Raw genomic sequence first — 57,671 nt, 5'->3', positions numbered from 1 at the left:
CGGATCGCGGCGTCGTTGGCGATCTCTCAGTTGACGGCCGAGTGTTTGTTGGGAGAGGCGATCGCTTTGCGGGATCGGCTGCCGCTGGTGTCGGCCTGTTTGTGCGACGGTGTGCTCACCAAGGCACAGACCGTCGCGATCATCGGCCGCACCGACCTGGTCGGCGGTGACCACATCGGCGAGGTGGATGCCGCGATCACCAAGGAACTCCGTAAACGCCGCGGCCGGTGGTCACCCCAAGCGATCCGGGATCTGGCCGACCGGATCGTGTTCCGCCACGACCCCGAAGCGGTGCGGGAACGCCGTAAGCATGCCAAAGGCCAACGTGCGGTGTGGGTCGAGGACCTCGGCGATGGGATGGCCACTCTGGCGGCGTCGATGACCGCGGAGAACGCGCGCATCGCGGTCGCCGCGGTCCAGGCGTTGGCAGGCACCGTGTGCTCCAAGGATGGTCGGGGGAAACGGGCCCGCAACTCCGATGCGGCGTTCGCCCTGTTGTCGGGCACCCGGTTTGAATGCCAGTGTGGGCGTGCCGAGTGTGATGCCGAGATTCCCGAACCCGGAACCCTGCCGCCGGCCCAGGCGCGGATCGTGTTGCATGTGGTGTGCGAGGAAACCACCCTCACCGACGAGTCGAACACCACTCCCGCGCATATGAATGGGTTCGGGGTGATCTCGGCCGAGCATGCCCGCGAACTCGCCCAACGCCCCGACGCGGTCATCAAACCCATCAACCCCCAACCCGCACCAGCCCAGCCGACTCCGACCCCGCCAGGTGACCTTTCTGACGACGCCACCACCCCGATCCCTGAGGTGCGAGGAGCGCAAGCGACGAGCCTCGAAGGGCCTGGCGAGACAGCGTCGGACACCACGCCACCGGTCTGTGACGTGCCCGAAGCAGCGTCGGTCGACGAAGGCATCCCCCCGCTCCCTGAGGTGCGAGGAGCCCTGGCCGCCGGATTGAGTAAGGACCGGGCGAGCCTGCGAGCCGGGACCGCATCGAAATCACCGAGCCTCGAAGGGCCTGGCGAGACACCGTCGGAAACCACCACCGATCGGCCGTTGAACTGTGAGAAACCCACCCGGGGTAACCCGGATTTCTGGCGCCGCATCCCCGAACCCACTCCACCACAACCACCACCACCGCCAATGCTGAGCGCGGTGCCGCCGGGTCTGGCGCCGCATCTGCGGTCGGATCCGTATCGGCCTTCGACCGCGCTGGTCACCTACATCCTGTCCCGTGAGGGCACGTGTTCGGTTCCCGGCTGCACAAAACCGGCCTGGGAATGCGAACTCGACCACGTCTGCGAGTACAACCACGACGACCCGTATGCCGGCGGGCACACCGACCCCGCCGGGATCGGCGCGAAATGCCGCTTCCACCACCTGGCGAAAACGTTGACCGACTTCGTCGACGACCAAATCCTCGACGAGAACGGCCGCCCGCACACCACCTGGATCACCCCCGAAGGACTCGTGTTGCCCGGGCGGGCCGACTCGATCATCGACATCGTGCCCGCCCTCGGCCGAATCCGGTGGCGCCCCGCCGACACCCGCACCCGACCGCGGGTCATCTTCGACGGCACCGGCGAACTCCCCAAGAAACGACGCCGACCCCGCACCGTCGACAAACACCTCCGCCGACAACGCGAACGCCTGCGCAACCGACTCCGCATCGAAGCCGAACCCCCACCACCCTTCTGATCAGGAATCAGATCCGTACCGTGGAACCATGCGATTGAGAACCTTGCTGTCCACGGGAGCCGCAACCGCGGCCGCAGCCGTCGTCGGGAGTTCCGCTTCGAGATCCGCCGTCGACACTTGGTATCCGACGCTGCGCAAACCACCTTTCACGCCTCCTCCGGTGGTGTTTCCGGTGGCATGGACGACGCTCTACGCCGACATCGCCGTCACGTCCGCCGCCGCGCTCGACCGCCTCGAAGACGAGCACCGCGACGACGAGCGCCTGCGCTACGCGGCGGCACTCGGCACCAACCTGGCGCTCAACGCCGGCTGGAGCTGGTTGTTCTTCGGAGCCCACCGACTGGGTCCGGCCGCCGTCGCCGCCGGCCTCCTGACAGCCAGCAGCGCCGACCTGACCCGACGCACCGCACAGGTCGACGCGCGCGCCGGCACTGCAGTGGCGGCATACCCGGCATGGTGTGCTTTCGCCACACTGCTGTCGACCGAGATCTGGCGCCGCAACCGCCGCTGATCACGGTCACGGCAACGCCGACAACTCACCCATTCTCAACAGACCCGGCCCCGCCCACTCGGCAAGTCGCGCGGAGGCCGACGCGACGGCTGGGTCCTCGCGTGCGTCCGGACCGATGCGCGCCGGATTCAGCGCACAACCATTGGCCCACGCGGCGATGTCGTCCTCGGCCATGAAGCTGCGCGTGGCCATCGAACCGCGCAACTGCATACGAATCCAGTCAATAGGGCTGTCGGCCAATGCGTTCGGGGGGCAAAGACGATTCCGATCACGATCGTCGTCGCGCGTCGCCTCGACGTAGCCGGCAAGCGCGGCACCGAAACACGGGAAACCCGCGCGGATCGTCTGCAACCGAATCTTCTCACCCCACAGCGGCACCAGCGGCGGGTACTTCAAACCCGCTGCAGCACAATGCACCACCACAGAGTCGGGCGGCAGCGGAACCGCGCCGCCGTCGAGCACCACCTCGCGTGCCGATATCCCCCGGACATGCCCCAGTCGAACGACATTCTCGACCGAACGCAACAAGTCGAGTTCCCACTCCCCCAGAGTCGGCGCCTTGGCCATTGTCGGTAGCAAACCGCGGTCGATGCGCATCATGACGCCGGCCGCTTCCAGACGCAGGAAAAAGTCATCGACACTATCCGCGCGGGCAGCAGCCTCCATCGTATCTGCGGACAGCTTCAGCGACACCAAGGGATCTGGCTGCACCACAGCACGATTCAGCATCCATGGCTCACGCGGGCGCACCCACGTGATCCGATTTGATGCAACGCCATGACCGAGCAGCCAGACGATCGCGTCGGTCGCGGTCTTCCCGGCACCGACGATCACGAAGTTACGAGGTGTCATCGCGCCGGGAGCGAAGCGAGCGGGCGAAATCGGCTCCGACAGGTCGGCGATTCGGTTGACCGCGACCACTGGCACATCGTCTGCGACTGCGAAGGGTGGCGGCGTCGACGCCGGAATCGACGGCGACAGATAGGTGGCGTCCACGACGCGCCGACGTACTTCGACGGACACGGTCTCCCCCGACACCCGCGACGTCACCAGATGGGCGTCACCGTCGGTGCGGTACTCACTGGCCGACAGGAAGGTCACCCGGCCCGACCCGACGAAGCGGCGACGCATGATGTCGTCGAAGTACGCTTCGATCGCGGGCTTGCGCGCCCGCTCACCGAGCCCCTTTTCGGGTCCGCTCAGCTGGACCGAACCGTCCCCGAGCAGCGTCGACGCCACCCCATAGAACGACGACGCCTGATGCAGATGCACGAACGGATACGCGTCGAGCCAATGTCCGCCGGCAGCATGTCGGCGGTCGACGATCGTGACGTGTACGTCAGCGTGGTCGATCAGCGCATCGGTGAATGCCATACCCATCGCACCGGCACCGACCACGAGGTAGTCGGTCGTCAGCGTCGTGGCCGTCATCGCTCACCTCCTCATACGCCCTGGACTGAACGTAGCCCCTCCACCATCCACATCGTCATCCGGTCGATGCACAACCACATTCCGACTGCCGCGTACAGCCAGAACTCGGGTTACGCTCACGGCTCACCTCGCAACGGGGGTTTGCGAGTGAGTTGGGGAATGAATGCAGACCATCACCTTGTCGCGCAGCGATGCCAAGAACTACGCCGACCTCGTCTTCGGCGAATGGCCTGCCCATCGCCGGTTCGGTCACCAGGCCGGGTCGATGCCCGAATGGCAACAGATGGCACTCATCAAGGAGATACGCGACGGCACCACGATCACCAACCTCCAGATCTTTCACGACGGCGCGTGGGCGCACCCTCCTCGTGACCTGCCGTTCGCCTTGGACGAGGCCATCGACGACGTCGCCCAACAAGCACGGGCGCACGCACAAGAGCTGAGCGTCATCTTCACCGTCGAACGTGCCACCCGCACAATGCAATTACGACTGGTCACCGGCAACGAGGCGCTGCCATGGTTCCTGTGGCGCCAGGTTCCCGAACGCCTCGACGCACTCTTCGGCCGCACCCGCGACCTGACGGCAGGTACACGTCCGATTTCCCTGGAGGACAACCACTTACGTGGCACAACCGTCTGCCTCGCGTCCAACACGACCACACCGTTCACCGTCATCTCGTCGGCACCGTCGGTCACACGGGAACTGACGGCCCGCGCCCTTGTCGAAGGCGTGCAAAGTCGCGTCGTAACCGTAATCGGTGATCCACACCTTGGTCTCGATGAACACCTCGGACCGGTCGATCCCGGAGCGTCGAATCGCCTTCCCGACCTCGCGCTCGTTCAGATAGGCAGCGGCGGTGTCGATATGGCGATATCCGGTCTCCAGAGCGGCGCCCACCGCATCGACGGTATCCTCCGGTGCCGACTGGTAGACGCCGAAACCGATTGCAGGAATCGATACTTGGTTGTTGAGTGCAATGTTCGGAACGGTCATGGTGCCACGCTACGCTTTTGATTTCGAATGGACAGGAACAGTGCGACGACGAGTGCCAACGCCAGCAGACAGGTACCGCCGAGCAAGGCGACCTCGGTGCGCTCGAACACCGCGTCGCCGGCACCCGCCGAGATGGTCACGAGCAACCCGAGCCCGAAGGCCATGCCGATCTGGTGAAAGGTGTTGAGCAGCCCCGACGCGGCTCCCGCATCTGCGGACGACACCCCGGCGATGCCCGCATTGGTCAGCGGCGCAAACGCCAGTCCCTGACCGATCCCGATGAGCACCATCGGCGCCGCGACCGCAGTCCAGTACCCTGCGTCGGCCCCGACCCGGCTGAGCCAGAACATGCCGCCCAGCGTCACCAGCACTCCGACAACCAGCACAGCGGCATTGTCGAAGCGGCGCAGCAGCTTCGGAACCATCAGCGCCACCGCGAAGTTGACCAGCGTCATGGGTAAGAACGCAAGGCCGGCCTGTAGTGCGGTGAATCCGAACCCGTCCTGCAGAAGTGCGGTGGTGAAGTAGAAGAACCCGATCATCGCACCGAGATACAGGACCCGAATGGCGTAGGCGCCACTGCGTTCCGCATTCGCGAACAGGCGCAGCGGCATGATCGGTTGAGGGACGCGGGATTCGTTGACGATCAACGCGATCAACAGGATCAGTCCGATCGCCAACGAGGTGACAACCGTTGGACTCGACCATCCCGACTCCGCGGACTCGATGACCGCGAACACGATCGCACCCACACCAAGGGTTGCCGCAATCGCACCGACCGCGTCGAACCGTCCGGGCCGACGCGCCGTCTCCGACAGCACCACGCGGCTACTGATCATCATCGCGACGGCGATGGGGACATTGATCAAGAAGGCAGCTCGCCACGAAACCCATTGGGTGAGAGCACCTCCGATCAGAAGTCCGAGGCTGGCCCCGATGCCTGCGGTCGCCGCGTACCACGCGACTGCCTTCTTCCGTTCCTCGCCGCCGAAGTACTCGGTGATCAGGGCCAGCGAGGTGGGCGCGACGATCGCAGCCCCCACACCCTGCACGGCCCGTGCGGCGATCATCCACCACCCGGCCGGCGATAGACCGATCATCAGCGACGCGAACCCGAACACCGCGAGCCCACCGATGAACAGCCGACGCCGACCCAGCAGGTCGCCGGCTCGTGCGCCGAGGAGCAGCAGTCCGCCGAAGACCAGCGTGTAGGCGTCCTGCACCCAGGACAGCGCCGTCGGGGACATCTCCAGGCCGTCGCGGATACTGGGCAGGCCGGTGAAGATCACCGAATTGTCCAGCAGCACCATGAAATAGCTGATCAGGATGATGGCCAGGATCGCGGTCGGCGCCTTCGTCGGTGCCGACGTGGGCGCCGCTGCTGTCGTCACCTCGGTCACGGCCGGACCATCACCTTCAGTGCCTCCCGGGCATCCATGGCCGCATACGCTGAGGGTGTCTCATCGAGTGCGACGGTCCGGTCGAACACCCTGCCGGGCACCACGGTTCCGTCGAGCACGGCCGGGAGCAGTCGGTCGATGTAGGCGCGCACCGGAGCCGGGCCGCCCGTGAGAGTGACGTTGGGGCCGAACAGGCTGCCGAACCCGACCGGCGCCTCGTCGTACTGCGGCACCCCGACCCGGCTGATGACGCCACCGGGGCGCACCACGCCGACCGCCTGGTCGTAGGCGGGGCGATGCCCCACCGCCTCGAGCACGATCTCGCTGCCCAACCCGCCGGTCAGCTCCCGTACCTTGTCGATGCCGTCCTCGCCACGCTCGGCCACCACGTCGGTGGCGCCGAACTCTCGGCCCAGATCGGTGCGCACCTCGTGCCGCCCCATCAGCACGATCTGCTCCGCACCGAGTTGGCGGGCCGACAGCACGGCCAGCAGCCCGACCGCGCCGTCGCCGATCACGGTCACCGAGCTGCCCCGGGTGACGCCGCCGCGCACGGCTGCATGCCAGCCGGTGCCGTACACGTCGGACAGCGTGAGCAGCGACGCGAGCAGGTCGTCGGGCGCATTCTCGTCCACGGGAACCTTCACGAGAGTCCCGTCGGCGAGCGGCACCCGCACTGCTTGCGCTTGACCGCCGGCCGCACCGAGTTCAGCGTCGTTCCAGAATCCGCCCCGCAGGCAGGACGTCTGCAGGCCGGCGCGGCAGAAAACACATTCGCCGCAGGAGATGGCGAAGGGTGCGATCACGAAATCACCGACGGCCACCGACGTCACGTCGGCACCGACCTCCTCGACCACACCGATGAACTCGTGACCCATGGTCGAGCCGTCCGGGTTCGACGCCATCGAATGGTAGGGATGCAGATCGCTGCCGCACACGCACGAGCGGACGACGCGCACCAGCGCATCGCCGGGGAGTTCGAGCTTCGGGTCGGGGACATCGATGACGCGGACGTCGCCCGCGCCGTACATCAGGGTTGCTTTCATGGACTCAAGTACACCGCGGACCGAACATCTGCGGGAGTGCCGGATGTTCCGGGTACCGCCAGTACCTCCCTGGACGGCGCGTCGGTGCCTACCCTGAGGTCATGGGCACCACCGACCTCCGCACCCAGATCCGCGAGTTCCTCAGCTCGCGGCGTGCTCGCATCACGCCTGATCAGGCGGGCCTTCCCGCGTACGGGGGCAATCGTCGGGTCAAGGGTCTGCGACGCGAAGAGGTCGCGATGCTCGCCGGGGTGTCGGTCGACTATTACGTCCGGATGGAACGCGGGAATCTGTCCGGTGCATCCGACAGCGTTCTCGCGTCGCTGGCCGGAGCGCTGCATCTCGACGAGGCCGAACAGGACCACCTCTTTGCGCTGGCGCGCCAATCACAGGCGTCGAGCGCGACGCGACGCCGGCGCAGCGAACCGGCCACCGTGCGGCCGGTACTCCAGCAGATACTCGACGCGATCACCGACGCCCCTGCCTGGATTCGCAACGGCCGCCACGACGTCCTGGCAATGAATCAGCTTGCCCGAGCACTGTATTCACCCGTCCTCGCCGATGCCCGACGCCCCGCCAATACCACCCGCTTCGTGTATCTCAATCCCGTTGCCGCCCAAGAGCTCTTCGTCGACTACGACCAGATCGCTCGCGACGCGGCGGCGATGCTCCGGTTGGAAGCCGGACAGAATCCGCACGACAAGGCGCTCATCGAACTCGTCGGCGAACTGTGCACCCAGAGCGAATTGTTCCGGCAGCGGTGGGCATCACAAGATGTCCGATTCCATCGCAGCGGCCGAAAGCGGCTGCGGCACCCGGCCGTCGGCCAGCTCGACCTGGACTACGAGAGCCTCGAGCTGCCCTCGGAGCCCGGACTTCGGCTCAACATCTACACCGCCCAACCCGGTACCCCCGCCGCAGACGGGCTCAAACTGCTCGCATCCTGGGCGGCAAGTCAAGAAGACCTCGCAACCGAACTGCGCGTGCGGTGACCGGTCGCGTCACTCGTCCCGCCGCTCATCCACGACGAACAGCACGAGCGTGACGGCCAGGAATGCCGCGGGCACCCAGGCGGCGTGACCGCCCCACGCCTCCGTGGCGAACGCGCCGATGACCGCACCGCCGGCGAAGATGCCCACCACGCCCAGGTAGACCTGAAATGCGTGACGCGACTCCGATTTTCGTTCGACCAGCGTGCCGTAACCCGCCTCCACCAGACGCATCAGGTTGCCCGTCGTCGCCACCGACACATAGTTCAGATCACCTATGCTGCGGAACAATTCGATCTGCATCGCCGCCAGGAAACTGATCGGAATGGTCGCGATCCAGTGCGGAGCAGAGGTCGGGATGAAGCCGACGACGAGCAAGATAATCGCCAGCAAACCGATCGTCATGCGGATCGGATAGGCCAGCACACCGTCGAGCCGGCCCTGCTTCACATGCACCGCGAACGCGACACCGACCACGAACGCGAGGATCGGCCACAGGTGCCCGAGCGCCTGATGCCAATGTTGCTGCGCGAGATTCAGACCGAGAAAGATCACGTTGCCGGTCTGCGCGTTGGCGAACACACCACCGCGCGCAAGAAACGTATAGCTGTCCAAGAATCCACTGGCGCACGTGAGTAGCAGCGCGAAACGCAGCGACGTGGAGGTCGTCATGTTGCACATACTGCAGCATCGACACTGCTCGCATGCGCCACTGTGCGAGAGTGAGGAACGTGGCACCTCCAGAGGACATCTACACCCATGGGCACAGCGCCGTCGTCGTGAGCAGCCACGCGGCCCGCACCGCGGCCAACTCCGCCGCATACCTCTTGCCGTTCCTGCGCCCAGGACTCGACCTGCTCGACGTCGGCTGCGGGCCCGGCAGTATCACGATCGACCTGGCTGCCCTCGTCGCGCCCGGCCGGGTACGTGGTGTCGACGTCACCGACGACCCGCTGCCACAGGCCCGTGCGGCTGCCGCCGACCGCGGACTGGACATCGACTTCGGGGTCGACGACGCCTACGCGCTGTCCGACGCCGACGACAGCTACGACGTCACGCATGCACATCAGGTGCTGCAACACTTGTCCGATCCGGTTGGCGCACTACGGGAGATGCGGCGCGTGACCCGGCCGGGCGGCGTGGTCGCCGTCCGCGACGCCGACTACGACGCGTTCACGTGGTGGCCCGGCGATGAGCGGCTCGATCGTTGGCTCGAGATCTACCGCGCGGTGGCCAAGGGCAACGACGCCGAACCGGATGCAGGGCGACGCCTGCTCGGTTGGGCGCATGAGGCCGGCTTCACCGAGGTCACACCGTCGGCCTCGGTGTGGTGCTATGCGACCCCCGACGACCGCGCGTCGTGGGGTGGCATGTGGGCCAAGCGAATTCACTCCGCGATCGGACGAATGGCGATGGAGCGGGGCCTGGCAGATCAATCCGACCTGGCCGCCATCGCCCAGGGTTGGCTGGATTGGGCCGCCCACCCCGACGGCTGGATCGTCATCCCGCACGGCGAGATCGTCGCGCACGCGTGAATCACCCGTGTAGCGTCGCGAGCGTCGAATCATGTCGGGTGAAGTGGGGGCGAGAATGGCGAAGATCGTGTTGTTCGGGGCGACCGGATACACCGGGCGGCTCACCGCCGCCGCATTGAAGGCACGCGGTGCGCAAACCGTGCTCGCGGCGCGCAACAAGGCCACGCTCGCTGCGCTGGCCGATGAACTCGGGGGCGCCGAGACCGCCGTCGCAGATGTCTCCGACCCGGCATCGGTGCGTGCACTGCTGAGTCGCGGCGATGTCCTCATCAGCACCGTCGGACCGTTCCTGCGGTACGGACAACCGGCGCTCGACGCAGCACTCGACGCGGGCGCGCACTACCTCGACTCGACCGGTGAGGGGCCGTTCATCCGCGGGGTCTTCGATCGTGACGAGCAGGCCCGTGACGCCGGCGTCGGGCTGCTCAGCGCCTTCGGCTTCGACTTCGTGCCCGGCAACCTGGCGGCGGGCCTCGCGCTCGACAACGCACCCGACGCGGTCCGCGCGGAAGTCTGCTACGGCGTCGTCAACCCCGGGACCAGCGGCGGAACCCAGGCGTCGATTGCGGGCATGCTGTTCGAAGAAGGCTTCGCCCTGCGCGACGGGCACCTGCGCCCGGCCAACCTCGGGGCTCGTGTCCGCAACTTCGAGATCGACGGCAAGTCGCGCACCGCGGCATCGCTGCCGGGGTCGGAGCATCTGACGCTGGTGCGGTCGTACCCGCAGCTCCGTGACGTCGACGTCTACATGAGCGCCGCACCCAACGCCGCCCGAGGACTCCAGTTCGGCGCACGACTCACGGGGCTCGCCGGGAAGGTCGGCGTGCTGAAGAAGGCCGGCAACGCAGTGGTGTCGCGGGCGGTCCGCGGATCGACCGGCGGACCCAGCCCCGAACAACGAGCCCGGGCATCGAGCTGGGTGGTCGCCGAGGCCGTCGACGCCGGCGGGAATGTGGTCGCCACCAGCACACTCTCCGGCGTCGACCCCTACGACTTCACCGCCGCAATGCTCGCCTGGGGAGCCGACACCACACTGGCGGGCGGCCTGAGAACCACGGGTGCGCTGGGACCAGTTGAGGCGTTCGGTCTGCCGGAACTCACCGCCGGTGCGGCCGAGGCGGGTCTCAAGCAGGCCTGACCCACGTACTACCGTGTGTGGGTATCACTCGACTGGGAGGTTTCACTGTGCAGCAGATCGGCGTCGTCGGCGGAGGCACGATGGGTGCGGGCATCGCGGAGGTGTGCGCCAAAGCCGGCAGCGACGTCGTGATCCTCGAGGTCAAGCAGGAGTACGCCGACGCAGCGCGCCAGCGGGTGGAGAAGTCCCTGGCCAAGGCGGTCGCCAAGAACAAGCTCAGCCAGGACGACGCCGACGCCACGCTCGGCCGACTGCGGGTGACCACCGACTACGCCGACCTCGGCGACCGCGAACTGGTCATCGAGGCGGCGCCGGAGATCGAGTCGCTCAAGCAGGAGATCTTCACCCAGCTCGACGCCGTCGTCGGCGACGACACCATCCTGGCCACCAACACGTCGTCGATCCCGGTCATCAAGGTCGCCACCGCGACCAAGCGGCCCGAGCGCGTGGTCGGCGTCCACTTCTTCAACCCCGTCCCGGTGATGCCACTGGTCGAGATCATCTCCACGCTGGTCACCACCGACGAGACCGCCGACGCCGTCACCTCCTACGTTCGGGACACCCTCGGCAAGACCGCGGTGCGGGCGGGCGACCGGTCCGGCTTCATCGTCAACGCCCTGCTCATCCCCTACCTGTGTCAGGCCATCCGCATGCTCGATTCCGGCTACGCGTCGGCCGAGGACATCGACGCCGCGATGAAGGGCGGCTGCGGCTACCCGATGGGCCCGCTCACCCTGATCGACACGATCGGCCTCGATATCACCCTCGCCGCCGCCGAATCCCTGTACGCAGAGTTCGCCGAACCGCACCTCGCCCCGCCCGCCCTCTTGCGCCGCATGGTCGACGCCGGACAACTCGGCCGCAAGAGCGGGCGGGGTTTCTACAGCTACTGAGACCTGGCCACCTACTGGGCGGCGCGCACCGGCGCGTTCTTCAACTCACGCAACGCGGTTCGGAGCCCGCGCCGCTTGCCGGTCGCCGGGTCGACGCCGAAGTGGGTCTGCACACCCTCGCGCACCGCGAACCGCAACTCGGACGCGGTCTCGGGGGCGTCGTCGGAACTGGCCTTCAGCAATGCGTTGGGCAGAGCCAGCTTCAGGATCGTCCGGAACGACTGGAAGTACTGGTGCACAATCGAACCCGTGGTGTAGGGGAGGTCGTACTTGTCGCACAACTCGCGCACACGCACACCGATCTCCTCGTACCGGTTGCTCGGCAGGTCCGGGAACAGGTGGTGTTCGATCTGGTGACTGAGGTTGCCGCTCATGAATCGCATGAGCAGTCCGGCCCGAAAGTTGGCCGATCCCAACATCTGTCGTAGGTACCAGCGCGCCTGATCCTCGTGGTCGTACTCCTCGACGGTGAACTTCTCCGCGCCGTCGGGGAAATGCCCACAGAAGATCACCATGTACGCCCAGTAGTTACGCACGATGTTCGCGGTGAAGTTTGCCGCGATCGTGGTCTTCCAATTCGGGCCGGAGAGCGCCGGGAAGATGAGGTAGTCCTTGGCCGCCTGCTTGCCGACCTTCTGCCCGATGATCCGCAGATCCTTGGCGGCCTGCCGGTAGGTCTTCTCCTTGTTGCGCAGCTTCTCCGTCTCCAGATGGTGCAGTGCCACACCGTATTCGAAGAACGTACCCAGGGTCAGGTTGTAGATCGGATTCCCGATGTTCCACCACTCCCACGGCTGATCGCGGGTCACGCGCAGGATGCCGTAGCCCACGTCGTCGTCCATCCCCACGACATTGGTGTATTTGTGGTGCACGAAATTGTGGGAGTGCTTCCACTGCACGCTCGGGCACGTGGTGTCCCACTCCCAGGACGACGAGTGGATCTCGGGATCGTTCATCCAGTCCCACTGGCCATGCATCACATTGTGGCCAAGTTCCATGTTCTCGATGATCTTCGCGAGCGAGAGCATCGCGGTTCCCAAGAGCCATGCGGGTTTTCGGTTGCTGAACAGCAACGCCACCCGTCCGCCGGCCGCGAGGCCGCGCTGTATCGAAATGGCGCGCCGGATGTAACGCGCGTCGGCCTCGCCTCTGGATTCCTCGATGTCGCGTCGAATCGCATCGAGTTCGGCGCCCAGCGCCTCGACGTCGGCGTCGGTCAGATGGGCGTACTGGTCGATGTCGGTGATGGCCATCGAACCCCCTACAGATCGATCGTGCATTCTCCGGACACGGCGCTGATGCATGTCTGGATTCGGTCACCCTCGCGGTGCTCGTTACCGTTGCGCAGGTCGCGCACATAACCGGTGGCGAGCGGCACCACGCAGGTCTGGCATATCCCCATCCGGCATCCGAAGGGCATGGTGATGCCGAGCTCCTCGCCTGCTTCAAGGAGCGTTGTGGCGCCATCGATCTCGGCGCTCTTACCAGTCTTGGCGAACGTCACCGTCCCGCCCTCGCCACCGTGATCGGTGCGGGCGATGGCGAACCGTTCGATGTGGAGTGCCTCTCGGCGGTCGGCCTTCTCGAAATGGTCCTCGATCGCGTCGAGCATGGCAACCGGACCGCACGCCCAGCAGGCCCGCTCGCGCCAGTCCGGGACTTCCGCGTCGAGTGCGGCGACGTCGAACTTCCCTTCTTCGCGGGTCAACCGGAACTGCACACTGTACGTCGGCATCTCGTCGTGCAGCTTCTCGAGTTCGTCGCGAAAGATGACGTCGTCGCGGGTCGGTGCGGAGTGGATGTGCACGATGTCGGCGCGTTGGCCGTGCGTACGGATCGATCGAAGCATGGCCATCACCGGCGTGATACCACTGCCCGCGGTGAGGAACAGAATCGAGTCGGGCAGCGGCTCCGGCAGGTGGAAGTCACCCTTCGGCGCGGCCAGCCGGATGATCGTGCCCGGCGAGACACCCTCGACGAGGTGGCTCGACAGGAAACCGTCCGGGTTGGCCTTCACCGTGATGGTGATCATCTTGTCGACGTCGCTGCCGATCGACGTCAGCGAGTACGACCGCCAATGCCACCGACCCTCTACCTGCAGGCCGATGCCGACGTACTGCCCCGGCTTATACGAATCCGGGAATCCCCAGCCGGTGCGAATACTCACCGTCGCCGTGTCCTCGGTCTCCCGCACCACCTCGACGACCCTTCCGCGCAGCTCTCGCGCCGACCACAGTGGGTTGATCAGGTGCAGGTAGTCGTCGGGCAACAGCGGTGTTGTCGCCCGCGCGATCAACCCCCGCACAATATTCACTTCGGGGGACTTGGCCTCGACATCGGCTGCCGGGCGCTTACTCCATCTGAGTAGATCCATCAGGTCTCCTCCCGCCCTTCAGTGAACAACTGTACACACAGTATGTGGGCGCCGTCACATCGAGTCGATCTGCCTGTGTTATACCCCCGTGACCATCGGTCGCGATCCCGTTTCAACCGGATTCGCAGACTGCCGCCGTGCCCGGCCCCGCTCTTAGCGTCGAAGCATGCGAGTAATGGTCACCGGTGCCACCGGATATGTGGGCTCACGCCTGGTCTGCGAACTCATCGACGCGGGTCACGAGGTCGTCGCGGTCAGCCGCAGCCGACGATCCCTGCGTCGCTTCTGCTGGGCCGACGACGTCACTGGCGTGGAGATGGACGCCACCGATGCCGAGTCGGTACGCGATGCCTTCACCGACGCCGGATCGGTCGACGCCGTCTACTACCTCGTCCACGGTATCGGCGGACAGGGTTTCGACGACGTCGACGTACGGTCCGCCGGTCATGTCGCCGACGCCGCACGTGATCATGGGGTGCCGCGCATCGTGTATCTCGGCGGGTTCGTACCGCCGGGCGAACGGGACGCCCTGTCGTCGCACCTGCGCAGCCGAGCCGAAGTCGGTGAAACTCTAGATGTTCTGGGTGGACCGGAACTCGTCTGGCTGCGCGCGGCGGTGATCCTCGGCGCCGGTTCGACATCGTTCGAGATCATCCGGTACGTCGCCGACCGACTCGCGGTGATCCCGGAGCCGGAATGGGTCAACAACGCCATGGACCCGATCTCGGTGCGCGACGTGCTGCACTATCTCGTGGCATCGCTCGCACCCGACGTGCCACCCGGCATCTACGACATCAGCGGCCCCGACGTCGGTTTACGTTATCGTTCGGTCCTCAGCGCCTACCTCGCCGAGATCAAGCAACCACGCCTGCGAGTTCGCCTGCCACACATCAATACTCGACTCGCCGGCATGGTCACCGCGCGGATCGTGCCCGTTCCGACCGGCCTGACCGCCGACCTGGTCACCTCCCTGAGCCAACCCATGGCCGCCGGTGAACGGCACATCCGGGATCTGGTGCCCGATCCACCAAACGGCCTGACCTCCATGAAGGACGCGGTGGCCGCGTCGGTGCACACGCCCTATCCGCGGCCCATCTGCGATCTCACCGATCCGCACCACCTGGCCGACTCCGACCCCGATTGGGCCGGCGGAGATCTGATGCGAGCACGACGCCGCGTGGGCTCGATCGTCGACTCGGCGACACACCGAGTCCGAAACGTGGTATCCCTGCTGACAGGATGACTTCTTCGCGCACACTGCTCAACCGGCTCGGCTCCCCCGCACCGGGCACGGTCGTCGACGGCCCGGACGCTCTGCGGCGTCGACGACTCGTGGTCGCGGTGTTCCTGGTCGTCGGCGCCATTGTCTTGGGCTTCTCGCTGACGTCCGAGCCGGGGGATGCCTCTTTCTACCCGCTGACCGCCGTGCTCGCCGCCACCTGGATTGTCGGCGGATTCTCGTCTGGCCCGATTCGTCTGGGGCGCTTCGCTTTCAGTGACCCGCGATCCGTCGGCGCTGCCGCCGTCCTGGGCACAGCCGCCGGGTTGCTGGTGGGTTCGGCGTTTCTGGTGGGTGCCCTCATCACCCGCGAGATCCCCGCGCTGGCCGATCTGGTGTCACAGGTCCTCGCGTTGCGCGACGAGGGCAGCATCATCGTCATCACCGTCATCACACTTGGCAACGGACTGGCCGAGGAGATCTTCTTCCGTGGCGCCGTGTATTCGGCTGCAGAGCAGCATCATCCGGTGGTCGTGTCGACGGTCCTCTACGTCATCGCCACCCTTGCCAGCGGAAATCCGATGCTCGGCTTCGCCGCCATCATCCTCGGCGCCGTGTGCGCGGTCCTGCGCAGGTGCACCGACGGTGTCCTGGCGCCGATCTGCTGCCACGTGGTGTGGGGTGCGATCGTACTGTTCGGTCTCCCTCCCCTATTCTGAAAGCGCTCACGAACCGCGCAGTTCCCGCCGAAGCATCTTGCCGGTTGCCGTCTTCGGGATCTCCGCAAGCACCACCACCTCGCGTGGCGCCTTGTACGCCGCCAGCCGCTCGCGCGCGAACTCGATCAGTTCCGGTCCGGTGGCCGACGAACCCGGCCGCAACGACACGAACGCCTTCACCGTCTCGCCCCGATAGGCGTCGGGCACTCCGATGACGGCCGCCTCACGAACCGAAGGATGTTCGTAGAGCACATCTTCCACCTCGCGCGGCCACACCTTGAAGCCACTCGCGTTGATCTGGTCCTTCTTTCGGTCGACGATGTAGAACCAGCCGTCGCCATCCCGGTACCCGACGTCGCCGGTGTGCAGCGCGCCATTCGGGAGGGCCGACGCGGTGGCCTCCGGCTTGCGCCAATAGCCGGAAACCACCTGTGGTCCTTCGATCACCAGCTCGCCGACCTCACCGGTCGGCACCTCGGAACCGGCCTCGCTACATACCCGAACAACCGTGTCGTACACCGGAACACCCACCGACAGCGCCCCGGACTCGTGATCCACGGGGGCGCTCGCGCCGAACGGCACCGCAAGTGCAGGTGAGGTGGTCTCGGTCAGGCCGTAGATGTTGTGGATGACCGAGCCGAACCTGTCCAAGAACTCCTCGACGATACTCGGCGGGATCGGCGCCCCACCGGAGTAGATCTTGGTCAGCGAACCGAGAGCGTCCCTGGATGCGTTGGGTGCGTTCATGATCGCGATGAACACCGTGATCGACCCGACCGTGAACGTCGCCCGGTGACGCTCGATGGCCGCCACCGCACCCTCGGGATCGAACCGACACATCAGCACCAACGGGGCACCGGTCAGCAACGCGACACCCACGTGCCCGACGATGCCGGTGATGTGGAACAGGGGTGCGACACCCAGGATGACGTCGGCGCTGTCGAGTCCGACCCAGTCCCGGTAGGTCTGGGCGTTGAACACCAGGTTCCGGTGCGTGGTCATCGCACCCTTCGGCGGACCGGTGGTACCCGAGGTATAGGTGAGCAACGCGGCGTCCCCGGGGCGCGGACGATGGGCCGGAGGGCGTCGACCTCCGTTGTCTCGCAACAGGGCGGCCATACTCTTCGTCGGCGATTCGGCGCACACCGCTGTTGTTTCCGATGTCCGGAACTCGATGTCCGAAGTCGTGATCACCAGCATCACCGGCACGTTCTCGAGTACCCGCGCAGCAACGTCGTCATAGAGCGAGTCGAGCGCGATCAATACGCGCGCACCGGAATCGAGCAGGATCTCCTCGAGTTCGCGCGCCTTGTACATGGGATTGGCCGAGACCGCTATGCCGCCGGCCTTCCAGATGCCGAGTTGAGCGATGACGAACTGCGGAACGTTCTGCATGTACACGACGACCCGATCCCCGTGCTCGAAACCGGCGTCGAGCAGACCCACCGCGAACGCGTCGCTGAGTTCGTCGACCTCCCGGACGCTCAACGAGGCATCGAAGTACCGAATGAGGTCGTCCTCCGGACTCCTCGCGACGGTGGCCTCGAACATGTCAAGGGCACTGTCGAATTCGATCCGGCGACCCGGTATTGCCTTCACATTCTCAACTGTCACTATCAGTTACCTCCGCGAGACTAGACTTCATCGGGTGTTACCCACCCGGACCGACGACAACGGCATCAGCGTGCTCGACGGGCTGCCCGAACGTCACGTCCGCGCCATCCTGCACGTTCTTGAACGCTGTGCGGGCATCACCGAATCCGCGGCCTTCCGGACGGCGGTGGTCGAGTCGATCATGTCCTCGTTCGGGATCCGCGACGTGACCTTCTTCGCCGGGACCTCGTTCGACGCGGCGTTCGCCGACCCCGATCCACTGCTCACCGGCGCCACCGCAGGCCTGCTGGACGAGTACCAGGCGCGGTGGCACGACAAGGACATCTTCGCCACGGCCGACGCGCGACGCGCGCTGACCCGCGACGGCTTCGTCCAACTCGACGACTTCGCGACACTGCCTGCGCCACAACACTCCTACGTCGTCGACTACCTTCTGCCCCACGGGATGACGGTCGCGTCGGCGATGCACCTCAAGACGCGCAGCGGCGACGCGCTGGTCGGGATGTTCGACTCCGAACGCATCCTCGACGCCGACGACGTGGTTGCCGTCCGATTCCTCGGCCGGCAATTGCAGGCGCACGCCTCCGGTATCGATTTCACTGCGACCGGCGGCACCGTCGCAGATCTGCTCTCGCCGCGCCAGTTCGAAGCCGCTCTGCTCATCGCCGAGGGCCTGAGCAACGCCGAGATCGCACAGGTCATGTCGGTGACCGAACAGTCCGTCAAGAAGTACACCAGCCGGATATTCGCCGCGACCGGCTGCACCAATCGCGCCGGCCTCACCGCACGGCTCCTGCGCGAGATGCGCGCCTGACGCCGCTATCGCCCCGATCACGACTGCAGCGAGTGAAACCCGGAGCGGTAGAACACCAGTGGTGATCGCTCGTCACCCACCGACAGCCCCACCACCTGGCCCACCACCAGGTCGTGGTCGCCGAGACGCTGCACCGAATGGATCTCGCAGTCGATGAGGGCCGCAGCGTCTTTGACCCAGGGCGTCCCGAATTCGCTGACCGTCCAGTCGATGTCGCCGAACTTGTCGCCACCCGACCGCGCGAAGGCGCGGCAGGCGTCGACCTGGTGATGGCCGAGGACGTTCGCGCAGAACCTGCCGGTGGCGGCGATCTGCGGGAAGGTCGACGAGGTGTGCGCCACGAATGCCGCCACCAGCGGCGGGTTGAGCGACACCGAGGTGAAGGATCCGACGGCGAGTCCGAGCGGTGCGTCGTCGTCGGACATCGAGGTGAGAACTGCGACGCCGGTGCAGAAGCGGCTCAACACCTCTCGGTACTGACGGCCGTCGATCATCGCGGTGTCCTCCGGTGTGGTTGTAATCATGAGGCACCCTTTCCGGCGAGTTCCGCCTGGTACTTGTTGGTCATGTGCTCGACGGCTTTGCGATGCTCGGCGGCCTGCCCTTCCCGCACCGCTTCGGCCCGCTCGGCTGCGTCGATCATCGGCTGCGCCTGGCCCTGGAAGAACGGCATCACGTCGAGGGCGAACAGCTCGTAGGACCGCAGTGTCGCAGCGGGATTCGCCCAGTCGTGTCCCTGGATCAGCAACGTGCCGAAGCCGCCGGACTGATCGACGAGTCGCTGCACCTGCTCACGCGCTTGCTCGGCCGTGCCGATGACACCGATCCCGGACGTGTTGATGAAGTCGATCATCTCGGTCTTGTCGGTGCCGCGCACATCCATCTGCGGGAAGGCTGCGACGTGCTGCAAGTAGTTGAACCAGTGCTCGATACCGTGCTCCACGTCGCGATAGGCCTGCTCCACCGTCTCGGCGATGTGGAACGGCCCCACGAGACGCCACTGCGAACGGTCGACCTCGTCGCTGCGGCCGGCCTGCGCGGCGAACTCCTCGAGCATGCCCCAATGATGTTGCAGTGCACTGAATCCGTCGGCCGTCAAGGTCGCCGCGATCGACAGTAGACCGACGCCGTTGCGGCCGGCGAGCCGGGCACCGGTCGGCGACGCGATCGCCGCGACGGCAACGTCGAACAACGGGTCCGAGTACGGCGCCATCTGGATGCGTGCGTCGTAGAGCTCGTGCGTGCGCGTCTTGGCGCTGACGGTCTCACCACGCAGCAATCTCATGATGATGTCGGTGTTCTCCGCCAGCAGTTCACGCGTGTCGATCTGCGAGAGCCCCAACATCGCTGCGTCGGTCGGCAACGATCCCGGGCCGAGCCCGAACATGACTCGGCCGCGAGTCAGGTGATCCAGCATCACCATCCGCTCCGCCGCCCACAGCGGGTTGTGGTACGACACCGAGGTCACGCCCGTCCCCAACTTGATGCGTGAGGTCCGCTCGCCGGCCGCAGCGATCATGATCTCCGGCGAGGCATAGATCTCCGAGCCCGCCGAATGGTGCTCACCGAACCACGCCTCGTCGTACCCGAGTTCCTCGAGGCGGGTCACCATCTCGAGGTCACGCTGCAGAAGCAGGGTCGGATTCTGTCCGGGCTTGTGGATCGGCGCCAGGAACGTACCGAACTTCAGCCTGCCGGTCCCCGATGCCCTTGTTGTCGATGCCACCATGTCGTTCTCCTTCTCGAGTGGCGCGAGTGGTCTCCGCGCCTGTCGAGCCCCACGCTATGGCGCAGGTCACATCGGCAATAGTCCTCGAAAGTGGTCAGTTTGTCGCCGGCCAACGGCACCCGTTCTCGCGGATCACGTAGTGGACCACGTAGCCCTCCCGCTGTGTGCGCTGCGACAACGGCGCAGTGTGACTCACGTCATATCGGATGCCGACCCCGTGGACGGGCGGCCGAGAAGAGACGAGCAGGCATGACCATCACGACCGCCGACAACCCCGTCGACACCCTCCGCGGTGTCGACTACCTCGAACGGGCACGGACCGTCGCCGCGCTCATCGAGGAGCAGGCCGACGAGATCGAGCGCACCACCACCATCACCCGACCGGTGGTGGATGCGCTCGCCGACGCCGGCCTGTTCTGGATTCTGGTACCGCAGGAGTACGGCGGTGCGGGACTCGACATCGTCAGTGCTTTCAAGGTGATTCAGGAGATCTCCCGCGCAGACGGTTCCACCGGATGGGCGTTCATGGCCAACTCGTGCAGCACCGGGGTGGCCGTCGGATTCATGAATCCCGTTGGTGCACAGCGAATCTTCGGCGGACCCGACAAGGGCATCACCGCCGGGATGATCGTGCCGGCGGCTACCGGTGTGCGGGTCGACGGCGGGTTCCGGGTGAGCGGCCGATTCCAGTTCGCCAGCGGGTCCGCCCACGCATCGTGGGTGGGTGCGGGTTTCGTCGTCCACGACGACGCGGGCAACCCGATCATCGGAGCCGACGGACAACCCGACTGCCGGATCACCTGGCTGCCTCGTGACGAGGTCGAGTTCCTCGGCAACTGGGACGTGATGGGCATGGTCGGCACCGGCTCCTACGACTACCGGGTCGACGATCGCTTTGTGCCCGACGACGTCACCTTCGAGACGTTCTCGACAACACCGGTCCGCGATGAGCCGGTGTACGAGCTGGGCCTGCTCGGCATCGGGGTCGGCGGACATGCTCCGGTCGCATTGGGTCTCGCGCAACGAGCCCTCGAGGAGATCGCCGGGATCGTAGCCACCAAGATGCGGCCGGGTTATGACGGTGCCGTTGGCGATTCGGATCTGTTCCGACACGACTTCGCCCGCCACGACGCCCTCTTCCGCGCCGCGCAGGCCTACGTCTACGAGGTGTACGGCGACGCGGAGGCCACCGCGGCCGCCGGATTGACCATCAGCGACGAGCAGCGCGCCCGCATGCGCCAAGCGGCCACCTGGGCACAGGAGGTGGCCGGCGACGTGGTGATGTTCGCGCACCGCTGGGCCGGCAGCGCCACCGTTCGCAACCCCAGCGCACTCGGCCGCTGCGTCCGCGACGCCGCCGTCGCCACCCAGCACGCACTCGTCGACCGGATGACGCTCGTCGAGGCCGCCGCCGCCATCCTGCCCGCCTACCAGCAATCCTGAACCGACAGAAGGGAACATCACCATGGGACAACTCGACGGCAAGGTGGCACTGGTCACCGGCGCAGCCCGCGGACAGGGCCGGTCGCACGCGATCCGGCTCGCCGAGGAGGGCGCCGACATCATCGCCATCGACATCTGCGACACGCTCGACACCACCGACTACCGCGGTGCCACACCACAGGACCTCGACGAGACAGCGCGCCACGTCGAGAAGTTCGACCGGCGCGTGTTCACCGCAATCGCCGACGTACGCGACCTGCCGGCGCTGCATGCAGCGGTATCCGAGGGAATCGCCACGCTGGGCCGCCTCGACACCGTCGTCGCCAATGCGGGCATCTTCTCGTCGGCGCCGCTGCACGAACTCACCGAGCAGCAGTGGGACGAGATGATCGGCGTCAACCTCAGCGGTGTGTGGAAGACGTTGCGTGCCACCGTGCCCTACCTGATCGACCAGGGTGACGGCGGTTCGATCATCCTCATCTCCTCGACGGGCGGCCTGCAGGGGTTCCCGAACTTCGCGCACTACGTCGCCGCGAAGCACGGTGTCACCGGACTGGCGCGGACCGCGTCGAATGAGTTGGGCGCACACAATATTCGCTGCAACTCGATCCACCCGACATCGGTTCTCACCGACATGATCGACCACGAGGCCATGTACAAACTGTTCCGGCCCGACCTCGAACATCCCACGCACGAGGACTTCCGGGAGGCGTGCCAGAGCGGCATGAACGTGCTGCCCACCCCGTGGCTGGAGCCGGTGGACATCTCCAACGCGGTCGTGTGGCTGGCCTCCGACGCGGCCCGATACGTGACCGGGATCGCGCTGCCGATCGACGCCGGAGCCCTGTCCAAGGTGTGAGCGGGCGTGCTGTTCACCCGGCCGCGTGGTCGACCAGGGCTTCGGCAACCTCGGCACGACGACGCAGGCACAGCTTGTGTAGGACGTGCTCGACATGCCCTTCCACGGTCCGGGTGGACAGCACCAGTTTCTCCGCGATCTCCCGATTGCTCAGCCCGGACGCGACGAGATCGGCGACCTCACGCTCGCGTGGTGACAACGACGCGCTCGGGTCGTCGGCGGCCTCGTGCGCGTCGTGGGCGGCGGGGGTGCCGAACACGTAGTCGTAGAGTTCTGCGGTCGACATCGCTGCGCCACGCGCCCAGGCGTTGTCGAACTCGGCGTCGGGAACCTGCGCGTGCAGAGTGTCGACTGCTTTACTGCGCAACGAGTTCCAGTGCTCCGAACCGTACAGTTGCTGTCCGAACGACCCCCACATCGACGACGCCGCACCCAACACCACCACGGCGCGCAGACCGCCGCGCTGTTCGGCGAGCGCCCAGCCGAGCAGGTCGCACATGAGGGTGGTGCCGACCGGATCGGCGAAGGCCCGGTGCGCACGCAGCGCGTCGTCGGCCAGATCCACCGCCCTGTCGACGTCGCCGGTCAGCAACGCGACCAGACCCAGCCCGTAGGTGGCATAGGAGTGGAACCACCATTCGTCGACCGTCTCGGTCTGGGCGAACACCGCGCCGAATACCTCGGCGGCAGCGTCGGTGTCGGGCAGCGACGACAGCAGCATCCCGCGGTGAATGGCGAGGGTGGCGAGCAGCTCGGACGGGCCCGAGTTGTCGGTGTAGCCCCGCGCGGCGGCGTCCAGATTGACTCTCGCGGAATCGAAGTCGCCGGCGAAGTAGTCACGCAGTCCGCTGGTGTGGGTGACAAAGGCCCGATTCATCACGTCGTGCTCACGCTCGGCGATGACGCCCGCCCGGTGCAGGGTGAATCCGGCGGCGTCGCGGTCGCCCTGGAGGGTCTGTACCAACCCGAGGACACCGAGGATGCGTCCCTTGATGATCGACGGTACGTCGGGCAGTTCGAGTGCTTGAGTGAGCCACAACCGGTGTTCGCGCACCGAGATTCCGCACGCCCAGAGGAAGCGCCCGGCGCCGAGCGCCTCCGCCGCTGCACGTCCCCGCCCGTCGTCGGGGTCGTCGAGCGCCGAATGCAGTGCAGCCCTGATATTCCCGCGGTTCTCCTGGACCCGGGCGGCCTTGGCGAGCTGGTCGGGCCCATACCAGTGTTCGGCGCAGTCGATGATGAGTCGCGCACACCAGTCCAGCAGACGCGTGCTCATCGCCAGGCGCTCGGCGGCAGTGAGTTTGCCCCAACCGAACTCGCGGATCGACTCCAGCATGCGAAAGCGCACGTGCCGACCGTCGCCGTCGCGCAGCAGGACGGACTTCGCCACCAGGGCAGCAAGGGAATCGAGAACGACCGACGCGGGCAGCGCGTCGTCCGAGCAGACGTCGACCACCATGTCGAGGTCGAAGCCGTCGGCAAAAGAGGCCACGCGGTTCCACAGCAGTTTCTCTGTGCTGCTACAGAGTTCGTAGCTCCACTCGATGGTGGCCTGCAGGCTCCGATGCCGGGGCGTGCGGTCTCGAGAGCCCACCGACAGCACCGACAGCCGGCGGTCGAGAAGATCACCCAGATCGTCGACGGACAGCACCGTCAGTCGTGTGCACGCCAGTTCGATCGCAAGGGGCAGACCGTCGAGCCGTTCGCAGATGCGGCGTACCGCGTCGACGTTGCCGTCATCGAGCACAAAGCCCGACAGGACGGCCTCCGCTCGCCGCGAAAACAGTTCCATCGCATCCGATCCCACGCCGTCGTCGGTCTTCAGCGGCGCGAGATGAAAGACATACTCGCCAGGTATCGCCAGATTCTCCCGCGACGTGACCAGGACCCGCACACCCGCGGCCTCCTCCATCAGTCGGGAGACGAGATCGGCCGCCCCGTCGATGACGTGTTCACAATTGTCGAAGACCAGCAGCATGCGGCGGTTCCGGAGATGCGCGAGGGCGGCATCTTCGGCGGACCTGTCGTGCGTGTCTCGATTCTCGAGTGCCAGACAGTCACACAGTGCCTGTGCGAGCAGCCCTTCATTGCGGACCGCGGCGAACTCGACGAACCGCACACCGTCCGGAAATGCACGTCGAAACTCCGTGGCGGCCTGCACCGACAACCGCGTCTTGCCGATCCCGCCAGGCCCCACCACCGAGACCAGCCGGTGGTCACCGAACAGTCGTCGGAGCTCCCGCAGTTCGTTACGGCGTCCGACAAAGCTTGTCGTCGGTTGGGGCAGGCCGGTGGGTACCGTGTCGCTGCGCGCGCTGGGCGACGGGAGTTCTGCTCGGACCGCGTTCACCTTGCGGGACAGCAACGTGCGCGACCGTTCCCACTGCAGCGCCCGGGAGATCTCGGCGATGGAGATGCCCGGGTTCTCGAACAGGATCTCGCGGATACGACGATCGGCGTCGTCGGACACCGAACCCTTGCAGCGGCGGTGATCGTCGGGCGCAGCAGCCAGCGACAACGCCCTCCGGACGGTGTTGCGCGACATCCCCAGGCGCGCGGCAATGCCCTTGATCGACTCCCCGTCGTCGTGACAGCGGTGGATCTGGGCCCATTCGTCGGCGTTCATCACCCTCCTGCTCCGCGATGAGACGCAGATCACTCTGCTTGGTTGCGATCCGGACCGCAACCAGGGGGGTCAACTTGTGTCACACCGATCCGTCACCCCACGCCAGCTGCCCGCCCCTTCGCACCGAAGATCGACTCTGAACTGGGAAAATAGGAGCACAGCACGGCAAGCGGCGAGTCCGTACGGGATCACGTAATCGGACGGTTATCCTCTGCCGCCGAGCACGACAAAGTGAGGTGGACCACATCGAAAGACACCCCACCGAGAGGACCGCTCATGTCCCAGAAGAACGCCGACGCACTCAAGAATGCCTTCGCCGCCGCCGACCAGGGTGACCCGGTGCCGCTCGTCGAGCTCTACGACGACGCCATGACGTGGGCCGGATTCACCCTCGACGGCAGCCAGCGGATCTACACCAAAGCCGAGTTTCTCGAAGCCTTCGGTGTGCTCGCCAAACTCGACGAGTCCCGCAACGAGGTGATCAGCTGCGACGTCATCGGCGACGAACTCGTGACCGCGAACGTGCGCGCCTACCGCCGGCTCGGCGACCAGGAACTCGACATCACGATGGTCATGACCCACCGCTTCGTCGATGGCAAGGTGACCCGCGGAACCGACATCGTGCCGTCGTCCTTCGAGCGCTTCTGGTCCGACACCGCGATCACGGTCTGAGGCCCTCCGATGAGCACCGCCTTCGCCCCAGCCCCATCCGCGACCGAGAACGCACTCCTGGCGATGCAGGCACTCGACCGGGGCGAGCCCGTGATCACAGTCGACGACCTCGGCGGTGGCGGATGCGAGATGATCGTTCTCGCATCCGCGGCCCGAGTGGCAGTGGTGGCCGCCATGATCTCTGAGGGTTCCGGATTCGTTTGCGTCACAGTCGATCACGTCCGAGCGGTCCGCCTGGGACTACCACCGATGACGTGGGAGAGCCCGACGCCGACCTACGGCGGACGCATGTGTGTGTCCATCGACGCGGCTGCGGGCACCACCACCGGCATCTCCGCCCGCGACCGCACCACCACACTGCGGACCCTGGCCGACGCCGATTCCGGACCCGACGCATTCACTCGCCCCGGACACGTCATCCCCGTCCTCGCCGACGTGGCCGCCACCGACCGCGCTGGTCTCATCGCCCGCACCGGACACCGCGCCGGACACGACACCCCGGTGGCCTACGTGTCACTGGTGTCGCGACGCGACCCGCGTCGGATCGCCGACGCGGACGAGGCCGCTGACTGGGGACTGCCGATGCTGCGCTATTCGGAGCTGGGTTACTCGGATCTCACGCACGCGCTGTGACGTAAATGTCCGATTCATCGATGATCACGATCAATCGTGGCCCGGGACAGGACTAGGCGTTTGCCCGGTGTGATCGCACCCACATTCGCGGACTGTTGATAGGCACCCCACAGCCGTCAACAAGGAGCGCACCCCCATGAGCCCGACTTCCGTGACCTCGCCGCCCGACGCCAGATACTCCAGGACGGTGACCTGGACGATCGCCATCGCGACGCTGGCCATCCTCTTCGACGGATACGACCTGGTGGTCTACGGAACCATCCTCCCGATCCTGATGGACGACTCGTCTCAACTCGGCAGCATCTCCGCCGGTCAAGCGGGCATGCTCGGCTCCTACGCGTTGATCGGGGTCATGGTCGGCGCGCTCGTCAACGGCGCCGTCGGCGACTACCTGGGCCGACGCAGGCTGATGCTGGTCAACATCGTCTGGTTCTCCGCCGGGATGGGACTCGCCGCCATGTCGACGTCGGTCGAGATGTTCGCGGCGATGCGGTTCTTCACCGGTATCGGCATCGGCGGCCTGCTCGCCACCACCGCGGCGCTCGTCGCCGAGTGTGTCCCGGCAGCGAAAAAGAACCTGTACAACGCCATCGTCTACAGCGGCGTCCCGGCCGGCGGCATCCTGGCGTCGGTCCTCGCCATCGCGTTCCGCGACGCGATCGGTTGGCGTGGGCTGTTCTGGATCGGCGCACTGCCGGTCGTCATCCTCCTGCCGCTGGCGCTCGTCAAACTGCCGGAATCGCCACGATGGCTGGTGTCGCGCGGACGCCTCGGCGACGCCGCACGCGTCCACGCCACAACGGGTATTCCCATGCCGACCGAGGCCGACCTGGCCCACGAACGCCAGATCGAGAAGGTCGGCTTTGCGGCGCTGGCCACCCGTCGGTACGCACCGGGCACTGCCCTGCTCGGCATCATGAGCTTCGTCGGGCTGATGCTCACCTACGGACTCACCACCTGGCTGCCGAAGATCATGCAGGACGCCGGCTACAACGCGAAGGGTTCCCTGCTGTTCCTCGTCGTCCTGAACGGTGGCGCGGTGCTGGGCACACTCATCGCCTCCCGATTCGCCGATCGCCGTGGACCGCAGCGCGTCGTCGCCACCACCTTCGGCCTGGCAGCCATCGCGTTGATCCTGTTCACCATGGGATTCCCCATCGCCGTGCTGCTCGCGCTGGTCGCGGTTGCCGGAACCGGCACGATAGGAACCCAGGTGCTGATCTACGGTTTCGTCTCGAACTACTACGCGACCAGCGCGCGGGCCACCGGAGTTGCCTGGTGTGCCGGATTCGGCCGGCTCGGCGGCATCTTCGGGCCGATCATCGGCGGTGCGATCGTATCGGCTGGACTCAGCAATTCGATCACCTTCTACATCTTCGCGGGAGTCGCCGTCCTCGGGGCGGCAGTCACTCTGTTTGTGCCGCAAGCGCGTAGCCGCGATCGAGGTGCGACCACCGCTGGAGCCCCGATGATGGGAGTGCCGGCAACTGCCTGATCTCGTTGACAGTCAGCCAAGTGCGTCACGCAAAATGCGTGGCGCACTTCGCTATCGTCGGGATATGACGTCCGAAAGCGTGGCCGACGCACCGTCGTTCCCGGCACGGGAACGGGCGTCCATCGTGGTGTCGGACGTGTCGGTCATCTTCGGCGCGACCGAGGTCCTCCACGGCGTCGACATGACCGTCAGTCCTGGCTCTCGGGTCGCGATCGTCGGCGAGAACGGACGGGGCAAATCGACGCTCCTGCATGTGCTCGCGGGCACCTTGACGCCGAATTCGGGTTCGGTGACCAGAATCGGCACCATCGGTCTGGCCGAACAGGAGATGACCACCGAGTACAACCGCACCGTCGGCGACGCCGTTGCCGAGGCCATCGCTGATTCGCTCAGAACCCTGCACGACCTCGACGACGCGTCTGTCGCCCTCGCCGGTGACCTCGACGGTGCAGCGGACGACTACGCGGATGCCTTGCACCGCGCGGAGATTCTCGACGCGTGGGATGCGGAACGGCGCGTCTCGATCGCGCTGGCCGCCCTCGACGCCGAACACGACTGGGATCTTCCATTGGCCGGACTGTCGGTCGGGCAACGCTATCGCGTCCGATTGGCATGTCTGCTCGGCGGTGACGCCGACTTCCTCCTGCTCGACGAGCCGACCAATCATCTCGACCGCAGCGGTCTCGAGTTCCTCACCGAACGCATCGGCGCTTGGGCGGGCGGTGTCGTGATCGTCAGCCACGACCGCGCATTGCTGTCCGACGTGGCGGAGACGATCATCGACCTCGATCCGTCCTATGACGGGCGGCCCCGCGTCTACGGCGGCGGCTATGCGGGCTTCGTCGGCGGCCACCATGCCGAACGCGCCCGGTGGACACAACGATTCGCACACGAGGAGGCCGAGCGGGCAAGGCTCGAAGACGACCTCACCGCAGCGCAGGACCGGCTGGAAACCGGGTGGCGTCCCGACAAGGGCACGGGCAAGCACCAACGGGCCACCCGCGGACCCGCGTTGGTGCGCAACATCCACCGTCGTCAGGAAGCTCTCGACGAACACGCCGTCCTGACACCGGAACCACCACTGGCCCTGACTTTTCCGGAACTGGCAGTACCCGAGGACGAACTACTGCTCAGCGCCGACGAGATCACCGTGTACCAACGACTCACCACGCCCGTCACTGTGCGACTGTCCGGCGGAACACGACTGGTGGTCGTCGGCCCCAATGGCGTCGGCAAGTCGACACTGTTCTCCGTACTTGCCGGCGAAATACCCAACTGCACCGGCCTTCTCGATGTGAGCGACCTGGCTCGCGTCGGGTATCTACATCAAGAATCGACACTGCCGCAACATCTTCGAGCAGCAGACGCCTATCGCGAGCACGTCGACCGGTTGGGGTTGTACGGAGTGATCCGCAACGACGACGCCATCGACCTGTCCTCACTGGGACTGCTGCGCACCGACGAGGAAGAACAGTTGGTCGGAGACCTCTCGATGGGGCAGCAGCGTCGACTCGAACTCGCCATGACACTCGCCGCGCGCCCCAACATCCTGCTGCTCGACGAACCCACCAACCACCTGTCGATCCCGCTCGTCGACGAACTCACCGAGGCGTTGCAAGCGACTCCCGCGGCCGTCGTCGTGTCGACGCACGACCGCCAGTTGCTCCGGGACGTCGCCGAGTGGCCGCACCTCGCGTTGTCGTCAACTGAGGGTTGAGGTGCTCGAGCCGAACAACTCGCACCGCCTCACCTCCGATGCGGCCCGGAGCCTCCGCGCGGGCCCAACAACGCACACCGCCTCACCTCCGCTCCCTGAGGCGTCGCCCTGAGGAGCGAGCTTGCGAGCGTCTCGAAGGGTGCTCGAGGCGCTAGCCGAGAGCCTCGAAGGGCTGGTGAGACAGAGCAATTCGTCGACCAAGTAGCGACGGTCACCAGGCCTTCGAGGCTCCTCGCTAGCGCTCGTCGCACCTCAGGCAGCGGATGGGACTCTTCGAATGAGGCTGCGCTCGACAGATGTCGGCAGCGATTTCACCCGTTCGGACCAGCGCGCCCGCCCTCCTGTACCGACTCGACCCCCAAACGCTCCCCGAGCAACCGGCCGAAGGTCAGTGCAGGAGTGACGAGCATGCCGGAGCAGAAACTGTTGCCGCACGTCGCGCCGGCGCCGATCACCTCGCCGACGGCGAACAGACCGGGAATCGCCGCGCCCGCCTCGTCGCGGACGGCGACATGACCTGCGACGTCAGCGGCGGACGCAATCGGCCCGTAGATCTGGAACACCGTTCCATTCTGGTCCAGCGTCGTGTTTACCGCTCGTCGACGCCGACGATCATCGTCGACATCACAGCAGAAGCGTCAGTCGAAGTATCGATACACCGCTTCGACGACGGCCGCGGGACGCTCGTTCCCCTCCAACTCGATCACGCCATCGACCACCACTTGGACGCCACCCTTGGGTAGCTTCTCGAGCGACTTCAGGGTCGCCACCAGCCGAATCTTGCCGCCGGCCGGCACCGGGTTGGTGAAACGCACCTTGTTGAGCCCGTAGTTGACGCCCATCTTCAGGTTCTCGACGGTGAGCACCTCGCCGAACATCGGCACGATCAACGACAGCGTCAGGTACCCGTGCGCGATCGGACCGCCGAAGGGGCTTTCCTTGGCGGCGCGCTCGGGATCGATGTGAATCCACTGGTGGTCACCGGTGGCGTCGGCGAAGGTGTTGATCCGCTCCTGACTCACCGTCAGCCACGAGCTGATCCCGAGCTGGGTTCCGAGCAGCGGTTCCAGATCGGCCGTGCCCGCCACCTGAGTCGAACTCGCCTCGGTGCTCGTCATGTTTACCTCCGTCATTTCGTGATTCCCAGGACTCGCAACGCATTCTCGCGGAAGATCAGCGGCGCCACTTCCGGTTTGATGTCGAGGGCGGCGAAGTCCTTGCGCCAGCGGTCGACCTGGATGACCGGGAAGTCGGAGCCGAACAGCACTTTCTCACGCAGCATCGTGTTGGCGGCCTTGACCAGCTGGGGCGGGAAGTACTTGGGCGACCACCCGGAGAGATCGAGATAGGCGTTGGCCTTGTGGGTCGCGATCGAGATCTGCGCGTCCACCCACGGCACCGCGGGATGCGCCATCACGATCGTCAGGAACGGAAAGTCCGCGGCGACGTCGTCGAGCAGCATCGGATCGGAGTACCGCAGCTTGATGCCGTGCCCGCCCGGTAGCCCCGCGCCGATGCCGGTCTGACCGGTGTGGAACAACGCGGGCACGCCGGCCTCTTCGATCGCCGCGTAGATCGGATAGAAACGACGATCGTTCGGCTCGAAGCCCTGCATGCTGGGATGGAACTTGAAGCCCTTCACCCCGAACTCCTCGACGAGGCGATGCACTCGGCGGACCGCCGCCTTGCCCTGCCACGGCTCCACCGACCCGAACGGGATCAGCACATCGTTGAATTCGGCTGCGCGCTCGGCGATCTCCTCGACGTTGTTGGGCGTGTGCCCCGAGGCCGACGCGGCGTCGACGGTGAAAACGACTGCGGCCATGTTGCGTTCGCGGTAGTGGTCGGCGATGGACTCGATTGTCGGGGTGCGCTCCTCACCCGAGCGAAAGTACTTCTCCGACGCGGCCATCAGTTCGTCGTCCATCGACCGGTGCCCACATCCGTCGATCTCGACGTGAGTGTGGAAGTCGATCGCCTCGATCGCGTCGAAGTCGATGCCGAATTCGTATCGCGCACTCATCACTTGGCTCCCGTCAGCTGGGCTGGGAATTCCTCGCCCACGGATTCGAGCTCGCCGGCGAAGGTCAGCGGCCACTGGGCCGCCACCGCGTCGGCGTCGAACCCGCCGTCGCGGTACGCCGTGGCTGTCAGTTGCGGATGCGACCACAGCGCGAGCCGGTCACCGCCGACGGAGATGGCCTGCCCGGTCACGTCGGCGGACGCGTCGGAGGCGAGGAAGGCGATGACTCCGGCGACATCGTCGGGCGTACCCATCCCGACATCACGACGGATGATCTCGGGCAGTGGCTCGCCCTTGCGCATGCCCTCGATGTAGGGCGCGAGAAACGGGATGGTCTCGGTCATCGCGGTCGCTGCGACGGGGCAGACCGCATTGGCGGTGATCCCTGCCTTGCGCAACTCCATCGCCCAGGTCCGGACCATCCCCACGATCGCCGCCTTGGCGCCCGAGTAGTTGGTCTGGCCGAAATTGCCGCGCTGACCCGCAGGCGACCCGATACAGATGATCCGACCGCCTTCGCCCTGCTCACGGAACTGAAGAACGGCCTCGCGAACACAAGTGAAGGTGCCGCGGACGTGTACGTTGTGGACCGCGTCGAAGTCGTCGTCGGCCATCTTCCACAGCACCTTGTCGCGCAGGATGCCGGCGTTGGTGACGATGACGTCGAGGCGCCCGAATGCATCAACGGCCTTGGCCACCAGGGCCTGAGCGGTCTCGGTGCTGCCGACCGGTGCAACCACGGCCACCGCCCGGCCACCGGCCGCCTCGATCTGGGCAACCGCATTCGCCGCCGTTTCGTCGTGGACGTCGTTGACGACGACCGCGGCCCCGCGTGCGGCCAGCTCGGTGGCGTACGCGAGGCCGAGACCCTGTCCGCTTCCGGTGACGATGGCGACTTTGCCGTTGAGATCCATGGCTTCACTTCCTTTGTGATCGAACCTGGCATCAGTTGTACATCTCAATCATTGTTATTGTCAATGATTAACGATCTGCTATTCTTCGGCCGGAAGGAGGGCCGATGGCCAAGCGACGCATCCTCGAGGAGGACATCGGGTTCCTCATCTCGCGCGCGGGAGCCCAACTGGTCAAGGCAACCAATCGGGAACTCGCCCCCCTCGGGCTCAAGGTTCGCGCCTACAGTGCACTCGCCGCGGTCTGCGACGAACCGGACGGCATCACCCAGCGACGCCTCGCCTCCGACGTCGGTCTCGATCCCAGCCAGATCGTCGCGCTCGTGGACGAACTCGAGAACCGTGAACTGGTGGTTCGCAAAGCCGACCCCGACGACCGCCGCAACAGACTCATCACCGCAACCCCAGCGGGACGTGAGCTATGCACTCGCGCAAGGAAGTCCAGCGCCAAGGTGGCCGCCGACGAACTCTCACACATCGACCCCGCGGTGCGCGAGGCGTTGCGGGCGGCACTCTATCGGTTCACCTTCCCCGAACGCGCAACGCCCGACGACTAGGCGTACATGGCGCGCAGACGGTCCTTGCGGATCTTTCCCGTTGCGTTGCGGGGGATCTCGTCTACCAAGATCAGCGACTTCGGGATCTTGTAGCGCGCCAGGCGATCCGCGAGGTAGGTCTGCAACTCCTCGACGGTGAGTGCCGCTCCCTCCTCGAGAGTGACTGCAGCACAGCCGACCTCACCCCACTTGTCGTCCGGGATGCCGAAGACGCCGCAGCCCTCGACGCCGGGGTACGAGAGGATCACCGCCTCGATCTCCGCCGGATAGATGTTCTCCCCGCCGGAGATGATCATGTCCTTGAGCCGGTCGACGATCTGGACGTAGCCGTCGTCGTCGCGCACCCCGACATCCCCGGACCGGAACCAATCAACCTCGGTGAACGACGCGTCGGTGGCGTCTGGTCGATTCCAATACTCCCGCATCACATTCGGCCCCTGGATCAGGATCTCGCCGCGCTCGCCCGGCTTGGCCTCCTCACCGTAGGAGTTCACCACCCGGACATCGGTGAAGAAGTGCGGCATCCCGGCCGTCCCGAGTTTCTGCGCCACGTGCGCTGGTTTGAGCACCAGGGCGCCGGGACCGGTCTCGGTGAGACCGTAGGCCTGGCACAGCGCCACCCCACGCTCGGCGAAAGTGTGCAAGGTGCGCGGCGGCACCGGTGCGGCGGCGACGATCCAGCGTCGGATCGACGTCAGATCGGTCTGCTGCCACGACGGATGCGCACTCATCGCGTCGAGCATGGTGGGCACGCCGAACGAATAGGTCACGCGACGATCCTCGATCACGCGCAGCACTCGCGCGGCGTCGAAACCCTCTTCGATGATCACCGTTGCGCCCTTGAGGATCGTGGACAGCGAGACGTAATTGAGTGCGGCGGTGTGGAATAGCGGCGCGGCCACCAGCGACACCTCATCGCTGCACAGGTCGAGGTCGACGATCGGGTTCATCACCGCGAAGGTCACGCCACCATGCGTGAGGACCACGCCCTTGGGGCTTCCGGTGGTTCCGGAGGTGTACATGATGAAGCACGGATCGTCGTGCGTGACCGGGATGTCGATGCGTTCAGAGCTCGCCGCCGCGATGATGTCCTCGTAGGCAAGCGCATCTCCGTCGGGCCGACCGTCCACCACCACACGATGCTCGGTGCCCACTTCGCTCGCGGCCCTCGTGGCGACCTCGGCCAGGCCGGCGGAATGGATGAGGACGCGCGCACCCGAGTCACTCAGCGCATAGGCCACCTCCGCCCCCGTGAGCCGCGCATTGAGCGGCACCAGAATCGCGCCGAGCAGGCCGGCGGCGAACAGACCCTCCAGGTACGACGGATGGTTCGCACTCAGCAGCGCCACCCGATCACCGCGGCCGACGCCGATCCCGGCCAGCGCATGGGCCAACCGCGTCACCCGATCGTCGAGGTCCCGGTAGCTGGTTTCGACGTCACGAAAGACGATCGCGGTCGCCTCCGGAGCGTGCCGTGACGCGCGATGGGGCCAGGTTCCGACGCCTTGATTCTTCACGGTGACTCCTCCGCCGATGTGGGTGCAATCACTGTACTTTGCAATCATTGAGATTGTCAACGACTACCCCTCGGAACAATTCGAGGTTTCACCCGGTTGCACCTCGCATGAGCGTGACCGTCGACATCTGGACTGACATCAACTGCCCCTTCTGCTATCTCGGTAAGAAGCGTTTCCTCGACGCCCTGTCGGAGTTCCCCGGGCGCGACGACGTGGCTGTGGTGCATCGGTCCTTCGAACTCGACCCGACGCTGGATCCCGGAACCTCCGGCTCCGTCGAAGATCACCTCGCGACCAAGTACGGGATCAGCCTCGACCAGGTGCGGGCCAACGAGGCACGCGTCGGTGCACAGGCCGCCGAACTCGGCCTGCCCTATCAGACGAGCGGTCGGGATTTCGGCAGCAGCTTCGACATGCATCGGCTTCTGCATCACGCACTCGCCGTCGGCAAGCAGGAAGACCTGCTCGACGCGCTGTACGCCGCCAACTTCGTCGAGACAGAACCCCTGTTCGGTGATCGGGCGCGACTCGTCGCAGTTGCCGTCGGAGCCGGGTTGGACGAACTGCAGGTGTGCGCGGTCCTGAATGATCCCGAGGCCTACGCCGACGACGTCCGGCAGGACGAACAAGAGGCCGCGGCACTGGGCGTCACCGGAGTTCCGTTCTTCGTCATCGACGGCAAATACGCCGTCTCGGGTGCCCAGCCCACCGAGGTCTTCGAGCGTGCGCTGACCATGGCTGCCGCCGATCGTCCCGTCGTCGTCGGGGCGTCGGCCGACGCCGAATGCGGGCCCGACGGATGCGCGGTGCCGCAGAGCTGACCCACGGAGTCGGCAGCGTCAGGCACCCGTCTCGACCGGCCGGTCCGGGTCCGACGACCACTGCGAGAACGACCCCGGGAAGAGTCGCGCCGGGTAGCCGGCGATCTCCAACGCCGCGATCGCGTGTGCGGCGTTGACGCCGGAGCCGCAATACACCACGACGTCGGGGGCCGCGTCGATCCCCAACTCGGCGAACATTTTTCGGAGATCACCTGCCTCCCGGAATCGGCCGTCGAAGTCCAGGTTGGCGACGGTCGGCGCGTTGAGCGCACCGGGAATGTGGCCCGCGCGCGGATCGACCGGTTCGACCTCACCGCGGTAACGTTCGCCGGCACGGACGTCGAGCAGGATGCCTGCGGAGCTCGCCACCTCATCGATGGTGACCGTCGGCAGCGCACCTGCCTGCAGGGTCACGTTTCCGGCTCGCGGAGTCCCGCCATCACCACGCGACGTCTGCAGCCCCGCCGTTTGCCACGCACCCAGACCACCGTCGAGCATGCGCACGTCGGCGATGCCCGCCCAACGCAGCAGCCACCAGGCGCGCGCGGCGGCAAGGTTCCCGTTGTCGTCGTAGACCACCACCGGAACGCCGTCGTCGATTCCCCATCGTCGTGCCGCGGCTTGCAGGTCATCGATATTCGGCAGTGGGTGCCGACCCCCCACCGGGCCGCTCGGCGGGGCAGCGAGTTCGGTGTCGAGGTCAACATAGATCGCACCGGGAATGTGGCCGTCGAGGTAGTGGTCGTGGCCATTGCTGTCACCGAGCTGCCACCGCACGTCGAGCACCACCGGTGGGGTCGGCGACAGCATCGTCTCGGCCAGGTCGGGTGCGTTCACCAGCAGGTCTGCCATGGGTGAAGACTAGACATATATCGTCGACGGGGTGATGGCGGCATTCTCGGCAGTGGTGCTCGCGCTGATCACGTTCTGGCTGCACCGGCGCCTGGTGCGCGCAACGCGCATGCCCGCGCCGTGGTCGTCGGTCACCGACGTCGCACTCCTGCTGCTGTGGGTGCTCGCGGTGGTCGGGGCGGCCTCCGGGTCACTGCTCGATCCGCGCTGGGTCCGTGCCCCCGCATTCGTGGGGATGACGTGGCTCGCGGTGATCTTCTACCTCTTCCTCGGGTTGTCGGTCATCGGCCTCGTCTCGTTCGCGGTGCGTATTGTCCGACGGTTGGGCAGAGCCGAACCGAACGAGAGTTTCGACCGGCGCCGACTGACGGCGATGCGCATCGCGACCGCGCTTGTGGTCGTCGTGTCTCTGGGCACGGTGGCGTACGGGCTTGTCGAAGCGGCTCGCCCGCGCGTGGTCGACGTAGACATCACGCTGCCGCGGCTGCCATCACAGTTCGACGGCATGCGCATCGCCGTCATCTCCGATCTCCATGTCGGCCCGTCCCGGGGTGCAGCGTTCACGCAACGCGTCGTCGATCAGGTCAACGCCCAACGCCCCGATCTCATCGTGATCGCCGGGGACCTGCTCGACGGAACCATCCACTACGTTGCCGACGATCTCAAGCCACTCGCCGACCTGTCCGCGCCGCTCGGGGTCTTCGGCATCAGCGGCAACCACGAGTTCTACGCCGACGACGGAGGTCGGTGGCTCGACGTGTGGGACCGCCTCGGCATCCACACGCTCCGAAATCAGCGGGTGACCATCGAAAGGGGCGGGGCCGCGATCGATCTCGCCGGAATCCAGGACTACACGGCACCCGATCCGTACGAACCCGACCTGCCCGCAGCACTGGCCGGACGAGACCCGAACCGCTTTGTGCTGCTGCTCGCCCATCAACCGCGCCAGGCCATCGAGGCATCGGATCTCGGTGTGGATCTCCAGATCTCGGGTCACACCCACGGCGGACAGATGTGGCCGATCCGCTATCTCGTCACCCTCCAACAACCTTCGTTGCAGGGACTCGACCGAGTCGGAAACACCGTGCTGTACACGACGCGCGGCGCGGGGGCGTGGGGACCACCGGTTCGGGTCGCGGCCCCGCCCGAGATCACATTGATAAAGACCATGTCTGGATGAGACCGAATTCAGTCCTGGTATCCGCAAACACAGGTCGATAGCCTGGAAGAGTGCTCGTCGCTCCCACCGCACTGGTCGCCGCCACCTCGTCGGACGATCTCGCTGCGGTCCGACGGCAGGCGCAATCGTGGCGTTCACCCGAAATCGGCATCGCGGACAGCGATCTCACCGACGCGGCACTCGCCGATCTGATCGCGACGTCCGAGCCACACGACGACTCGTTCGCGCGTGCCGTGACCGCGATCGTCTCGGCACGCGCCGGGCACTTCCCGGTGGTGCCTCACATCGACGCCGCGGGCGAGATCTTCCGCAGCTTTCTGCTGCACGACCTGATCGACGGATGGCTGTACGTCCGCGAGTCCGACGGCTATCTGCACCCGTACCTCATCATGGACATCACCGCCGAACACGGCGACCGCACACACGGCCCGCGGATCAAGTTCACCATGGAGGCCGACAACGCCACCGTGAAACGCCCGTCGCGCAAACCACGGGTGCTGTACTTCGAGGAAACCGAGATCGTCGGCAAGACGCCGGGAGACATCCTGCTTGCCGCCGGCGCCTACAAGGAGACCCCAGAACTCAAGGCCGAGTATCAGTCTCGCCGCGACGTCTATCAGAAGATCATCGACGACGGCTTCGGCCAGCAATACCGATTCACCGGCTGCATCATCCGTGCCGACGACTACCGCTCGCCGAACAAGCGGGACAACCGAAAAGTCGTCCACGACGTCGCGCCCGGGGAGATCGCGGCCCTACGCATGGTCGCTCCCTCGACCCTGTTCGACGGCACCGACGGCAACGAGTACGGTCCCGTACCGGTGATCACCGCGGTGCGAGTGTTCGACCTTGGCGCACAAGACTTTCTGGACGTCAACACCGGCGACCTCACGCCGTACGACTACGATGCCCACCTCCAGGACAAACTCGTCCTGCCCGACGAGCAGCGCGAACTCCTCAACATCCTCACCACCGACATCTCGGTGTTCACCGGCGACATCATCGACGGCAAGTCCGCGGGCAACGTCATCCTCGCCAAAGGCCGCCCCGGCGTGGGCAAGACGCTCACCGCCGAGGTGTACGCGGAGGTCACCGGCCGCCCCCTGTACTCGATTCACTCCGGATCACTGGGAATCACAGCCGAATTGGTGCGCAAGAACCTCGAAGTCATCTTCGATCGCGCAAAGCGCTGGGATGCGGTTCTGCTCCTCGACGAGGCCGACGTGTTCGTGATGGAACGCGGACTCGACCTCGGCCAGAACGCCATCGTCGCCGAATTCCTGCGCACCCTCGAGTATTTCGACGGCCTGCTGTTCCTCACCACCAACCGCATCGACGGAGTGGACGAGGCCATCCTCGCGCGGTGCGCTGCGGTCATCGAGTACCAGCCGCCCGGCCCCAAGGACGCCCGACAGGTGTGGCAGATCCTTGCCGCGGGCAACGACGTGGTCCTCGACGAAGACCTCCTCGACGACCTGGTCGGCGGCTTCCCCGGCATCACCCCGCGCGACATCAAGATGCTACTGCGCTTGTCACTCCGAATGGCGCGCCACCGCGGTACCGAACTCGACGCGTCGGTGTTCGCCAGCAGTGCCGCCTTCCGTGGGCTGCACTACCTTCCGCCGTCGCAGCGCTGAACGATCTTGCTGGCCAAGTAGCGACTAACAAGCCTGCGCCCAGCCATCTGCTGGTTGAGTAGCGACGTGCGAGCTTGCGCCCTTCGATACGCTCGCAAGCTCGCTACTCAGGAACCGCCCGACGCGTATCGAAACCCGGCGAGTCAACGATGTCAGCAACCAAAGTCGTTACGGACATCGTCATCTCACCGGGTTTCGATACGCCCTACGCTAGCGCTCCGGGCTACTCAACCAGCAGAACGTGCGCTCAGGGCTACTCAACCAGCAGAACGTGCGCTCAGGGCTACTTGACCAGCAGAATCCTCAGGCCTCGGGGTCGAGGACGAAATCGTAGACGGTGACAAAGCCTTCACCGTTCGGGTTGTCTCTCACGTCCAGCATGAGTTCCGGCTTCACGGCCGACGCGATGTCGTCGTCGTTGTGCGGATCGCCCGGGAAGTAGAGCTGCGAGGTGATCAGCTGGTGGCCCGGCGCACTCACCTTGAAGTGCAGGTGGGCCGGACGCCAGGCGTGCCAGCCGGCGGCCTCGATGAGCTGGCCGCAGGCACCGTCGGTGGGGATCATGTAGGGCGCCGGACGCAGGGTGTGGATCTCGAAGTTGCCGTCCTCGTTGGCAATCCAGGTTCCGCGCAGGTTCCACTCGGGCAGGCCCGGGGCGAACTGCGAGTAGAAGCCGAGGTCGTCGGCGTGCCACAGCTCGATCTTCGCGCCGGCGAGCGGTGTGCCGTCGACAGCACGCACCTGACCGGAGAACACCAGCGGGTCACCGGGCTCGTCGTCGCGCATCGGAATGGTGCCGTTCCAGTCCAATTCGGGTGAGCCACCGATGTAGTACGGCCCCTCGATGGTGCCCTTGCTGCCCTCGCGATGCTCGTTGGCCACTTCTTCGACCGAGTGCTCGATCCACACGTCGAGGAACAGCGGCCACTCGCCGTCGGTGCCGACCTTGATCAGCCACGCCTTGAGTGCGTTGTACTCCTCGTAGCTGACCTTGTCCTCGAGGACGATGTCGTTGATGCCCTTGATCACCTTGGACGCAAGGTAGTTGACGCGCTGGGTGTCGACGACACCGGGGCGCGCGCCGGCCGCGGCCATGCGCTCGGCGAACTGGGCCGATGCATTGGCTCCCGACTCGGCGGCCTTGGCGGTCACCTCGGAATCGAAGCTGGTGCTCATGATGGGTACTCCTTTATCTTCTAGGCCAGGGGGCTGACACTGCGGGTGAGGGCCTGCTCAGCCCGCAGCGATATCCGATGGGTGGGTGGCCAGGGGGGTCACCCGGATTGTCATGTAGGCGAAAAGTGGTAATCCGGAGAGGATTTGGTGCAATTCGTTGTTGTCCTCCACATCGAAGATGGAGAAGTTCGAGTACTCGCCGACGATCCGCCAGATGTGCGGCCATTTGCCGGCCCGCTGGAGTTCCTGCGAGTACGCCTTTTCCCGTGCGACGGTGTCCGCGCGGACCTCGGCGTCGAGGTCGTGAGGAATGTTGACGTCCATCCGTACGTGAAACAGCATGTCCTCAGCTCCTGCCTTCGTCGATGCGGTAGTGGGCCAGTTTGTCCGGATCGATCGCGATACCGATTCCGTTGCCCGGCAGGCGGTGCAGATGGCCGTCGCGTATCTGCAGTGGCTCGGCCAGGAGATCGTCGCTCATATCCAGGAAGTTGGAAAGCTCTGCGGCGTAACGAGATGTCGATGCGAAAGCGGACCCGAACGCCAGGGTGCAGGCAGAGCCGATCTGACCGTCGATCTGATTGCCCATCACCACCTCGATCCCGAGTCCCTCGGCGAGATGGTGGACGCGCCGCGACGTGGTGAACCCGGTGCGAGCGGTCTTGATGTTGATCGCGGTGGCCGAACCACCCAGGATCTCGCGCGTGACATCGGCGGGGGTCGGAGCCGACTCGTCGGCGATGAACGGGACGTCGGTCTTCTCGACCAGCCAGCGACGGCCGACCACGTCGTCGGCCGGGCAGAGTTCCTCAGCGAACAGCAGGTCGAGATCGGCCATCTCGCGCATCGCACGTGCCGACTCGGCGGCGGTCCAGCCGCGATTGCCGTCGACATACAGTTCGACGGTGTTGCCGAAGTGCGCGCGCAGCGCCCGCACCACCGCGGTGTCCAGCGTCACCGGCTTGCGGCCGACCTTCACCTTGAATGTGCTGATGCCGTAGGTGTCTCGCATACGTTGCGCCTCGGCCACCATCACCGACGGCTCGTCGAAGCCGAGCATGTGGCTGACCTTCAACCGATCGGTGAACCCGCCCAGCAGGTCGGTCACCGACAGATTCAGGGTGTGCCCCAGCGCATCCCACATCGCCATGTCGATGGCCGCTTTGGCGGTCGGATTGCCGATGGTGCGCGCCAGCCGTTCATGTGCCTCCTCGCGCTCGAGGAGGGTCAGACCCACCAGCTGCGGAGCGAAAACGTCCTCGATGACCGCGATGATCCCCCGCTGCGTCTCGCCGTAGGTGAACGGGCGGGGCGGTGCCTCGGCGACTCCGACGATGCCGTCGTCGGTGTGCACACGCACCAGCACGTGACTTGCCGTGCGTACTTCGCCCGAGGCGAATTTCAACGGTTTGCGATACGGGATGGCGAACGGTATCGCCTCGATTCTCGTGATCTTCACAGCAGATCTCCTGATACTGAGACGAATTCGGCCTCGATGATCTCGATGACCGCGTCAACGACGGGATTGTCTTCGGAGGCGCGGCGGGCAAGGGCGAGCTCGATGGTCCCGGCGTCCGCGAGGTCGCGGATGACGATGCCGTCGATGGGGAGCGCGCGTACCGACGCCGGGACCACGGCGACACCCAGGCCGGCGGCGACCAACGCGAGCAGGACCGCCGTACCCGGGGCCTCGTGGTCGCGGCGCGGCACGAAATCGGCGGCGCGACAACTGCGCAGCACCGCTTCGTTGACCGCGGAATCGCGACTGCCGTACATGACGAACGACTCGTTGCGCAGATCCGAAAGCGACACAACCGGTTCGACGGCGAGCCGGTGGTCGGCGGAGATCGCGAGGACCAGACGTTCGGCCTCCAGGGTGCGCACCTCGATGTCGTCGCCCACCGACGGCGGCCGGAGCAGCCCCAGGTTGATGGCACCGCTGCGAAGCGCGTCGCACTGTGCCGGGGTCAGCATGTCGGCCTGGATGGCGACACCCACGTCGGGAAGTTCACGGTTCACCGCGCGCACGATGCGCGGCAGATGCGAGAAGGCTGCGGTACCGGTCAGACCGAGCCGGACCAGACCACTGCGACCCGCAGCGATTCGTCGGACGCCGCGCACCGCGTCGTCGACACCGGCGAGGATGCGCTGAACCTCGCCGTAGAGGAACTCGCCGGCGGCTGTCGGGGTCACGCGACGCGTGGTGCGGGTGAACAGCGCGACATCCAGTTCGGCCTCGAGCTGGCGAATCGCATACGACAACGCCGGCTGCGCGACGTGGAGTTGCGCAGCCGCCTGCCCGAAATGGCAGGTCTCGGCCACCGCTGCGAAGTAGCGGAGATGACGCAGTTCCATGTGATCCGGCTTCCGATGGGGGCTGTGGCTGCCGTCGCACCACCTAGTGTGACGCGCGACACGTGCTTTCACGGTAAGACCGCGATACATAACGCACAAGGACTTGTTTTCGCGTTATTGATCGATTGTGACGATCAATAGGACTCGTGTCCGGGACTAGGTATTTACCTAGTGTGATCGGCAGCACAAAGTGTCAGTGTGCAAGAGACAGCCCATAGGAGGACTCTGCACATGACCACTTCCTTGCCCCGCCCGACGCAGGCCCACACCCCCCTGCCGGCCCATCTCGGCCACGTCTCGTCTGTTCTGTCGGATGCGGTGATCGACGACCGCGACGCCGGCGTGTACCGCGCCAACCGCCGGATCTTCACCGACGACGAGATCTTCGAACTGGAGATGAAGCACATCTTCGAGGGCAACTGGCTCTACCTCGCGCATGAGAGCCAGGTCGCCGAACCCGGCGACTACTTCACCACCTACATCGGCCGTCAGCCCGTGGTGATCACCCGCGGCAAGGACGGCGAGCTGCACTGCCTGATCAACGCGTGTGCACACCGCGGCGCCATGATCTGCCGTCGCAAGACCGACAACCGCACCACGCTCACCTGCCCGTTCCATGGTTGGACGTTCCGCAACGACGGCACCCTGCTGAAGGTCAAGGATCCCGACGACGCCGGATACCCGGAGACGTTCAACGTCAACGGGTCACACAACATGACCAAGGTGCCCCGCTTCGACAGCTATCGGGGCTTCCTGTTCGGCAGCATCAACCCCGACGTCGTAGAACTCAGTGAGCATCTGGGCGACACCACCAAGATCATCGACATGCTCGTCGACCAGTCCCCCGACGGGCTCGAGGTGCTACGCGGATCGTCGACCTACACCTACGACGGCAACTGGAAGGTGCAGGCGGAGAACGGCGCCGACGGCTACCACGTCACCGCGACGCACTGGAACTACGCCGCCACCACGTCGCGGCGCAACACCGGTGAATCCAAGAACGACACCAAGGCGCTCGACGCCGGCAGCTGGGGCAAGTCCGGTGGTGGCTACTGGTCCTATCCCAACGGCCACCTGTGCCTGTGGACGATGGCCGCCAACCCCGAAGACCGCCCGCTGTGGGACAAGATGGATCTTCTCAAGGAGAAGTTCGGGGATGCCAAGGGCGAGTTCATGGTCAAGGGGTCACGCAACCTCTGCCTCTACCCCAACGTGTATCTGATGGACCAGTTCTCCACGCAGATCCGGCATTTCCGGCCGATCGCGCCGGACAAGACCGAGGTCACCATCTACTGCATCGCACCCAAGGGTGAGAGCGATGCGGCTCGTGCACATCGCATCCGGCAGTACGAGGACTTCTTCAACGCCTCCGGTATGGCCACCCCCGACGATCTCGAAGAGTTCCGGTCCTGCCAGCTGACCTTCCGTGCGCAGGCCGCACCCTGGAACGACATGAGCCGCGGCGCCGAGCACTGGCTGACCGGTCCCGACAAGGTCGCCGAATCCCTGGACATGTCCGGTGTCATCTCGTCCGGCGTCAAGAACGAGGACGAGGGCCTGTACCCGATCCAGCACGGCTACTGGCTCACCACCATGCAGGCCGCCCTGGAAGCCGAAGAAGCGGCAACCGATCAGTGTGGCGCAGAAGGGAACTGACCTCCGATGACTACTACCCAGCCCACCCCCACCGCCACCGGATCGAACAAGCTGATCACGCAGAACGCGATCGAGCAGTTCCTCTACCGCGAGGCCCGCTACCTCGACGACCGCGAGTTCGAGAAGTGGCTGGAATGCTACGCCGACGACGTCGTCTACTGGATGCCGTCGTGGGACGATCGCGACCGGCTCGTCGAGAACCCGCAACGCGAGATCTCGCTCATCTACTACCCCAACAAGGGTGGCCTGGAAGACCGGGTCTTCCGCATCCGTACCGAACGTTCTTCGGCCACATCGCTTCCCGAGCCTCGGACCAGCCACAACATCAGCAACGTTGAGGTCATCGAGCGGCGCGGCGACCTCGTCGACGTCCGATTCAACTGGCACACCATGTATTTCCGGTACAACACGGTGGATCCGTATTACGGTACGTCGTTCTACACGATCGACTTCTCCGGCGACCAGCCCCTGATCCGACGCAAGACCGTGGTCCTGAAGAACGACTACATCCACCACGTGGTGGACATCTACCACTTCTGAGGTATGTCATGACAGTCACGACCGATCGGTCGGCCGGTTCGGGAGCTCCGTTGCCGGTCGACGCGACGACACACCAAGTCGCGCTGAGTTTCGAGGACGGCGTCACCCGGTTCATCACCTGCCGCGACGATCAGACCGTCGCCGACGCGTCCTACCGGCAGCGGATCAACATCCCGCTCGACTGCCGCGACGGTGCGTGCGGAACCTGCAAGGCGTTCTGCGAGTCCGGTGAGTACGACGGCGGAACCTACATCGAGGACGCGCTGAGCGAGTCGGAGTCGGCCGACGGCTACGCGCTGCCCTGCTGCATGAAGCCGAGATCCGATCTGGTGCTGCAGATCGCCGCCACCTCCGACATCGCCAAGACCCAGGCCGCCACGTTCGACGGCAAACTCGTCGACCTCGAACGCCTGTCGGAGTCGACGGTGCGTGTCAGCGTCGACATCGAGAATCGCGGCGCCCTAGCGTTCCTGCCCGGACAGTACGTCAACTTCGCCGTCCCGGGAACCGATGACGGCGAAGGCAATCCGCTGACGCGCTCGTACTCCTTTGCCAACGGTCCACACGAGGAACGGCTGACGTTCCTGGTGAAGCTGACCCCGGGCGGGGTGATGTCGACCTATCTCACCGAACGGGCACGGGTCGGTGACGCGATCAGCTTCACCGGACCCCACGGGTCGTTCTTCCTCCGCGAATCCTCACGTCCGGTATTGCTTCTCGCCGGTGGAACCGGTCTGGCCCCGATTCTGTCGATGCTGCGCAAACTGCACGACGACAACAGTCCGCGCAAGGCGCATCTCATCTACGGCGTCTCCACCGACACCGACCTGGTGGCCATCGACGAGATCGAATACTTCGCCTCCGAGCTGCCCGGACTCACCTGGGACCACTGCGTCTCGGACCCGAACACCAAGGCGCCCAACCAGGGTTACGTGATGAGTTTGATCCGCGACGAACATCTCTACGACGGAGATGTCGCCGTCTATCTGTGCGGGCCGCCGCCGATGGTCGAGTCGGTGCGCACGCACATCGCCGACGCCGGGATCGAGCCCACCGGTTTCTACTACGAGAAATTCGCCCTCGCCGGTGCACCTAAGGATGCGCCCGTCGACGATGCTGCACCGGTTACGGCCGAACCCACCGCCACCGAGACTGTTGTCGAGGAACTCCTCACCTCACCGGATGCTCGCGCGATCGCCGGCCAGATGACCCTGCCGAGCGCCGAGATCGACCCGCTGGCGGCATCGGTCTCGACCACGCTAGACGGGGATTCGTTGTTGCGCATAGCCGGTCAGCAGGTCTGGACGGCCGACGCGACCGCGGGAACTCTCGACGCCGACGACGGAACACTGCTGCCGCATCCGGCCCGGGCAATCGCCGGGCAGGAGGTGTTCACCCCGACCGACACCGAACCGCTCGCGGCGCCGGAACCGCCCGTCGCACCTGCGGTGACCGAACCGATTGCCGCAGCAGCCCCTACGACGGTAGGTTCGCAGGGCTACCAGATCGGTGAAGAGCACCCCGGCGTGCACGAATCCGACGCGCTGTTCGAGGCACGAGCAGCGTTGGAACTCGGCGCCCTCGAACTCACCTTCGGCCGCCTGACCACCGGACAGCTCACCGGATACCGGCTCCTCGCCGAGGCGACGATGCCGTTCGTCGCCGGCGACCGGTTTGTCGACGCGGCCGAATACACCGAGACCAATGCCAACTTCCACGATTACCTGTTCACGCTGACCGGCAACAGTCATCTGCTCGAGGCGTATTCGGCGCTCGGAGTCAAAGGCCGGATGGGCGAGGTGCTGCGCAACGCCACCTGGTGTCATCCACTCTGCGCCCAGGACCATGTCGACATCGTCGAGGCCTTCGCATCCGGCGACCGCGACAAGGCGCGGGCACTGATCACCGCACACGCCGACCGCTCCAAGCAGACCATGCGCCGGGCAATGGCAGACGAACTCGCCTCACGCCGACCACGATTCGTGACACCCGGCCGATTCGCCGGGAAGGTCGTCGTGGTCACCGGCGCCGCTCAGGGCATCGGCGCCCAGACCGCGCGTCGCATCGCCGCCGAGGGCGGAACCCTGGTCCTCGCCGACCGCTCCGATCTGGTCTCCGAGCTCGCCGACGAACTCCGTTCCGACACCAGGACTCTCGCGGTCAATGCTGATCTCGAGCACTACTCCGGTGCCACCTCGATCGTCGAGCAGGCATTGGCGGCCTACGGTCGCGTCGACGTGCTCATCAACGATGTCGGCGGCGCAATCAATTTCAAACCGTTCACCGAGTTCACCGACGACGAGATCCGCGCCGAGGTCGATCGCTCGCTGATGACGACCTTGTACATGTGCCGCGCGGTCCTGCCGGGCATGGTGGAACGCAGCGACGGCGTCATCGTCAACGTGTCGTCGGCCGCCACCCGCGGCATCAACCGCATTCCGTACTCGGCCGCGAAGGGCGGCATCAATGCGATCACCGCGTCGCTGGCCGTCGAGTACGCCGAGCACGGCATACGGGTGACGGCGACGGCGCCCGGCGGCACCGAAGCGCCGCCACGCCGGATCTCGCGGGGAGCTCCGGAACCGCGCAACGAGATCGAATCGCGGTGGTTCCAGGCCCACATCGACCAGACCATCGACTCGTCACTGCTCAAGCGGTACGGGACACTGGACGAACAGGCGGCCGCGATCTGCTTCCTGGCCTCCGACGAGGCGTCCTACATCACCGGGACTGTCCTGCCGGTCGCGGGCGGCGATCTCGGATAAGTCGACACCCGCCGCAATAGTGTCGTGTGTCAGAAATTCGCTGCTGGGTCCGGCGAACCAGTTGGATGCATCGCAAGGCGGCGGAGGAGTCAGGTACTGGTTGTACCTGCGACGACGCCAACGAAGCGAGGCGCCAGCTGGGCGGCGGAACCGGCAACGAATTTCTGATTCACGGCACTAGCATGGGACGGGTGAGCAGGGCACGGTGTGTGGGTCGTGACGCCGAACTCGGCGCCATCGCCGACGAACTCGTGCGCGCCCGATCCGGTGTCCGGTGGGTGTCGGTGACCGGTGACCCGGGAATCGGGACGAGCACCCTCTTGCGGGAAGTCGCCCACGCCACCGACGCAACCGTCTTCGCCGCCACCGCACTGGAAGCCGAGCAGGGCATGGCCGGAGCCGTGCTCGCCCAGTTACTCCAGCAGGAACCCACTGCTGTCCCGGCGATGGCCGAGGCACTCCTCGCACGTGTGTCCAGCGAGGCGGTGTCGCTCGTCGTCATCGACGACGCGCATCTGGCCGACGACGAATCGTGGGAGACACTCACCGGCATCCTGGCCCGGCATCGCGATCTGCGGGTCCTCGTGGTGGCCGGAGCGACGGCCCGGTTTGCATCCGACACTCTCCAGAATCGGTTCTTCGACAACGAGCTACGTCTGGGCGGGCTCGACGCCGAGGCCGTGTCCGAGATCGTGCATGATCGCGGCATCATCCTGCACCCGTCCATGCGTGAGGATCTGTGGCGCCACACCATGGGCAATCCACGCGATCTGATCGGACTTCTCGACGAGTCGCCCCGCGCGCTGTGGTCGCAGCCCGGCGGGGATCTGCCTGCACCCGAGCATGTTCGAGCCGACATCCGGGCGCGGCTCGACGCCTGCCCTGACGACGGCCGACGTCTCATCGAGGCCTTCGCCGTCCTCGACGACGGTCAATCACTCACCGTCGCAGCAGCCTTGGCGGAGGCTGAGGATACCTTCGCCGCGGCCGATCATGCGCTGGCGACCGGTTTGCTCACGCGCTCCGCCGATCTCGCCCCTGCCCAGGTCGGACTCGCGCTGCGCAGCCCGCTCGTGCGGGCCGCGGTCATCGACGCGATGGGCTTGCAGGCGACCGCCGACGCACATCGACGTGCAGCCGAGATCGTCCCGGATCCTGTTGCTCGACTGCACCATCGGGTCGCGGCAACCCCGGACGCAGACCCGGCGCTGGCCGACGAGCTCGACGAACTGGCCCGCGCACGCGCCGCAGAGGGCGCCTGGCGCGAGGCCGCCACCCTGCTCCGCCAGTCAAGCCGCATCACACAGGAAGGACTCAAGAGCGACGAACGCGTCACCCGTTCCGTCGATGCCCTGCTCTCGGCAGGCGATTGTTCGGCTGCTGCCACACTCATCCCGTCGGTGGAGTCGCTGCGCGAAACGCCGCTCCGCAATGCCACACTCGCCTACCTCGCCATTCTGCGTGGGCGCGCCACCGAAGCCGAGGTGCGTCTCGACCGAGCCTGGGCCATCGTCAATCCCGAACGCGAGCCCGACATCGCCGCACTGATCGCAGGACGCCGGGTACTGCACGCCCTCATCCGCGGGCAGGGTACCGAACTCATCGACTGGGTGGATCGGGCCGTCGCCCTCACCGGACCGGACTCGCCGGCGGGCGTCGAAGCCACCGTCATCAGGGGTCTCGGCGAAGCCTGGGCCGGACGCCCCACCGAAGGTGTGACGACGTATGCGCAACTGTCCGAGGTCATCCGGCATGGCGCCCAGGCACAGAGGGCCGTCATGGGGCGGGGTTGGCTCGAGTACGGGATCGACGATCTCGACGTCGCGCGTGCCAGCCTGGAGACCGCGGTGTCGATGGCCCGACTCGGTGGATCGGACCGGATCACGCTGTGGTCGCTTGCCTGGCTCGCGCGGGTCCGATTCATCATCGGCGACTGGGACGCCGCCTTCCACACCGCAACCCAGGGACGCGATCTGGCCACCACGAGCGGCATCACCATCGCCACTCCACTTCTCGAATGGACTGTCGCGCAGATTCATTCGCTGCTTGGCCGCTGGGACGACGCCCATGCGGCGGTGCGTCGCGCCGAAGCCGTCGGCACCGACTACCCCAGCATGGAGATCCCCGCGCGGCTCGCGCGCGCCCAGGTGGCCGAGGCCGCTGCCGACTATGCGACCGTGATCCACGAGTTGGGACCACTGCCTCGTCTGGCCCGCAGCGTCCCAGCGCTGGTCGAGCCCGGCTTCTGGCCGTGGGTCGACACCTTGGCGAATGCCCTTGTCCTGGAGGGACGTCTCGACGACGCCGACGCACTGCTCACTCCACATGAGAAGCGCGCCGACGAACGCAAACACCCGTCGGCCTCCGCGCGCCTCGGATACGCGCGTGGCCGGCTGCTCGGCGCGAGCGGTGACATCAACGGTGCGCGACACGTCTTCGAGCGGGCCGTCGAACTACTGCTGCCCGGACCCAACCGCTACGATCTGGCCCGGGTCAACTTCGCTTACGGCCAGACGCTGCGCCGAGCAGGCAAACGACGAGATGCCGACCGCGTCATGTCCATCGCGCGCGAGACGTATCTCGGACTCGGCGCCCAGACCTATGTCGACCGATGCGATCGCGAACTGAAGGCCGGTGGCCTGCACACCTCCCCCGTGACCCGTCACGACGTGAGCCTTACACCTCAGGAAGAGTCTGTCACAGCCCTTGTCGCGCAGGGCCTTTCCAACAAGGAAGTGGCTGCCGAGTTATTCATCTCCACCAAGACCGTCCAGTACCACCTCACCCGAATCTACGCCAAACTCGGATTGCGTTCCCGCGCAGAGCTTGTCGCGAGTCATCACTGACTGACCGCCACCCCGTGCCCCCCACTGCTGGTTGAGCAGACCCGGAGCGCCAGCGGAGGGCCGTCGTCGAAACCCGGCGAGACGACAATATCGGCACCCTGTGGACAACGAGCGGCGACTCTCGCGAGCACCCACTGCTGGTTGAGTAGCGACGAGCGAGCCTGCGAGCCCGCCGCGTATCGAAACCCGGTGAGACGAGAATGTCCCCAGCAACAACCTAATCAGAACGCGCCTAATCGAATCCCGGTTTTCGCGCCAGACGCCGAATCAAGTCGAAATCACCGTCGATCAGCGCCTGACGCTTGGCTCGCGACCATCCCTGCACTCGCTTCTCCATCGCGTAGGCCTCGTCGATCGATCCGAACTCGCAGGAGTACACGAGCCGAACTGGCTGTCGACGCCTGGTGTACGCGGCCCCATGGCCGCTGCAGTGTTGCGCGACGCGCAGTTCCAGATTGCGAGTGCTTCCGACATAGAAGCTACCGTCGCCGCATTCGAGGATGTACAGGTAGGCTGCCATGCGTCGACTATCTCGCACATGCGTACATCTCAGGCGATTTCATCCACAGGGTGCGGGTAGTGGTTGCGGACATCCGTGTCTCACCGGGTTTCGATACGCGTCGGGCTCGCAAGCTCGCACGTCGCTACTCAACCAGCAGTGGGTCAGCAGGTGGGGGTGCGCTCGCTCGTTTGTCAGTCAGCCAGCGGTGGCAGGCGCCGAGATCGGCGCGTCGGTCTTGGCCTCGACATCGGACAACTCGACGCCGGGGGCCAGCTCGACGACGTCGAAACCCGCACCGTTGACATCGAATACACCGAGATCGGTGATCACCCGCGACACCACGGACCGACCGGTGAGCGGCAGTGAACACTGGGCCACCAGCTTGGCTCCGCCCTTCTTGGTGACGTGTTCCATCAAAACGATGACCTTGCCTGCGCCATTCACCAGGTCCATGGCGCCACCGATGCCCTTGACCATGGCGCCGGGGACCATCCAGTTGGCGAGGTCTCCGTTGCCGGCGACCTGCATGCCGCCGAGGACCGCGACGTCGACGTGTCCGCCGCGGATCATCGAGAAGCTGGTGGCGGAGTCGAAGTACGACGCGCCCGGCAGTACCGTCACGGTCTGCTTGCCGGCGTTGATGAGGTCGGGGTCGACCTGCTCCTCGTAGGGGTACGGCCCGACGCCCAGAATCCCGTTCTCGGCGTGCAGGGTGATTCCCGAGTCGTCGGGCAGGTAGTCGGGAATCAGTGTGGGCAGCCCGATTCCGAGGTTGACGTACTCGCCGGTGTTGAGTTCACGTGCCGCCCGTGCGGCCATCTCGTTGCGTGTCCAGCTCATGATGATCTCCTCACCGTGTCCGCACGGTACGTTGTTCGATTTCCTTGCGAGCGGCCTGTTCCGGCGTCAGCTCGACGATGCTCTTGACGAAGATGCCCGGCAGGTGGACATCGTCGGGAGCGATCTCGCCTACCTCGACCACCTTCTCGGCCTCGACGATCGTGTACCGGCCCGCCATCGCTGCCGGCGGATTGAAATTCCTCGCTGCAGCATGGAATCGGCAGTTTCCCGCGCGGTCGACGACGGCCGCGCGGATCAGCGCGAAATCGGTGACGATCGACTCCTCGAGAACCATCGGCTGTCCACCGAACTCGCGAACCTCCTTGGGCGGCGAGGACTCCGCGACAGTACCGTCGGAGTTGTAGCGCCACGGCAGGCCCCCCTCGGCAACCAGGGTGCCGACTCCGGTGGGCGTGAAGAACGCACCCACACCGCTTCCGCCGGCCCGCATGCGTTCGGCGAGAGTGCCCTGCGGCGTCAGCTCCACGGTCACCTCACCGGCCAGGAACTGGCGGCCGAATTCTTTGTTCTCACCGATGTAAGAAGCGATCACCTTACGAATCTTGCGGGCTTCCAACAGGAGTCCCAGTCCTGCGCCGTCCACGCCGCAGTTGTTGGAGACGATGGTCAGATCCCCGGCGCCCTGGTCGAGCAACGCCTCGATGAGGAACCACGGGATACCGGCCAGGCCGAAGCCACCCACAGCGATGCTGGCGCCGTCGGGAATGTCGGCGACCGCTGCCTGCGGGCCGGCTACGACTTTGTCGACGGTCATGACTGCTCCAGATGTTCGATGATGGCGGGTGTGATGATCTGTGGCTGTTGGGCATTGGCGAGATGTGCCGAATCGGGGACGACGAGGAGCCGACCGTGTTGCACGTTGTCGGCGATCTCGGCTAGTTTCGGCGGCGGTGTCGCCGGGTCGTCGGCACCGGCAATCGCGAGTGTCGGTGCGGCGATCGTCGGCAGATCGGCTCGCTGATCCATGGCCGCGATCACCTCACAGCATGATGCGTAACCTTCGGCCGGCGTCTCGGCAACCATCGCCTCGTAGTACTTGCGTGAGTCCTCGTTGGCAGCAAGGTAGTCCCGGGTGAACCACCGCGCGACGACGGCTTCGGCGACGGCCTGGCTTCCGTTGGCGCGCACGGTCGCAGCGCGGTCGGTCCAGGCCGACGACGGGGTCAGCTGGGCGCCCGTGCACAACAGCGCGAGCCGCGCGACGCGGTCGGGGTTGCGTGCGGCCACGCGCATGGCCGTCATACCGCCCAACGACAGGCCGACGAGATGCGCCACGGCGATGTCGAGCCGATCGAGCAGCGCGATCACATCGTCGGCGAGGTCGTCAATGGTGTAGGGCCCCTGCGGAACCGGTGATTCACCGTGGCCACGGGTGTCGTAACGCACCACCCGGAAGCGCTCCTCGAGGGCAGGGAGCTGCGCATCCCACATCCGATGCGTCGAGCCGAGCGAGTTGGACAGCACCACGGCCGGCGCATCGTCGCGGCCGGTGACGACGGCGTGAACCTCAGCGACATTCCTCTCAGCGGCATTCATCTCAGCGGCGCTCATCGGGTCGCCTCGAAGATCGCGGCGAGGCCCTGTCCGCCGCCGATGCACATGGTTTCCAGCACGTAGCGCGCGTCGCGCCGTCGGGCCTCATAGGCGGCGGTTGCCAGGATGCGGCCGCCGGTCGCGCCGATGGGATGTCCCAACGAGATTCCCGACCCGTTGGGATTGAGCCGTTCGTCGTCGGCGTCGACCTTCCACTCGGCGAGCACGCCGAGGACCTGCGCGGCGAAGGCCTCGTTCAGTTCGATGAGGTCGAGATCGGCCAGGGTCAGATCGGCACGGTCGAGTGCCGCGGCGGTCGCCGACACCGGACCGAGGCCCATGGTCTCCGGCTCGCACCCCGTCACCGCCCAGGAACGCAGCGCGAGCATCGGGTCGAGTCCACGACGATCTGCTTCGGCCCGCGTGGTCACCACGCACATGGCGGCTCCGTCGTTCTGGCCAGACGCGTTGCCCGCGGTCACCGTCGCATCGGGGTCGACCTTGAGTCGCACGGGGCGCAGCTTGGCCAGGCTCTCCGCGCTCACGTCGGCGCGCGGGTGTTCGTCACGGTCGACCACGACGTCGGGCCTGCCGCGCTTGCCCGGCACGGTCACCGAGACCAGCTCGTCGGCGAACCGACCGCCCTCGTGGGCCGCGATCGCGCGCTGATGCGAGCGCAGCGCAAGTTCGTCCTGCTCCTCGCGTCCGATTCGGTAGCGGGCGCGAACGTTCTCGGCGGTCTCGATCATGCCGCCGGCGACGGGATGCGAGTTTCCACCGGCGGTGGCACGGCCACGATCCAGGCGATCCATCAGGTCGATACCGCCCTGCCGAACACCGGTCCGCAGTCCGAGTGCGTAATGCTCGACATTCGACATCGACTCGGCGCCGCCGGCCACGACCAGCCGCGCACCCCCGGTGGCAACTGCGGACGCGCCATTCAGGATCGCCTGCAGACCCGATCCGCATCGGCGGTCGACCTGCATGCCGGGGACGCCGATGCCCAGCCCGGCGTCGAGCGCGGCGATGCGTCCGATCGCGGGCGACTCCCCGTTCGAGTAGCCCTGCCCCAGGATCACGTCGTCGACGTCACCCTCACCGAGGCCGGTGCGGCTCGACAACTCACGCAGCAGTCCGGTCGCCAGGTCCGTGACGGTGAGCGGTGCGAGCGCGCCACCCATCCGGCCCACCGGTGTGCGGAGGGGCGAGCAGATCACGATGTCGGTCGAAGAAGCCATGTTCTCACCGTATCGACCTGCGACGATAGGCGGAAGTATTCATATTCTCAACATTGATACTCACGACATATCAAATGGTATTGTGTACACATGGAGCTGCGACATCTTCGCTACTTTCGTGCCGTCGCCGAGGAACTCCACTTCGGCCGGGCTGCACAACGTCTGCACATCGCGCAGCCGCCGTTGTCTCAGCAGATCAAGCAACTCGAGGACGAGTTGGGGGTTGCATTGCTGACCCGGTCCACCCGACGCGTCGAACTCACGCCGGCGGGTGCGGACTATCTGCGTCGCACGATCGCGATCCTGGATTCCGTCGACGCGGCCGGACGTCGGGCACAGCGCATCGCCGACGGACGATTCGGCCAGCTGTCCATCGGATGCGTCGGCTCGGCCACCTACTCGCTGCTGCCGCAGCTGGTTCGCGCGCTCGGCGACGAACTGCCCGATGTGGAGGTGAGCGTGCGCGGCGAGATGCTGGCGCCCGATCAGATCGCGGCCCTCGGCTCCCACGACATCGACCTCGCGCTGCTGCGCCCACCCGTTGACACCGACGACATCCACGTCGAGATCATCCGAGACGACAGACTGATCGTCGCCCTGCCGAAGAATCACCCGCTCGCGACGAACGACCTCGACACGGAAGTCGATGTGGCACTGTTGGCCGCCGAGGACTTCATCGCACACGCCGGCGGCGGCAAATCGGTGATGAGCGGGGTCCTCGCAACCACCTGCGCCCGAGCCGGTTTCGTGCCGCACATTCGGCACGAGGTGGAAGAGACGTCCACACTCATCACGCTGGTCGCCGCCGGGCTCGGCGTCGCGATAGTGCCGGAACCGACATCTGCCCTCGGTGTGGCCGATGTCGTCTACCGTCGGCTCGCCGAGCCGGCCGGCACCGTTGAGCTTGCGGTGGCACTCGTGGAGTCCCGTCGAACACCGCTGATCGACCGCGTTCTCGAGGTCCTGCGCACGATCTCATGAAGGTCCGGCGCAAGTGTGTCACCGTTGACCCATGAGCTCTCCAGAGTTCGACGCGAACAAGCTCTTTCCCGGCAAGTTCTTCATCAGTACGGTCCTCGACGTCCTCGAGTCCAAGAAGAAGATGACGGGCCACATGCGCCGCCGATACCTCCAGCGAGCGGCGATGGCAGGCATCATCATCGCGATCTTCTACGTCATCGACTACACGATGGTCGGTGCCTTCGACAGCATCGGCGACGACGAACAACTCCACGTCGTCGGGAAACTCCTCGGCTCACTCACCTTCGGCTGGGCGCTGGTGTTCATCTACTACTCGAAGTCAGAGTTGTTGACGTCGAACATGATGATGGTGGCGATCGGCACCTACTACCGACGCATCTCGCTGGTCCTCGTGCTGCGAATCCTTCTGCTGTGCTACCTCGGCAACATCATCGGCGGGCTGCTGATCGCCGTGATGCTCAAGGGCACCACCCTCATCGAGGGTCCGGTGCTCGACGCGATGAACCACTCGGTCGACGTGAAAACGGGCTACCTCGGCGAGGGCTGGTCGGGGTGGCTCGACCTGTTCATCCGCGCAGTCTTGTGCAACTTCATGATCAATCTCGCGATGCTGCTCGTCTACAACGGCTACCTCCACGAGGACATGGCCAAGATCATGGCGATGATCGTCGCGGTGTTCGTGTTCGCCTTCCTCGACTTCGAGCACTCGGTGGCCAACACGGTGCTGTTCATGATCGTCGGACTCCAGGACGGGATACCGGTCGGCGCAGCCTTCGGAAACCTGGGCATAGTGCTGCTCGGCAATCTGACAGGTGGCGGGATACTCATCGGCTTCTACTACGCATGGGTCAACGACGAACGCGACACGCATCTCCCACATCTCCGACGCTCGCATACTCGCCACTGAGACATCACACGAACGACGCGCGCCAGCCGATTTTCGCTGTCCAGGCGCGACGAGCGGCACCCCCCGCCGCCTGAGCTGAGGTGCGACGAGCAACACCCGCACCCGCTGCCTGAGGTGCGACGAGCGCTAGCGAGGAGCCTCGAAGGCCTGGTGACAGTTGCTACCTGGTCGCCCAATCACTTTGTCTCACCAGGGCTAATGGGGGTGGATCGGTTCCCGATGGGATGCTGGTCCACTGTGAGCCTGCCCCGCCGGTGACCACTATGACTAGGGCTGAAACCACGTTGGTGGATTTCTACTCGAAGACCGTGGCCCGGCCGGGGTGGGGATCGGTTCTAGCGCTACTGGGATGTCGTGCCCCCTCCGCAACATTTGAGGGTGAGCACTGAGCCATTAGGCCGCGCGAACGGATCCCGTCAGGTTCACTGCCCAGATTGACGGCCAGATCCGAAAGGTGCAGGTAGCTTTTGATTTACGTGGGTAATGATTGGGCAGATGACCATCACGACGTGTGCGTGATGGACGAACACGGCACCACGCTGGGTATCCGGCGACTGCCCGAAGGGGTCGCCGGAGTGCGGGCGATGCACGCGCTGCTGGCCCGGCACGCCACCGACCCCGCCCAGGTGGTGATCGGGATCGAAACCGATCACGGCATGTGGGTATCGGCGCTGGTGGTCGCCGGCTACCAGGTGTATGCGATCAACCCGAAATCGGTGGTCCGCTACCGCGACCGACACCATGTCGGGGGCACCAAATCCGACAAGGGTGATGCCAAAGTGCTCGCCGATCTGGTGCGCACCGACCGCCACAACCATCGGATCATCGCCGCTGACAGCGTCACCGCCGATGCGATCAAGGTGATGGCCCGTACCCACCAGAACCTGGTGTGGGCGCGCTCAGCGCAGCAGAACGTGCTGCGCGCCCAGCTCAAGGCCTTCTACCCGGCCGCGTTGGCCGCCTTCGGCGACGACCTCGACCACAAGGACGCGCTCAGTGTGCTGCGGCGTGCCCCTTCCCCCGCCCAGGGGGCGAAGCTGTCGTTGTCGTCGATCCGCGCAACCCTGAAAAAAGGTGGCCGCCAACGCAATATCGATGATCGTGCCCGCGAAATCCAGCAGGCCCTACGCAGCACCGGACACCTGGACGTGCCCGCCGAATTGGCCGCCGGTTACGCGGCCACGGTGACCGCGACGGTCGGCATGCTGGCCGCGCTCACCACCCAGATCGATCAACTCGAAACCACCATGGCCCAGTC

Annotated in this window: 51 protein-coding genes and 1 pseudogene (1 of these 52 running past the window's edge); 26 read left to right on the top strand and 26 right to left on the bottom strand. The window is 65.8% G+C overall.

The genetic code is table 11. The features are described from left to right. Both ACWDTF_RS15450 and ACWDTF_RS15445 read left to right on the top strand, forming a co-directional pair. Positions 1-1,704, top strand: the 3' portion of a protein-coding gene (locus ACWDTF_RS15450; RefSeq protein ID WP_449754616.1) for a DUF222 domain-containing protein. It extends 267 nt beyond the left edge of the window; only the last 1,704 of its 1,971 coding nucleotides appear in the window; its start codon lies beyond the left edge, outside the window; it ends in the stop codon at positions 1,702-1,704. Between the two features lie 28 nt (positions 1,705-1,732). Further along, positions 1,733-2,215 (top strand): TspO/MBR family protein, encoded by a 483-nt coding sequence (locus ACWDTF_RS15445; protein ID WP_355275452.1) that lies wholly within the window; start codon positions 1,733-1,735, stop codon positions 2,213-2,215. Between the two features lie 6 nt (positions 2,216-2,221). Here ACWDTF_RS15445 and ACWDTF_RS15440 read toward each other — a convergent pair whose 3' ends face one another. The 4 genes and pseudogenes from ACWDTF_RS15440 to ACWDTF_RS15425 all read right to left on the bottom strand — a co-directional run bounded on the left by ACWDTF_RS15440 (position 2,222) and on the right by ACWDTF_RS15425 (position 7,086). Then, on the bottom strand, positions 2,222-3,646 hold the full coding sequence (locus tag ACWDTF_RS15440; RefSeq protein ID WP_449754615.1) for an NAD(P)-binding protein: 1,425 nt from the start codon (positions 3,644-3,646) through the stop codon (positions 2,222-2,224). 706 nt (positions 3,647-4,352) lie between these two features. Continuing rightward, positions 4,353-4,640: pseudogene (locus ACWDTF_RS15435) on the bottom strand (aldo/keto reductase); the annotation flags it as partial. Continuing rightward, on the bottom strand, positions 4,637-6,040 hold the full coding sequence (locus tag ACWDTF_RS15430; protein WP_240861428.1) for an MFS transporter: 1,404 nt from the start codon (positions 6,038-6,040) through the stop codon (positions 4,637-4,639). The pseudogene ACWDTF_RS15435 and the gene ACWDTF_RS15430, both read right to left, overlap by 4 nt. Next, positions 6,037-7,086, bottom strand: coding sequence for an alcohol dehydrogenase catalytic domain-containing protein (locus ACWDTF_RS15425; protein WP_433256458.1), 1,050 nt, complete (start codon positions 7,084-7,086; stop codon positions 6,037-6,039). Before ACWDTF_RS15425 ends, ACWDTF_RS15430 begins: the two co-directional genes overlap by 4 nt. A gap of 101 nt (positions 7,087-7,187) precedes the next feature. Between ACWDTF_RS15425 and ACWDTF_RS15420 the strand changes: the two genes are divergently transcribed. Beyond that, entirely contained in the window at positions 7,188-8,078 is an 891-nt protein-coding gene (locus ACWDTF_RS15420) for a helix-turn-helix domain-containing protein (protein ID WP_240861431.1), read from the top strand. Between the two features lie 9 nt (positions 8,079-8,087). Here the strand turns inward: ACWDTF_RS15420 and ACWDTF_RS15415 are convergent, their stop codons facing one another. Continuing rightward, the gene (locus ACWDTF_RS15415) at positions 8,088-8,756 is read right to left on the bottom strand and encodes a YoaK family protein (RefSeq protein WP_240861434.1); all 669 of its coding nucleotides are present in this window, start codon (positions 8,754-8,756) and stop codon (positions 8,088-8,090) included. Between the two features lie 23 nt (positions 8,757-8,779). Between ACWDTF_RS15415 and ACWDTF_RS15410 the strand changes: the two genes are divergently transcribed. The 3 genes from ACWDTF_RS15410 to ACWDTF_RS15400 are packed head-to-tail and all read left to right on the top strand — an operon-like array spanning position 8,780 to position 11,641. Continuing rightward, positions 8,780-9,610: a methyltransferase domain-containing protein gene (locus ACWDTF_RS15410; RefSeq protein ID WP_355276594.1), complete on the top strand. Its 831-nt coding sequence runs from the start codon at positions 8,780-8,782 to the stop codon at positions 9,608-9,610. Positions 9,611-9,641: 31 nt separating this feature from the next. After that, positions 9,642-10,748 (top strand): saccharopine dehydrogenase family protein, encoded by a 1,107-nt coding sequence (locus tag ACWDTF_RS15405; protein WP_355276596.1) that lies wholly within the window; start codon positions 9,642-9,644, stop codon positions 10,746-10,748. A 47-nt stretch (positions 10,749-10,795) separates the two neighbouring features. Then, positions 10,796-11,641 carry a 3-hydroxybutyryl-CoA dehydrogenase gene (locus ACWDTF_RS15400; protein ID WP_449754614.1) on the top strand — a complete coding sequence of 282 codons (846 nt, stop codon included), beginning with the start codon at positions 10,796-10,798 and terminating at the stop codon, positions 11,639-11,641. A gap of 11 nt (positions 11,642-11,652) precedes the next feature. Here the strand turns inward: ACWDTF_RS15400 and ACWDTF_RS15395 are convergent, their stop codons facing one another. Beyond that, positions 11,653-12,894 (bottom strand): fatty acid desaturase family protein, encoded by a 1,242-nt coding sequence (locus ACWDTF_RS15395; protein ID WP_449754613.1) that lies wholly within the window; start codon positions 12,892-12,894, stop codon positions 11,653-11,655. An 8-nt stretch (positions 12,895-12,902) separates the two neighbouring features. Further along, entirely contained in the window at positions 12,903-14,015 is a 1,113-nt protein-coding gene (locus ACWDTF_RS15390; RefSeq protein WP_240861452.1) for a ferredoxin reductase, read from the bottom strand. 166 nt (positions 14,016-14,181) lie between these two features. Between ACWDTF_RS15390 and ACWDTF_RS15385 the strand changes: the two genes are divergently transcribed. Together ACWDTF_RS15385 and ACWDTF_RS15380 are read left to right on the top strand one after the other, a co-directional pair. Then, positions 14,182-15,258, top strand: a complete 1,077-nt coding sequence (locus ACWDTF_RS15385) for an NAD(P)H-binding protein (RefSeq protein WP_240861454.1) — start codon at positions 14,182-14,184, stop codon at positions 15,256-15,258. Next, positions 15,255-15,953, top strand: a complete 699-nt coding sequence (locus ACWDTF_RS15380) for a CPBP family intramembrane glutamic endopeptidase (protein ID WP_240861456.1) — start codon at positions 15,255-15,257, stop codon at positions 15,951-15,953. Before ACWDTF_RS15385 ends, ACWDTF_RS15380 begins: the two co-directional genes overlap by 4 nt. Positions 15,954-15,959: 6 nt before the next feature. On the opposite strand, the gene ACWDTF_RS15375 is transcribed toward ACWDTF_RS15380, so the two are convergent. Beyond that, positions 15,960-17,567 carry a class I adenylate-forming enzyme family protein gene (locus ACWDTF_RS15375; RefSeq protein WP_449754612.1) on the bottom strand — a complete coding sequence of 536 codons (1,608 nt, stop codon included), beginning with the start codon at positions 17,565-17,567 and terminating at the stop codon, positions 15,960-15,962. A 34-nt stretch (positions 17,568-17,601) separates the two neighbouring features. Between ACWDTF_RS15375 and ACWDTF_RS15370 the strand changes: the two genes are divergently transcribed. Further along, on the top strand, positions 17,602-18,381 hold the full coding sequence (locus tag ACWDTF_RS15370) for a helix-turn-helix transcriptional regulator (RefSeq protein WP_355276605.1): 780 nt from the start codon (positions 17,602-17,604) through the stop codon (positions 18,379-18,381). 17 nt (positions 18,382-18,398) lie between these two features. Here ACWDTF_RS15370 and ACWDTF_RS15365 read toward each other — a convergent pair whose 3' ends face one another. After that, a complete protein-coding gene (locus ACWDTF_RS15365) occupies positions 18,399-18,905 on the bottom strand; it encodes a flavin reductase family protein (protein ID WP_355276607.1) in 507 nt (168 codons plus the stop codon). Next, positions 18,902-20,110 (bottom strand): LLM class flavin-dependent oxidoreductase, encoded by a 1,209-nt coding sequence (locus ACWDTF_RS15360; RefSeq protein ID WP_355276609.1) that lies wholly within the window; start codon positions 20,108-20,110, stop codon positions 18,902-18,904. The genes ACWDTF_RS15365 and ACWDTF_RS15360 overlap by 4 nt, the downstream gene beginning before the upstream one ends. Before the next feature lie 249 nt (positions 20,111-20,359). Between ACWDTF_RS15360 and ACWDTF_RS15355 the strand changes: the two genes are divergently transcribed. Beyond that, the gene (locus tag ACWDTF_RS15355) at positions 20,360-21,553 is read left to right on the top strand and encodes an acyl-CoA dehydrogenase family protein (RefSeq protein ID WP_355276611.1); all 1,194 of its coding nucleotides are present in this window, start codon (positions 20,360-20,362) and stop codon (positions 21,551-21,553) included. A 22-nt stretch (positions 21,554-21,575) separates the two neighbouring features. Next, complete coding sequence (locus ACWDTF_RS15350) at positions 21,576-22,412, top strand: mycofactocin-coupled SDR family oxidoreductase (RefSeq protein ID WP_240861467.1); 837 nt, start codon at positions 21,576-21,578, stop codon at positions 22,410-22,412. Between the two features lie 13 nt (positions 22,413-22,425). Here the strand turns inward: ACWDTF_RS15350 and ACWDTF_RS15345 are convergent, their stop codons facing one another. Continuing rightward, complete coding sequence (locus ACWDTF_RS15345; protein ID WP_355276614.1) at positions 22,426-25,038, bottom strand: ATP-binding protein; 2,613 nt, start codon at positions 25,036-25,038, stop codon at positions 22,426-22,428. Between the two features lie 276 nt (positions 25,039-25,314). Between ACWDTF_RS15345 and ACWDTF_RS15340 the strand changes: the two genes are divergently transcribed. The 4 genes from ACWDTF_RS15340 to ACWDTF_RS15325 all read left to right on the top strand — a co-directional run bounded on the left by ACWDTF_RS15340 (position 25,315) and on the right by ACWDTF_RS15325 (position 29,555). Beyond that, complete coding sequence (locus ACWDTF_RS15340) at positions 25,315-25,710, top strand: nuclear transport factor 2 family protein (RefSeq protein WP_240861471.1); 396 nt, start codon at positions 25,315-25,317, stop codon at positions 25,708-25,710. 9 nt (positions 25,711-25,719) lie between these two features. Next, on the top strand, positions 25,720-26,343 hold the full coding sequence (locus ACWDTF_RS15335; RefSeq protein ID WP_240861473.1) for a 3,4-dihydroxy-2-butanone-4-phosphate synthase: 624 nt from the start codon (positions 25,720-25,722) through the stop codon (positions 26,341-26,343). A 136-nt stretch (positions 26,344-26,479) separates the two neighbouring features. Continuing rightward, positions 26,480-27,838: an MFS transporter gene (locus ACWDTF_RS15330; RefSeq protein ID WP_449754611.1), complete on the top strand. Its 1,359-nt coding sequence runs from the start codon at positions 26,480-26,482 to the stop codon at positions 27,836-27,838. A 64-nt stretch (positions 27,839-27,902) separates the two neighbouring features. After that, positions 27,903-29,555 carry an ATP-binding cassette domain-containing protein gene (locus ACWDTF_RS15325; protein ID WP_433256469.1) on the top strand — a complete coding sequence of 551 codons (1,653 nt, stop codon included), beginning with the start codon at positions 27,903-27,905 and terminating at the stop codon, positions 29,553-29,555. Positions 29,556-29,866: 311 nt separating this feature from the next. On the opposite strand, the gene ACWDTF_RS15320 is transcribed toward ACWDTF_RS15325, so the two are convergent. The 4 genes from ACWDTF_RS15320 to ACWDTF_RS15305 all read right to left on the bottom strand — a co-directional run bounded on the left by ACWDTF_RS15320 (position 29,867) and on the right by ACWDTF_RS15305 (position 32,492). Then, on the bottom strand, positions 29,867-30,118 hold the full coding sequence (locus tag ACWDTF_RS15320; RefSeq protein ID WP_240861481.1) for an FAD-binding protein: 252 nt from the start codon (positions 30,116-30,118) through the stop codon (positions 29,867-29,869). Between the two features lie 75 nt (positions 30,119-30,193). Then, a complete protein-coding gene (locus tag ACWDTF_RS15315) occupies positions 30,194-30,673 on the bottom strand; it encodes a MaoC family dehydratase (protein ID WP_240861484.1) in 480 nt (159 codons plus the stop codon). An 11-nt stretch (positions 30,674-30,684) separates the two neighbouring features. Next, positions 30,685-31,578, bottom strand: coding sequence for a 4-hydroxyphenyl-beta-ketoacyl-CoA hydrolase (couO, locus tag ACWDTF_RS15310; RefSeq protein WP_449754610.1), 894 nt, complete (start codon positions 31,576-31,578; stop codon positions 30,685-30,687). After that, positions 31,578-32,492 carry an SDR family NAD(P)-dependent oxidoreductase gene (locus ACWDTF_RS15305; RefSeq protein WP_240861489.1) on the bottom strand — a complete coding sequence of 305 codons (915 nt, stop codon included), beginning with the start codon at positions 32,490-32,492 and terminating at the stop codon, positions 31,578-31,580. The genes couO and ACWDTF_RS15305 overlap by 1 nt, the downstream gene beginning before the upstream one ends. A gap of 104 nt (positions 32,493-32,596) precedes the next feature. On the opposite strand from ACWDTF_RS15305, the gene ACWDTF_RS15300 reads away from it, so the two are divergent. Next, positions 32,597-33,046: a MarR family winged helix-turn-helix transcriptional regulator gene (locus ACWDTF_RS15300; protein WP_240861493.1), complete on the top strand. Its 450-nt coding sequence runs from the start codon at positions 32,597-32,599 to the stop codon at positions 33,044-33,046. Here the strand turns inward: ACWDTF_RS15300 and ACWDTF_RS15295 are convergent. Continuing rightward, a complete protein-coding gene (locus tag ACWDTF_RS15295; RefSeq protein WP_449754609.1) occupies positions 33,043-34,563 on the bottom strand; it encodes an acyl-CoA synthetase in 1,521 nt (506 codons plus the stop codon). The genes ACWDTF_RS15300 and ACWDTF_RS15295 overlap by 4 nt on opposite strands. 107 nt (positions 34,564-34,670) lie before the next feature. Between ACWDTF_RS15295 and ACWDTF_RS15290 the strand changes: the two genes are divergently transcribed. Then, the gene (locus tag ACWDTF_RS15290) at positions 34,671-35,384 is read left to right on the top strand and encodes a DsbA family oxidoreductase (protein WP_449754608.1); all 714 of its coding nucleotides are present in this window, start codon (positions 34,671-34,673) and stop codon (positions 35,382-35,384) included. 18 nt (positions 35,385-35,402) lie between these two features. Here the strand turns inward: ACWDTF_RS15290 and ACWDTF_RS15285 are convergent, their stop codons facing one another. After that, complete coding sequence (locus tag ACWDTF_RS15285; protein ID WP_449754607.1) at positions 35,403-36,236, bottom strand: sulfurtransferase; 834 nt, start codon at positions 36,234-36,236, stop codon at positions 35,403-35,405. Positions 36,237-36,270: 34 nt separating this feature from the next. Between ACWDTF_RS15285 and ACWDTF_RS15280 the strand changes: the two genes are divergently transcribed. Both ACWDTF_RS15280 and ACWDTF_RS15275 read left to right on the top strand, forming a co-directional pair. Next, on the top strand, positions 36,271-37,416 hold the full coding sequence (locus ACWDTF_RS15280; protein WP_355276649.1) for a metallophosphoesterase: 1,146 nt from the start codon (positions 36,271-36,273) through the stop codon (positions 37,414-37,416). 50 nt (positions 37,417-37,466) lie between these two features. Beyond that, a complete protein-coding gene (locus tag ACWDTF_RS15275) occupies positions 37,467-39,053 on the top strand; it encodes an AAA family ATPase (protein WP_240861500.1) in 1,587 nt (528 codons plus the stop codon). A 303-nt stretch (positions 39,054-39,356) separates the two neighbouring features. Here the strand turns inward: ACWDTF_RS15275 and catA are convergent, their stop codons facing one another. From catA to ACWDTF_RS15255, 4 genes are read right to left on the bottom strand one after another with little or no spacing between them, the layout of a single operon-like run. Continuing rightward, positions 39,357-40,229 (bottom strand): catechol 1,2-dioxygenase, encoded by an 873-nt coding sequence (catA, locus tag ACWDTF_RS15270; RefSeq protein WP_240861502.1) that lies wholly within the window; start codon positions 40,227-40,229, stop codon positions 39,357-39,359. A gap of 57 nt (positions 40,230-40,286) precedes the next feature. Then, complete coding sequence (gene catC / locus ACWDTF_RS15265) at positions 40,287-40,571, bottom strand: muconolactone Delta-isomerase (RefSeq protein WP_240861503.1); 285 nt, start codon at positions 40,569-40,571, stop codon at positions 40,287-40,289. 4 nt (positions 40,572-40,575) lie between these two features. Next, positions 40,576-41,688, bottom strand: a complete 1,113-nt coding sequence (locus ACWDTF_RS15260; RefSeq protein ID WP_240861504.1) for a mandelate racemase/muconate lactonizing enzyme family protein — start codon at positions 41,686-41,688, stop codon at positions 40,576-40,578. After that, on the bottom strand, positions 41,685-42,584 hold the full coding sequence (locus tag ACWDTF_RS15255; RefSeq protein WP_433256479.1) for a LysR substrate-binding domain-containing protein: 900 nt from the start codon (positions 42,582-42,584) through the stop codon (positions 41,685-41,687). The genes ACWDTF_RS15260 and ACWDTF_RS15255 overlap by 4 nt, the downstream gene beginning before the upstream one ends. A 231-nt stretch (positions 42,585-42,815) precedes the next feature. Here ACWDTF_RS15255 and benA point away from each other — a divergent pair, with 231 nt between their 5' ends. From benA to ACWDTF_RS15235, 4 genes are all read left to right on the top strand, one after another. After that, complete coding sequence (benA, locus tag ACWDTF_RS15250) at positions 42,816-44,240, top strand: benzoate 1,2-dioxygenase large subunit (protein WP_355276633.1); 1,425 nt, start codon at positions 42,816-42,818, stop codon at positions 44,238-44,240. 6 nt (positions 44,241-44,246) lie between these two features. Continuing rightward, positions 44,247-44,780 (top strand): benzoate 1,2-dioxygenase small subunit, encoded by a 534-nt coding sequence (gene benB, locus ACWDTF_RS15245; protein WP_240861511.1) that lies wholly within the window; start codon positions 44,247-44,249, stop codon positions 44,778-44,780. Between the two features lie 8 nt (positions 44,781-44,788). After that, positions 44,789-47,545, top strand: coding sequence for a benzoate 1,2-dioxygenase electron transfer component BenC (benC, locus tag ACWDTF_RS15240; protein WP_449754606.1), 2,757 nt, complete (start codon positions 44,789-44,791; stop codon positions 47,543-47,545). 182 nt (positions 47,546-47,727) lie between these two features. After that, entirely contained in the window at positions 47,728-50,391 is a 2,664-nt protein-coding gene (locus ACWDTF_RS15235; RefSeq protein ID WP_433256483.1) for a LuxR C-terminal-related transcriptional regulator, read from the top strand. 232 nt (positions 50,392-50,623) lie between these two features. Here the strand turns inward: ACWDTF_RS15235 and ACWDTF_RS15230 are convergent, their stop codons facing one another. From ACWDTF_RS15230 to ACWDTF_RS15210, 5 genes are all read right to left on the bottom strand, one after another. After that, on the bottom strand, positions 50,624-50,911 hold the full coding sequence (locus ACWDTF_RS15230) for a GIY-YIG nuclease family protein (RefSeq protein ID WP_240861519.1): 288 nt from the start codon (positions 50,909-50,911) through the stop codon (positions 50,624-50,626). Positions 50,912-51,088: 177 nt separating this feature from the next. After that, complete coding sequence (locus ACWDTF_RS15225; RefSeq protein ID WP_355276641.1) at positions 51,089-51,733, bottom strand: 3-oxoacid CoA-transferase subunit B; 645 nt, start codon at positions 51,731-51,733, stop codon at positions 51,089-51,091. Positions 51,734-51,743: 10 nt separating this feature from the next. Then, positions 51,744-52,508, bottom strand: coding sequence for a 3-oxoacid CoA-transferase subunit A (locus ACWDTF_RS15220; protein WP_433256486.1), 765 nt, complete (start codon positions 52,506-52,508; stop codon positions 51,744-51,746). Continuing rightward, positions 52,505-53,305, bottom strand: coding sequence for a 3-oxoadipate enol-lactonase (gene pcaD / locus ACWDTF_RS15215; protein ID WP_433256488.1), 801 nt, complete (start codon positions 53,303-53,305; stop codon positions 52,505-52,507). Before pcaD ends, ACWDTF_RS15220 begins: the two co-directional genes overlap by 4 nt. Beyond that, positions 53,302-54,525, bottom strand: a complete 1,224-nt coding sequence (locus ACWDTF_RS15210) for an acetyl-CoA C-acetyltransferase (RefSeq protein WP_433256490.1) — start codon at positions 54,523-54,525, stop codon at positions 53,302-53,304. Before ACWDTF_RS15210 ends, pcaD begins: the two co-directional genes overlap by 4 nt. Positions 54,526-54,615: 90 nt before the next feature. On the opposite strand from ACWDTF_RS15210, the gene ACWDTF_RS15205 reads away from it, so the two are divergent. From ACWDTF_RS15205 to ACWDTF_RS15195, 3 genes are all read left to right on the top strand, one after another. Next, positions 54,616-55,506 carry a LysR substrate-binding domain-containing protein gene (locus ACWDTF_RS15205; RefSeq protein ID WP_240861533.1) on the top strand — a complete coding sequence of 297 codons (891 nt, stop codon included), beginning with the start codon at positions 54,616-54,618 and terminating at the stop codon, positions 55,504-55,506. Positions 55,507-55,537: 31 nt separating this feature from the next. Further along, positions 55,538-56,413: a formate/nitrite transporter family protein gene (locus ACWDTF_RS15200; protein WP_240861535.1), complete on the top strand. Its 876-nt coding sequence runs from the start codon at positions 55,538-55,540 to the stop codon at positions 56,411-56,413. 467 nt (positions 56,414-56,880) lie between these two features. After that, positions 56,881-57,671 (top strand): IS110 family transposase (locus ACWDTF_RS15195; protein WP_449754605.1); only part of this gene is annotated, 791 nt, incomplete at its 3' end.

The organism is Gordonia sp. NPDC003422, from assembly GCF_053588675.1.
Note: the sequence above shows the minus strand (reverse complement) of the source record. Positions and strands in the feature narration are given on the sequence as shown.

Excerpts from the sequence above, each read along its gene's own strand:
- ACWDTF_RS15235 (WP_433256483.1), top strand. The coding sequence starts at position 47,728 with ATGGGACGGGTGAGCAGGGCACGGTGTGTGGGTCGTGACGCCGAACTC.
- ACWDTF_RS15300 (WP_240861493.1), top strand. The coding sequence starts at position 32,597 with ATGGCCAAGCGACGCATCCTCGAGGAGGACATCGGGTTCCTCATCTCG.
- ACWDTF_RS15415 (WP_240861434.1), bottom strand. The coding sequence starts at position 8,756 with ATGTGCAACATGACGACCTCCACGTCGCTGCGTTTCGCGCTGCTACTC.
- ACWDTF_RS15220 (WP_433256486.1), bottom strand. The coding sequence starts at position 52,508 with ATGACCGTCGACAAAGTCGTAGCCGGCCCGCAGGCAGCGGTCGCCGAC.
- ACWDTF_RS15230 (WP_240861519.1), bottom strand. The coding sequence starts at position 50,911 with ATGGCAGCCTACCTGTACATCCTCGAATGCGGCGACGGTAGCTTCTAT.
- benB (WP_240861511.1), top strand. The coding sequence starts at position 44,247 with ATGACTACTACCCAGCCCACCCCCACCGCCACCGGATCGAACAAGCTG.
- ACWDTF_RS15210 (WP_433256490.1), bottom strand. The coding sequence starts at position 54,525 with ATGGCTTCTTCGACCGACATCGTGATCTGCTCGCCCCTCCGCACACCG.
- ACWDTF_RS15355 (WP_355276611.1), top strand. The coding sequence starts at position 20,360 with ATGACCATCACGACCGCCGACAACCCCGTCGACACCCTCCGCGGTGTC.
- ACWDTF_RS15285 (WP_449754607.1), bottom strand. The coding sequence starts at position 36,236 with ATGGCAGACCTGCTGGTGAACGCACCCGACCTGGCCGAGACGATGCTG.
- ACWDTF_RS15340 (WP_240861471.1), top strand. The coding sequence starts at position 25,315 with ATGTCCCAGAAGAACGCCGACGCACTCAAGAATGCCTTCGCCGCCGCC.
- ACWDTF_RS15360 (WP_355276609.1), bottom strand. The coding sequence starts at position 20,110 with ATGGTGGCATCGACAACAAGGGCATCGGGGACCGGCAGGCTGAAGTTC.
- ACWDTF_RS15315 (WP_240861484.1), bottom strand. The coding sequence starts at position 30,673 with ATGACGAGCACCGAGGCGAGTTCGACTCAGGTGGCGGGCACGGCCGAT.
- ACWDTF_RS15345 (WP_355276614.1), bottom strand. The coding sequence starts at position 25,038 with ATGAACGCCGACGAATGGGCCCAGATCCACCGCTGTCACGACGACGGG.
- ACWDTF_RS15410 (WP_355276594.1), top strand. The coding sequence starts at position 8,780 with ATGCGCCACTGTGCGAGAGTGAGGAACGTGGCACCTCCAGAGGACATC.
- ACWDTF_RS15420 (WP_240861431.1), top strand. The coding sequence starts at position 7,188 with ATGGGCACCACCGACCTCCGCACCCAGATCCGCGAGTTCCTCAGCTCG.
- ACWDTF_RS15290 (WP_449754608.1), top strand. The coding sequence starts at position 34,671 with ATGAGCGTGACCGTCGACATCTGGACTGACATCAACTGCCCCTTCTGC.
- catC (WP_240861503.1), bottom strand. The coding sequence starts at position 40,571 with ATGCTGTTTCACGTACGGATGGACGTCAACATTCCTCACGACCTCGAC.
- ACWDTF_RS15200 (WP_240861535.1), top strand. The coding sequence starts at position 55,538 with ATGAGCTCTCCAGAGTTCGACGCGAACAAGCTCTTTCCCGGCAAGTTC.
- catA (WP_240861502.1), bottom strand. The coding sequence starts at position 40,229 with ATGAGCACCAGCTTCGATTCCGAGGTGACCGCCAAGGCCGCCGAGTCG.
- ACWDTF_RS15330 (WP_449754611.1), top strand. The coding sequence starts at position 26,480 with ATGAGCCCGACTTCCGTGACCTCGCCGCCCGACGCCAGATACTCCAGG.
- couO (WP_449754610.1), bottom strand. The coding sequence starts at position 31,578 with ATGAGTGCGCGATACGAATTCGGCATCGACTTCGACGCGATCGAGGCG.
- ACWDTF_RS15380 (WP_240861456.1), top strand. The coding sequence starts at position 15,255 with ATGACTTCTTCGCGCACACTGCTCAACCGGCTCGGCTCCCCCGCACCG.
- ACWDTF_RS15325 (WP_433256469.1), top strand. The coding sequence starts at position 27,903 with ATGACGTCCGAAAGCGTGGCCGACGCACCGTCGTTCCCGGCACGGGAA.
- ACWDTF_RS15395 (WP_449754613.1), bottom strand. The coding sequence starts at position 12,894 with ATGGCCATCACCGACATCGACCAGTACGCCCATCTGACCGACGCCGAC.
- ACWDTF_RS15335 (WP_240861473.1), top strand. The coding sequence starts at position 25,720 with ATGAGCACCGCCTTCGCCCCAGCCCCATCCGCGACCGAGAACGCACTC.
- pcaD (WP_433256488.1), bottom strand. The coding sequence starts at position 53,305 with ATGAGCGCCGCTGAGATGAATGCCGCTGAGAGGAATGTCGCTGAGGTT.
- ACWDTF_RS15445 (WP_355275452.1), top strand. The coding sequence starts at position 1,733 with ATGCGATTGAGAACCTTGCTGTCCACGGGAGCCGCAACCGCGGCCGCA.
- ACWDTF_RS15225 (WP_355276641.1), bottom strand. The coding sequence starts at position 51,733 with ATGAGCTGGACACGCAACGAGATGGCCGCACGGGCGGCACGTGAACTC.
- ACWDTF_RS15440 (WP_449754615.1), bottom strand. The coding sequence starts at position 3,646 with ATGACGGCCACGACGCTGACGACCGACTACCTCGTGGTCGGTGCCGGT.
- ACWDTF_RS15350 (WP_240861467.1), top strand. The coding sequence starts at position 21,576 with ATGGGACAACTCGACGGCAAGGTGGCACTGGTCACCGGCGCAGCCCGC.
- ACWDTF_RS15425 (WP_433256458.1), bottom strand. The coding sequence starts at position 7,086 with ATGAAAGCAACCCTGATGTACGGCGCGGGCGACGTCCGCGTCATCGAT.
- benA (WP_355276633.1), top strand. The coding sequence starts at position 42,816 with ATGACCACTTCCTTGCCCCGCCCGACGCAGGCCCACACCCCCCTGCCG.
- ACWDTF_RS15385 (WP_240861454.1), top strand. The coding sequence starts at position 14,182 with ATGCGAGTAATGGTCACCGGTGCCACCGGATATGTGGGCTCACGCCTG.
- ACWDTF_RS15205 (WP_240861533.1), top strand. The coding sequence starts at position 54,616 with ATGGAGCTGCGACATCTTCGCTACTTTCGTGCCGTCGCCGAGGAACTC.
- ACWDTF_RS15405 (WP_355276596.1), top strand. The coding sequence starts at position 9,642 with ATGTCGGGTGAAGTGGGGGCGAGAATGGCGAAGATCGTGTTGTTCGGG.
- benC (WP_449754606.1), top strand. The coding sequence starts at position 44,789 with ATGACAGTCACGACCGATCGGTCGGCCGGTTCGGGAGCTCCGTTGCCG.
- ACWDTF_RS15305 (WP_240861489.1), bottom strand. The coding sequence starts at position 32,492 with ATGGATCTCAACGGCAAAGTCGCCATCGTCACCGGAAGCGGACAGGGT.
- ACWDTF_RS15255 (WP_433256479.1), bottom strand. The coding sequence starts at position 42,584 with ATGGAACTGCGTCATCTCCGCTACTTCGCAGCGGTGGCCGAGACCTGC.
- ACWDTF_RS15365 (WP_355276607.1), bottom strand. The coding sequence starts at position 18,905 with ATGATTACAACCACACCGGAGGACACCGCGATGATCGACGGCCGTCAG.
- ACWDTF_RS15280 (WP_355276649.1), top strand. The coding sequence starts at position 36,271 with ATGGCGGCATTCTCGGCAGTGGTGCTCGCGCTGATCACGTTCTGGCTG.
- ACWDTF_RS15390 (WP_240861452.1), bottom strand. The coding sequence starts at position 14,015 with ATGGATCTACTCAGATGGAGTAAGCGCCCGGCAGCCGATGTCGAGGCC.